The 53,861-nt window shown below is 71.0% G+C and carries 61 protein-coding genes and 1 pseudogene; 38 read left to right on the forward strand and 24 right to left on the reverse strand.

What is annotated here, in order from left to right:
- Positions 1 to 373: 373 nt before the first annotated feature.
- Positions 374 to 1,363 (reverse strand): NAD(P)/FAD-dependent oxidoreductase, encoded by a 990-nt coding sequence (locus tag ACQ0O7_RS39315; RefSeq protein WP_430790471.1) that lies wholly within the window; start codon positions 1,361 to 1,363, stop codon positions 374 to 376.
- 103 nt (positions 1,364 to 1,466) lie between these two features.
- Between ACQ0O7_RS39315 and ACQ0O7_RS39320 the strand changes: the two genes are divergently transcribed.
- Positions 1,467 to 2,246, forward strand: a complete 780-nt coding sequence (locus tag ACQ0O7_RS39320; protein ID WP_430790473.1) for a S1 family peptidase — start codon at positions 1,467 to 1,469, stop codon at positions 2,244 to 2,246.
- A gap of 31 nt (positions 2,247 to 2,277) precedes the next feature.
- A complete protein-coding gene (locus tag ACQ0O7_RS39325; RefSeq protein WP_430790475.1) occupies positions 2,278 to 3,738 on the forward strand; it encodes a diguanylate cyclase domain-containing protein in 1,461 nt (486 codons plus the stop codon).
- On the opposite strand, the gene aztA is transcribed toward ACQ0O7_RS39325, so the two are convergent.
- Positions 3,710 to 4,333, reverse strand: coding sequence for a zinc ABC transporter ATP-binding protein AztA (gene aztA / locus ACQ0O7_RS39330; RefSeq protein ID WP_430790477.1), 624 nt, complete (start codon positions 4,331 to 4,333; stop codon positions 3,710 to 3,712). The two genes, ACQ0O7_RS39325 and aztA, sit on opposite strands and share 29 nt — an antisense overlap.
- 49 nt (positions 4,334 to 4,382) lie before the next feature.
- Here aztA and aztB point away from each other — a divergent pair, with 49 nt between their 5' ends.
- The 4 genes from aztB to aztD all read left to right on the forward strand — a co-directional run bounded on the left by aztB (position 4,383) and on the right by aztD (position 8,511).
- Positions 4,383 to 5,216, forward strand: coding sequence for a zinc ABC transporter permease AztB (aztB, locus tag ACQ0O7_RS39335; protein WP_430790479.1), 834 nt, complete (start codon positions 4,383 to 4,385; stop codon positions 5,214 to 5,216).
- Positions 5,217 to 5,236: 20 nt separating this feature from the next.
- A complete protein-coding gene (locus ACQ0O7_RS39340; protein WP_430790481.1) occupies positions 5,237 to 6,376 on the forward strand; it encodes a hypothetical protein in 1,140 nt (379 codons plus the stop codon).
- Positions 6,373 to 7,281: a zinc ABC transporter substrate-binding protein AztC gene (gene aztC, locus ACQ0O7_RS39345; protein ID WP_430790483.1), complete on the forward strand. Its 909-nt coding sequence runs from the start codon at positions 6,373 to 6,375 to the stop codon at positions 7,279 to 7,281. Before ACQ0O7_RS39340 ends, aztC begins: the two co-directional genes overlap by 4 nt.
- 192 nt (positions 7,282 to 7,473) lie before the next feature.
- Positions 7,474 to 8,511, forward strand: a complete 1,038-nt coding sequence (aztD, locus tag ACQ0O7_RS39350; protein WP_430790485.1) for a zinc metallochaperone AztD — start codon at positions 7,474 to 7,476, stop codon at positions 8,509 to 8,511.
- Between the two features lie 414 nt (positions 8,512 to 8,925).
- Here the strand turns inward: aztD and ACQ0O7_RS39355 are convergent, their stop codons facing one another.
- Both ACQ0O7_RS39355 and ACQ0O7_RS39360 read right to left on the reverse strand, forming a co-directional pair.
- Positions 8,926 to 9,792: an NAD(P)-dependent oxidoreductase gene (locus tag ACQ0O7_RS39355; RefSeq protein ID WP_430790487.1), complete on the reverse strand. Its 867-nt coding sequence runs from the start codon at positions 9,790 to 9,792 to the stop codon at positions 8,926 to 8,928.
- Positions 9,792 to 10,649 carry an NAD(P)-dependent oxidoreductase gene (locus ACQ0O7_RS39360; RefSeq protein ID WP_430790489.1) on the reverse strand — a complete coding sequence of 286 codons (858 nt, stop codon included), beginning with the start codon at positions 10,647 to 10,649 and terminating at the stop codon, positions 9,792 to 9,794. The genes ACQ0O7_RS39355 and ACQ0O7_RS39360 overlap by 1 nt, the downstream gene beginning before the upstream one ends.
- Before the next feature lie 69 nt (positions 10,650 to 10,718).
- Between ACQ0O7_RS39360 and ACQ0O7_RS39365 the strand changes: the two genes are divergently transcribed.
- From ACQ0O7_RS39365 to ACQ0O7_RS39395, 7 genes are all read left to right on the forward strand, one after another.
- A complete protein-coding gene (locus ACQ0O7_RS39365) occupies positions 10,719 to 11,045 on the forward strand; it encodes a winged helix-turn-helix transcriptional regulator (protein WP_430790491.1) in 327 nt (108 codons plus the stop codon).
- Between the two features lie 192 nt (positions 11,046 to 11,237).
- Positions 11,238 to 12,173, forward strand: a complete 936-nt coding sequence (locus tag ACQ0O7_RS39370) for a sensor histidine kinase (protein ID WP_430790493.1) — start codon at positions 11,238 to 11,240, stop codon at positions 12,171 to 12,173.
- Positions 12,174 to 12,175: 2 nt separating this feature from the next.
- On the forward strand, positions 12,176 to 12,835 hold the full coding sequence (locus tag ACQ0O7_RS39375; protein ID WP_430790495.1) for a response regulator: 660 nt from the start codon (positions 12,176 to 12,178) through the stop codon (positions 12,833 to 12,835).
- An 82-nt stretch (positions 12,836 to 12,917) separates the two neighbouring features.
- A complete protein-coding gene (locus ACQ0O7_RS39380; RefSeq protein ID WP_430790497.1) occupies positions 12,918 to 13,319 on the forward strand; it encodes a hypothetical protein in 402 nt (133 codons plus the stop codon).
- Positions 13,319 to 13,996 (forward strand): ABC transporter ATP-binding protein, encoded by a 678-nt coding sequence (locus ACQ0O7_RS39385; RefSeq protein ID WP_430790499.1) that lies wholly within the window; start codon positions 13,319 to 13,321, stop codon positions 13,994 to 13,996. The genes ACQ0O7_RS39380 and ACQ0O7_RS39385 overlap by 1 nt, the downstream gene beginning before the upstream one ends.
- Positions 13,993 to 16,779, forward strand: a complete 2,787-nt coding sequence (locus tag ACQ0O7_RS39390; protein ID WP_430790501.1) for an FtsX-like permease family protein — start codon at positions 13,993 to 13,995, stop codon at positions 16,777 to 16,779. Before ACQ0O7_RS39385 ends, ACQ0O7_RS39390 begins: the two co-directional genes overlap by 4 nt.
- A 734-nt stretch (positions 16,780 to 17,513) precedes the next feature.
- Positions 17,514 to 18,116 carry a DUF4232 domain-containing protein gene (locus ACQ0O7_RS39395; protein WP_430790503.1) on the forward strand — a complete coding sequence of 201 codons (603 nt, stop codon included), beginning with the start codon at positions 17,514 to 17,516 and terminating at the stop codon, positions 18,114 to 18,116.
- Between the two features lie 44 nt (positions 18,117 to 18,160).
- Here the strand turns inward: ACQ0O7_RS39395 and ACQ0O7_RS39400 are convergent, their stop codons facing one another.
- Entirely contained in the window at positions 18,161 to 20,167 is a 2,007-nt protein-coding gene (locus ACQ0O7_RS39400) for a HelD family protein (RefSeq protein WP_430790505.1), read from the reverse strand.
- Between the two features lie 162 nt (positions 20,168 to 20,329).
- On the opposite strand from ACQ0O7_RS39400, the gene ACQ0O7_RS39405 reads away from it, so the two are divergent.
- The 5 genes from ACQ0O7_RS39405 to ACQ0O7_RS39425 all read left to right on the forward strand — a co-directional run bounded on the left by ACQ0O7_RS39405 (position 20,330) and on the right by ACQ0O7_RS39425 (position 24,192).
- The gene (locus ACQ0O7_RS39405) at positions 20,330 to 20,752 is read left to right on the forward strand and encodes a DUF2243 domain-containing protein (RefSeq protein ID WP_430790507.1); all 423 of its coding nucleotides are present in this window, start codon (positions 20,330 to 20,332) and stop codon (positions 20,750 to 20,752) included.
- Positions 20,749 to 21,441, forward strand: coding sequence for a cytochrome c oxidase assembly protein (locus tag ACQ0O7_RS39410; protein WP_430790509.1), 693 nt, complete (start codon positions 20,749 to 20,751; stop codon positions 21,439 to 21,441). The genes ACQ0O7_RS39405 and ACQ0O7_RS39410 overlap by 4 nt, the downstream gene beginning before the upstream one ends.
- A 99-nt stretch (positions 21,442 to 21,540) precedes the next feature.
- Positions 21,541 to 21,963 carry a hypothetical protein gene (locus tag ACQ0O7_RS39415; RefSeq protein ID WP_430790511.1) on the forward strand — a complete coding sequence of 141 codons (423 nt, stop codon included), beginning with the start codon at positions 21,541 to 21,543 and terminating at the stop codon, positions 21,961 to 21,963.
- Positions 21,960 to 23,129, forward strand: coding sequence for a zinc-dependent alcohol dehydrogenase (locus tag ACQ0O7_RS39420; protein WP_430790513.1), 1,170 nt, complete (start codon positions 21,960 to 21,962; stop codon positions 23,127 to 23,129). Before ACQ0O7_RS39415 ends, ACQ0O7_RS39420 begins: the two co-directional genes overlap by 4 nt.
- Positions 23,110 to 24,192 (forward strand): carboxylate-amine ligase, encoded by a 1,083-nt coding sequence (locus tag ACQ0O7_RS39425; protein ID WP_430790515.1) that lies wholly within the window; start codon positions 23,110 to 23,112, stop codon positions 24,190 to 24,192. The genes ACQ0O7_RS39420 and ACQ0O7_RS39425 overlap by 20 nt, the downstream gene beginning before the upstream one ends.
- A 3-nt stretch (positions 24,193 to 24,195) precedes the next feature.
- Here the strand turns inward: ACQ0O7_RS39425 and ACQ0O7_RS39430 are convergent, their stop codons facing one another.
- Positions 24,196 to 24,906 carry a sensor histidine kinase gene (locus ACQ0O7_RS39430; RefSeq protein ID WP_430790517.1) on the reverse strand — a complete coding sequence of 237 codons (711 nt, stop codon included), beginning with the start codon at positions 24,904 to 24,906 and terminating at the stop codon, positions 24,196 to 24,198.
- On the opposite strand from ACQ0O7_RS39430, the gene ACQ0O7_RS39435 reads away from it, so the two are divergent.
- Positions 24,886 to 25,512, forward strand: coding sequence for a response regulator (locus tag ACQ0O7_RS39435; RefSeq protein WP_430790519.1), 627 nt, complete (start codon positions 24,886 to 24,888; stop codon positions 25,510 to 25,512). The two genes, ACQ0O7_RS39430 and ACQ0O7_RS39435, sit on opposite strands and share 21 nt — an antisense overlap.
- A 37-nt stretch (positions 25,513 to 25,549) precedes the next feature.
- On the opposite strand, the gene ACQ0O7_RS39440 is transcribed toward ACQ0O7_RS39435, so the two are convergent.
- Positions 25,550 to 26,791, reverse strand: coding sequence for an Nramp family divalent metal transporter (locus tag ACQ0O7_RS39440; RefSeq protein WP_430790521.1), 1,242 nt, complete (start codon positions 26,789 to 26,791; stop codon positions 25,550 to 25,552).
- A 115-nt stretch (positions 26,792 to 26,906) separates the two neighbouring features.
- Here ACQ0O7_RS39440 and ACQ0O7_RS39445 point away from each other — a divergent pair, with 115 nt between their 5' ends.
- Positions 26,907 to 27,824 carry a manganese catalase family protein gene (locus ACQ0O7_RS39445; protein WP_430790523.1) on the forward strand — a complete coding sequence of 306 codons (918 nt, stop codon included), beginning with the start codon at positions 26,907 to 26,909 and terminating at the stop codon, positions 27,822 to 27,824.
- On the opposite strand, the gene ACQ0O7_RS39450 is transcribed toward ACQ0O7_RS39445, so the two are convergent.
- From ACQ0O7_RS39450 to ACQ0O7_RS39460, 3 genes are all read right to left on the reverse strand, one after another.
- Positions 27,805 to 28,827, reverse strand: coding sequence for a chemotaxis protein CheB (locus tag ACQ0O7_RS39450; protein WP_430790525.1), 1,023 nt, complete (start codon positions 28,825 to 28,827; stop codon positions 27,805 to 27,807). The two genes, ACQ0O7_RS39445 and ACQ0O7_RS39450, sit on opposite strands and share 20 nt — an antisense overlap.
- A 221-nt stretch (positions 28,828 to 29,048) precedes the next feature.
- Positions 29,049 to 29,270, reverse strand: a complete 222-nt coding sequence (locus tag ACQ0O7_RS39455) for a hypothetical protein (protein WP_430790527.1) — start codon at positions 29,268 to 29,270, stop codon at positions 29,049 to 29,051.
- Positions 29,271 to 29,313: 43 nt separating this feature from the next.
- Positions 29,314 to 30,051 carry an STAS domain-containing protein gene (locus ACQ0O7_RS39460; protein WP_430790529.1) on the reverse strand — a complete coding sequence of 246 codons (738 nt, stop codon included), beginning with the start codon at positions 30,049 to 30,051 and terminating at the stop codon, positions 29,314 to 29,316.
- A 121-nt stretch (positions 30,052 to 30,172) separates the two neighbouring features.
- On the opposite strand from ACQ0O7_RS39460, the gene ACQ0O7_RS39465 reads away from it, so the two are divergent.
- From ACQ0O7_RS39465 to ACQ0O7_RS39480, 4 genes are all read left to right on the forward strand, one after another.
- Positions 30,173 to 30,631, forward strand: a complete 459-nt coding sequence (locus tag ACQ0O7_RS39465) for a DUF4383 domain-containing protein (protein WP_430790531.1) — start codon at positions 30,173 to 30,175, stop codon at positions 30,629 to 30,631.
- A 7-nt stretch (positions 30,632 to 30,638) separates the two neighbouring features.
- Positions 30,639 to 31,082, forward strand: a complete 444-nt coding sequence (locus tag ACQ0O7_RS39470) for a hypothetical protein (protein ID WP_430790533.1) — start codon at positions 30,639 to 30,641, stop codon at positions 31,080 to 31,082.
- 42 nt (positions 31,083 to 31,124) lie between these two features.
- Positions 31,125 to 32,036: a hypothetical protein gene (locus tag ACQ0O7_RS39475; RefSeq protein WP_430790535.1), complete on the forward strand. Its 912-nt coding sequence runs from the start codon at positions 31,125 to 31,127 to the stop codon at positions 32,034 to 32,036.
- Positions 32,037 to 32,129: 93 nt separating this feature from the next.
- On the forward strand, positions 32,130 to 33,284 hold the full coding sequence (locus tag ACQ0O7_RS39480; protein WP_430790537.1) for a sigma-70 family RNA polymerase sigma factor: 1,155 nt from the start codon (positions 32,130 to 32,132) through the stop codon (positions 33,282 to 33,284).
- On the opposite strand, the gene ACQ0O7_RS39485 is transcribed toward ACQ0O7_RS39480, so the two are convergent.
- Positions 33,250 to 34,056, reverse strand: a complete 807-nt coding sequence (locus ACQ0O7_RS39485; RefSeq protein WP_430790539.1) for an MBL fold metallo-hydrolase — start codon at positions 34,054 to 34,056, stop codon at positions 33,250 to 33,252. The two genes, ACQ0O7_RS39480 and ACQ0O7_RS39485, sit on opposite strands and share 35 nt — an antisense overlap.
- Positions 34,053 to 34,187, reverse strand: a complete 135-nt coding sequence (locus tag ACQ0O7_RS39490) for a hypothetical protein (protein WP_430790541.1) — start codon at positions 34,185 to 34,187, stop codon at positions 34,053 to 34,055. The genes ACQ0O7_RS39485 and ACQ0O7_RS39490 overlap by 4 nt, the downstream gene beginning before the upstream one ends.
- Before the next feature lie 130 nt (positions 34,188 to 34,317).
- Between ACQ0O7_RS39490 and ACQ0O7_RS39495 the strand changes: the two genes are divergently transcribed.
- The 3 genes from ACQ0O7_RS39495 to ACQ0O7_RS39505 are packed head-to-tail and all read left to right on the forward strand — an operon-like array spanning position 34,318 to position 36,166.
- Positions 34,318 to 34,734: a hypothetical protein gene (locus ACQ0O7_RS39495; RefSeq protein ID WP_430790543.1), complete on the forward strand. Its 417-nt coding sequence runs from the start codon at positions 34,318 to 34,320 to the stop codon at positions 34,732 to 34,734.
- 29 nt (positions 34,735 to 34,763) lie between these two features.
- Complete coding sequence (locus ACQ0O7_RS39500) at positions 34,764 to 35,561, forward strand: SDR family NAD(P)-dependent oxidoreductase (protein ID WP_430790545.1); 798 nt, start codon at positions 34,764 to 34,766, stop codon at positions 35,559 to 35,561.
- A 2-nt stretch (positions 35,562 to 35,563) separates the two neighbouring features.
- Positions 35,564 to 36,166 carry a flavodoxin family protein gene (locus tag ACQ0O7_RS39505; RefSeq protein ID WP_430790547.1) on the forward strand — a complete coding sequence of 201 codons (603 nt, stop codon included), beginning with the start codon at positions 35,564 to 35,566 and terminating at the stop codon, positions 36,164 to 36,166.
- Here ACQ0O7_RS39505 and ACQ0O7_RS39510 read toward each other — a convergent pair.
- Entirely contained in the window at positions 36,154 to 36,579 is a 426-nt protein-coding gene (locus ACQ0O7_RS39510; protein ID WP_430790549.1) for an RDD family protein, read from the reverse strand. The genes ACQ0O7_RS39505 and ACQ0O7_RS39510 overlap by 13 nt on opposite strands.
- A 135-nt stretch (positions 36,580 to 36,714) precedes the next feature.
- On the opposite strand from ACQ0O7_RS39510, the gene ACQ0O7_RS39515 reads away from it, so the two are divergent.
- Positions 36,715 to 37,659 carry a helix-turn-helix transcriptional regulator gene (locus tag ACQ0O7_RS39515; RefSeq protein ID WP_430790551.1) on the forward strand — a complete coding sequence of 315 codons (945 nt, stop codon included), beginning with the start codon at positions 36,715 to 36,717 and terminating at the stop codon, positions 37,657 to 37,659.
- Here the strand turns inward: ACQ0O7_RS39515 and ACQ0O7_RS39520 are convergent.
- The 3 genes from ACQ0O7_RS39520 to ACQ0O7_RS39530 are packed head-to-tail and all read right to left on the reverse strand — an operon-like array spanning position 37,650 to position 40,331.
- Positions 37,650 to 38,564, reverse strand: a complete 915-nt coding sequence (locus tag ACQ0O7_RS39520; RefSeq protein WP_430790553.1) for an SDR family oxidoreductase — start codon at positions 38,562 to 38,564, stop codon at positions 37,650 to 37,652. The two genes, ACQ0O7_RS39515 and ACQ0O7_RS39520, sit on opposite strands and share 10 nt — an antisense overlap.
- 59 nt (positions 38,565 to 38,623) lie before the next feature.
- A complete protein-coding gene (locus ACQ0O7_RS39525; RefSeq protein WP_430790555.1) occupies positions 38,624 to 39,859 on the reverse strand; it encodes a PQQ-dependent sugar dehydrogenase in 1,236 nt (411 codons plus the stop codon).
- Between the two features lie 7 nt (positions 39,860 to 39,866).
- A complete protein-coding gene (locus ACQ0O7_RS39530; RefSeq protein ID WP_430790557.1) occupies positions 39,867 to 40,331 on the reverse strand; it encodes an Lrp/AsnC family transcriptional regulator in 465 nt (154 codons plus the stop codon).
- 112 nt (positions 40,332 to 40,443) lie between these two features.
- Here ACQ0O7_RS39530 and ACQ0O7_RS39535 point away from each other — a divergent pair, with 112 nt between their 5' ends.
- From ACQ0O7_RS39535 to ACQ0O7_RS39555, 5 genes and pseudogenes are all read left to right on the forward strand, one after another.
- Positions 40,444 to 41,526, forward strand: coding sequence for a thiamine pyrophosphate-dependent enzyme (locus tag ACQ0O7_RS39535; protein WP_430790559.1), 1,083 nt, complete (start codon positions 40,444 to 40,446; stop codon positions 41,524 to 41,526).
- Positions 41,519 to 42,502: an alpha-ketoacid dehydrogenase subunit beta gene (locus ACQ0O7_RS39540; protein WP_430790561.1), complete on the forward strand. Its 984-nt coding sequence runs from the start codon at positions 41,519 to 41,521 to the stop codon at positions 42,500 to 42,502. Before ACQ0O7_RS39535 ends, ACQ0O7_RS39540 begins: the two co-directional genes overlap by 8 nt.
- Positions 42,503 to 42,513: 11 nt before the next feature.
- Positions 42,514 to 42,840: pseudogene (locus ACQ0O7_RS39545) on the forward strand (biotin/lipoyl-containing protein); the annotation flags it as partial.
- 501 nt (positions 42,841 to 43,341) lie between these two features.
- Entirely contained in the window at positions 43,342 to 44,274 is a 933-nt protein-coding gene (locus ACQ0O7_RS39550) for a dihydrolipoamide acetyltransferase family protein (protein WP_430790589.1), read from the forward strand.
- Between the two features lie 125 nt (positions 44,275 to 44,399).
- A complete protein-coding gene (locus ACQ0O7_RS39555; RefSeq protein WP_430790563.1) occupies positions 44,400 to 44,624 on the forward strand; it encodes a hypothetical protein in 225 nt (74 codons plus the stop codon).
- A gap of 79 nt (positions 44,625 to 44,703) precedes the next feature.
- On the opposite strand, the gene ACQ0O7_RS39560 is transcribed toward ACQ0O7_RS39555, so the two are convergent.
- Positions 44,704 to 45,186, reverse strand: a complete 483-nt coding sequence (locus ACQ0O7_RS39560; protein ID WP_430790565.1) for a hypothetical protein — start codon at positions 45,184 to 45,186, stop codon at positions 44,704 to 44,706.
- A gap of 109 nt (positions 45,187 to 45,295) precedes the next feature.
- On the opposite strand from ACQ0O7_RS39560, the gene ACQ0O7_RS39565 reads away from it, so the two are divergent.
- Complete coding sequence (locus ACQ0O7_RS39565) at positions 45,296 to 46,756, forward strand: DHA2 family efflux MFS transporter permease subunit (RefSeq protein WP_430790567.1); 1,461 nt, start codon at positions 45,296 to 45,298, stop codon at positions 46,754 to 46,756.
- Here ACQ0O7_RS39565 and ACQ0O7_RS39570 read toward each other — a convergent pair.
- Both ACQ0O7_RS39570 and ACQ0O7_RS39575 read right to left on the reverse strand, forming a co-directional pair.
- Positions 46,733 to 47,479, reverse strand: a complete 747-nt coding sequence (locus tag ACQ0O7_RS39570; protein ID WP_430790569.1) for a L,D-transpeptidase family protein — start codon at positions 47,477 to 47,479, stop codon at positions 46,733 to 46,735. The two genes, ACQ0O7_RS39565 and ACQ0O7_RS39570, sit on opposite strands and share 24 nt — an antisense overlap.
- A gap of 70 nt (positions 47,480 to 47,549) precedes the next feature.
- Entirely contained in the window at positions 47,550 to 47,933 is a 384-nt protein-coding gene (locus ACQ0O7_RS39575) for a YciI family protein (protein ID WP_430790571.1), read from the reverse strand.
- 146 nt (positions 47,934 to 48,079) lie between these two features.
- Between ACQ0O7_RS39575 and ACQ0O7_RS39580 the strand changes: the two genes are divergently transcribed.
- Genes ACQ0O7_RS39580 through ACQ0O7_RS39590 form a run of 3 tightly spaced genes read left to right on the forward strand, consistent with a single transcriptional unit; the run spans position 48,080 to position 50,670 of the window.
- Positions 48,080 to 49,249, forward strand: coding sequence for a UDP-N-acetylglucosamine--N-acetylmuramyl-(pentapeptide) pyrophosphoryl-undecaprenol N-acetylglucosamine transferase (locus tag ACQ0O7_RS39580; protein WP_430790591.1), 1,170 nt, complete (start codon positions 48,080 to 48,082; stop codon positions 49,247 to 49,249).
- 24 nt (positions 49,250 to 49,273) lie between these two features.
- Positions 49,274 to 50,077, forward strand: coding sequence for an endonuclease/exonuclease/phosphatase family protein (locus ACQ0O7_RS39585; protein ID WP_430790573.1), 804 nt, complete (start codon positions 49,274 to 49,276; stop codon positions 50,075 to 50,077).
- 17 nt (positions 50,078 to 50,094) lie between these two features.
- On the forward strand, positions 50,095 to 50,670 hold the full coding sequence (locus tag ACQ0O7_RS39590) for an ArsR/SmtB family transcription factor (protein WP_430790575.1): 576 nt from the start codon (positions 50,095 to 50,097) through the stop codon (positions 50,668 to 50,670).
- Here the strand turns inward: ACQ0O7_RS39590 and ACQ0O7_RS39595 are convergent.
- Positions 50,632 to 51,579 carry an arginase family protein gene (locus ACQ0O7_RS39595; protein WP_430790577.1) on the reverse strand — a complete coding sequence of 316 codons (948 nt, stop codon included), beginning with the start codon at positions 51,577 to 51,579 and terminating at the stop codon, positions 50,632 to 50,634. The genes ACQ0O7_RS39590 and ACQ0O7_RS39595 overlap by 39 nt on opposite strands.
- A gap of 48 nt (positions 51,580 to 51,627) precedes the next feature.
- Here ACQ0O7_RS39595 and ACQ0O7_RS39600 point away from each other — a divergent pair, with 48 nt between their 5' ends.
- A complete protein-coding gene (locus ACQ0O7_RS39600; protein WP_430790579.1) occupies positions 51,628 to 51,987 on the forward strand; it encodes a hypothetical protein in 360 nt (119 codons plus the stop codon).
- 21 nt (positions 51,988 to 52,008) lie between these two features.
- Here ACQ0O7_RS39600 and ACQ0O7_RS39605 read toward each other — a convergent pair whose 3' ends face one another.
- From ACQ0O7_RS39605 to ACQ0O7_RS39620, 4 genes are all read right to left on the reverse strand, one after another.
- Positions 52,009 to 52,341: a hypothetical protein gene (locus ACQ0O7_RS39605; protein WP_430790581.1), complete on the reverse strand. Its 333-nt coding sequence runs from the start codon at positions 52,339 to 52,341 to the stop codon at positions 52,009 to 52,011.
- Positions 52,342 to 52,455: 114 nt separating this feature from the next.
- A complete protein-coding gene (locus ACQ0O7_RS39610; RefSeq protein ID WP_430790583.1) occupies positions 52,456 to 53,016 on the reverse strand; it encodes a hypothetical protein in 561 nt (186 codons plus the stop codon).
- A gap of 82 nt (positions 53,017 to 53,098) precedes the next feature.
- The gene (locus ACQ0O7_RS39615) at positions 53,099 to 53,374 is read right to left on the reverse strand and encodes a hypothetical protein (protein WP_430790585.1); all 276 of its coding nucleotides are present in this window, start codon (positions 53,372 to 53,374) and stop codon (positions 53,099 to 53,101) included.
- Between the two features lie 236 nt (positions 53,375 to 53,610).
- Positions 53,611 to 53,748, reverse strand: coding sequence for a hypothetical protein (locus ACQ0O7_RS39620; RefSeq protein WP_430790587.1), 138 nt, complete (start codon positions 53,746 to 53,748; stop codon positions 53,611 to 53,613).
- Positions 53,749 to 53,861: the final 113 nt, after the last annotated feature.

The raw sequence follows: 53,861 nt of genomic DNA on the forward strand, positions 1-53,861 counted from the left end.
AAGATCGGCCAGAGTGGAGCCGGAAGGCGGACATTTGCGCGAAATTGACCGCGAGCGGGCCAGCAGCCGCGAAGACGCCTCTTTATGGTGGTAAATTCACCAAGATCTCTGCTGAATGGTTCGCCCGCGCGAGGGATCGACCGCAAATGATCAGACAGCCAATAGCAAGGCTCTTCCGGTGGTAAATCATCCAAGATTGGCGCGGAATAAGGGCGGAAGCGGACGCCCATGCGGGAAATCGACCGCAAACGGGTCGGCGACCGAGAACGAGAACCATTCCAGTGGTGAATCGACCAAGATCGCGGGTGCTCTTGTGTCGGACGGCTTTGAGTCAGAAGGTCGGCACGGCGGGGCGCGCGATTGACGCGGACGACTATCCCGCGAGCAGTGCCTGGGCTACCGCGCGGCCGGAGAGCCAGGCGGTCTGGACGCGGGGGCGGCCGAAGGCGTCGCCGCAGAGCCATACGCCGCCGTCGGAGACGTAGGGGGTGTCGGACGGGTCGGGCTGGGCGTAGGTCCAGCGGTGCACGGCGACCGACGGCTCGTCCGGCAGGGACAGCAGTTCACCGACCGCGGCGGCGATGATCGGGCCGGCGCCGGACGGATCGTCCAGGTGCCGGGCGGCCAGGGCGGCCGTGGAGTGGGCGACCAGCACCGGGGCGTCGTCGCCGCGGCGGTCGCCGTCGTCGCAGACGGTGGCCAGGGCCGGGTGGTCGTTGACGAACGCGCCGTGGAACGAGGGCCACGTGCGGGCCGGGTAGGTGAGGACCGCGGCGATCACCGGATGCCAGGTCTGGGCGCGGGCCGCGGCGACGATGCCGGGCGGCGGGGCCAGCCGGAGCGCCTGCGGGCCGGGCATCGCGAGGACCACCGCGTCGGCGTCGGTGGGCAGGGTGGAGACGGGGCTTTGCAGGCGTACGTCAATTCCGGTCGTCAGGTCCTCGGCGAGGGAACGCAGACCGCCGGGCGCCGCCCACCGCAACGGACCGGCGGCATCGGCGGCAGAAGCGGCGGAGGCAGAAGCGGCGGCGGCAGAAGCGGCGGAGGCGGAACCGGCGGCGGCAGAAGCGGCGGAGGCAGAAGCGGCGGAACCGGCGGAACCGGAGAAGACCCGCAGCGTGTCGGTCCATCGCCGGGCCAGGCCCCGGGACTCCCAGGAGGTCACCTGAGCCGCGAAGGCGGGGTCGTCGGCGACCAGGTAGGCGGCGCCGATGTCGGCATACCGGCCGTCGTAGCGTTTGCTGGCCAGGCGGCCTCCGGCGACCCGGCCGCGTTCCAGGACCCGGACCCGCGCGCCGCCCTCGGTCAGGGCCCGCGCGCACGACAGTCCGGCGATGCCGGCTCCCACCACCACGACGTTCATGATCGCGACCTTACCGATTCCGGGTTTGGCATCGGGCCGGACGGTGCATGTTCCACAAAGGACCGCGATCGCGGTCGATTCTGAGCGGAGAGGGAGCCCGCCTATGCGACGCACCACCAGAACACGGCTGCTGGCCGGAGCGTTGTTACCCGTGGCGGTGGTCGCCGGTGCCGCCAGCGGGACGGTGCCGGCGAACGCGATCGCCAACGGTGAGCCGGTCCCGATCGGCAGGTATGCGTTCTCGGTCAAACTGACCATGACCGGCATTCCGACCGCGGACGGCGGTAAACGTGACAGCGCGTGTTCGGGCGCGCTGATCGCCCGGCAGTGGGTGATCACCGCCGGGCACTGTTTCCGGGACGCGAACGGGGTGCGGGTGGACCGGCCGGTGGCCGAGGAGACCACCGCGACGGTCGGGCGCACCGATCTGACGAGTAGCGCCGGGCAGGAGACCACGGTGGTGGCGGTGCGTCAGTCGCCGACCGCGGACGTGGCCGTGGCGAAGCTGGCCGAACCGGTCACCGACGTTCGGCCGATCACGGTGGGCCGGAGCGCGCCGAAGACCGGGGCGATCCTGCGGCTGACCGGCTACGGCTCGGTGACCAGCACGAACCCGGTTCCGGAGACACGGTTGCGGACCGGGCAGATGAAGGTGGTCCGGGTCACCGATTCGGTCACCGAGCTTTCCGGGCACAAACCGCGGAACAACACCACCCCTTGCCCGTACGACTCCGGTGGCCCGTTCTTCCAGCAGTCCCGCAAGGGCCCCGTGCTCGTCGCGGTGGTCAGCAACGGCCCGTCGTGCCCGCACACCGGCCTGGAGCTGGCGGCCCGCACCGACGACATCGCCGGCTGGATCAGGCAGGCGATGAGGCAGAACTGACGGTAGCCCCGGGAACGCTCAGATTTTGCCGGTGAATGCCGAGCAGTACGGCATGGGCGGGTGGCGTTCTCGGGGCACTGCCGGGCTCGTCCTGCTGCTGATGCTCGGCGTCGTGACGGTGGTCACCGTCCCCTTCCTGCCCTCGACCGTGGTGGTGACCGCGCAGTTGGCGTACACCGTCCTGGGTCTGTTCTTCGCCGCCCGCGCGGGCCGTTCCGCCGATCTGCCGCCGCGGATCCGCCGGGCCTGGCGGCTGATGCTGCCCTCCTACGCGCTGTGGCTGATCGTCACGGTGCTGTACGCGATCTATCCCGGCAAGCCGTTCCCGAGTGTGCCGGAGATCCTGCACCTGATGCTGCAGCCGGTGACGCTGGTCGGGATCTGGGCGTTCATCCGGATGCCGGACACCCGCGCCGAGAAGGTGAAATTGTGGCTGGACGCGGCGGTGGTCGCGGTCGGTTCGGCGATGGTGCTGTGGTTCCTGGTGCTCAGCCCGGCGCTGGCGGAGTCGTCGTCGGCGGGCTGGCGGGAGTTGACGCCGAGCATCCTGCGGCCGCTGCTGGACGCGATGATGCTGTTCGGGGTCAGTATCGTGCTGTTGCAGGGCACCACGTCGCGGGTGGCCCGGTTGCCGTTGATGACGCTGGTCGGCGCGGTGATGCTGATCCTGATGGGCGACACCCGCCGGGCGTACGTGATCAACCACGGTGGTTCGCTGATGCCGTCGGCCGATCAGAGCATGCTGTGGGCGGCCGGCCTGTTCCTGCTGGCACTCGCGCCCTGTGTGCAGATCTGGGAGTCCCGGCGGCCGCAGCGTGACGGCGGTTTCGTCCCCTCCCCCGGTCTGGCCCGGTGGCCGTATCTGACCGCGATCCCGGGCTATCTGCTGCTGATGTTCACCGTCGGCATCGAGCACCCGTATCCGGCGGCCGGCCTGATCGGTGGCGCGTTCCTGGTGACCACGCTGGTGTTCGCCCGGCAGATGGTGGCCGCGCGGGAGAACCATCGGATGGCCGTGACCGATCAGCTGACCGGGCTGGCCAACCGGGTGCAGATGTACGACGCGGTGCCGCGCGCGCTGGCCCGGGCCCAGCGCAACCACACGACGGTGGCGGCGCTGGTGATCGACATGAACGGCTTCAAGCAGATCAACGACGAGTTCGGTCATCAGGCCGGTGACCGGTTGCTGATCGGTTTCGGCCGGCTGCTGCGGCGGTCGGTGCTGGGCGCGGATCTGGTGGTCCGGCTCGGTGGGGACGAGTTCGCGGTGTTCCTGGTGGACCTGCCGGAGGCCGGGTACGCCCAGGCGGTGTTGCAGCGGATCCGGGCCGCGATGGCGGTGCCGATCGACGTGGGTGCCACCATGGTGCAGCCCACCGCGAGTATCGGGGTGGCGTTCGCCACCGCCCCGGACGACACCGTCGACGATCTGCTGCACCGGGCGGACGTGGCGATGTACGAGATCAAGCGGCAGACGAAGACACCGAACTGAGCCGTAGGGTACGCCCGGCCAGCGCGGTCTCCTCGTCGTCGTGGCTGGCCATGACGATCGAGGCGCCGTCGCGGACCCGTTCGGTGAGCAGTTCGTGGACCCGTGCGCGGCTGCTCACGTCGAGGGCCGCGGTGGGCTCGTCGAGGATGTAGACCTCGGCGTCCTGGGCGAAGGCCTGCGCGATCAGGGTGCGCTGGCGCTGACCGCCGGAGAGTTCCCGCAGCCGCCGCCGGCCCAGGTGGGCGATGTCGAGCCGTTCCATGATCTCGGTCACCACCGCTTTGTCGGCGCGGGTGAGCCGGCGGAGCAGTCCGCCGCCGAACCGGCCGATCCGTACGCATTCGGCGACGGTGAGCGGCAGCGCGTCGATGTCGCCGGTGCGCTGTGGGAGCAGCGCGATCCGGGTGCCGGGTGGCCGTTCGACCAGGCCTTCGGCGGGTTTCAGGACTCCGGCGAGCAGGTGCAGCAGGGTGCTCTTGCCGCAGCCGTTGGGACCGGTCACGGCCAGCATCGACGCGGGTTCGGCGCGCAGGTTGACGTCGTGCAGCACGGGTGTGCCGGCGTACCGGAAGCCCAGGTGTGAGGCGGTCAACATCGGTTCCCCTAAAACGATAACGGTTTTCACTACCACTATATTGGTCCCGGTGTTGACGACTTTGACCGAGCCCTTCACCGTCTCGTTCGTCCAGCGCGCCCTGCTCGGCGGCGTCCTGCTGGCCGCGGTGTGCGCGCTGACCGGGGTGTGGGTGATCGCCCGCGGGATGACCTTCCTGGGCGAGGCGATGAGCCACGGCATGCTGCCCGGCGTGGCGGTCGCCTCGATCCTCGGCGGCAACCCGGTGATCGGCGCCGCGGTCAGCGCGTTCGCCATGGCGGCCGGGGTCAACGCGCTGCGCAACAGCCGCGAGTTCGGCCGGGACACCAGCATCGGCCTGCTGTTCGTCGGCATGCTCTCGATCGGCGTGATCATCGTCTCGCACTCCCGGTCGTTCGCCACCGACCTGACCGCGTTCCTCTTCGGCGACGTGCTCGCCATCCGCCGGGAGGATCTGCTGCTGCTGGCCGGCGCGGGCCTGCTGGTGGCGGCGGTCGCGGCGGTGTTCCACCGGCCGTTCCTGGCCCTGACCTTCGACCCGCGCAAGGCCCGCACCCTGGGCCTGCGGCCGGACCTCGCCAACGTGGTGATGATGGGCCTGCTCACCGTCACCATGGCGGTCGCGTTCAGCGTGGTCGGCACGCTGCTCGCCTTCGGCATGCTGATCGCCCCGTCGGCGGCCGCGATGCTGGTCGCCCGGCGGCTGCCCGCGGTGATGCTGGCCGCCTTCCTGATCGGCGCCACCGCCACCGTTCTCGGCCTGTGGATCTCCTGGTTCGCGGCCACCGCGGCCGGCGCGACCATCGCCGCCGTCGCGGTCGGCATCTTCTTCGTCCTGCTGGGCGCCCGGCGCCTGCCCCTCCCCTGGAAAGGAACCTCGTGACCAGAAAGAGCCTCGTCGCGGTGAGCCTCATACTCGCCCTGGCCGCCTGCGGCGGCCCACCCGAGGAACCCGCCGAACCACCGCACGGGTACGTCGCCGGAGCCTCCGAGGCCTCCGAAGCCCAGTCGGCCCTCGCCTACACCGCCCGCGACTCCCGGCAGCTGCACCTGCTGGACCTCGCCACCGAGCAGGAGAAACAGGTCGGCCTGACGATCGGGGCGCGGGAGCTGACCGAGGACGGCCGGTTCGTCTACGTGACCGACGGCGATCGCACCCTGGAGATCGTCGACGCCGGGGTGTGGACCGTGGACCACACCGATCACGTGCACTACTACCGGGCTCCGGAACGCACCCTCGGCACCGTCACGTTCGACCAGCCGGTGGCCACGGTCGCCGGATTCGGGGCGCACACCGCGGTCGGCACCACCGACGGGCGGATCCGGGTGCTGGACCGGCGGCAGCTGGAGGAGGGCCGGATCAGCGAGGTCAGCACGATCGACTCCGGCAGCACGACCGCGCTGGCCGTACCGTACGCGGAAATGCTCCTGGTCGCCGTCGGCGACGACCGTGACAAGCCGGCGAACCGCATCGTGGCGATGGGCCCCGACGGCAAGCCGAACGGCGCCCTGGAGACCCCGTGCGCGGCACCCCGCGGCTGGGTGGCGCTGCGCGGCGGGACGGTCATCGCCTGCGAGGACGCGCTGGTGCGGATCAAGCAGACCGACGGGGGCCTGACCGCGCAGAGACTGGACGCCCCCGGAACGGTCGCGGACACCGGGTTCGGGTTCCGGCCGCGCAGCAACGAGGCGGCCGTCGCCGGAAAGGACACGGTCTGGTCGGTCAACGCGGCCAAGGTCACCCTGAAGCACCTGACCGTGAAGGACCGTGAACTGGTGACCGCCGCGTCCCCGGCCGACGCCGCCACGGTGCTCGCGCTGGATTCGGCCGGCACCCTGGCCAGCTACGACCTGGAGTCCGGGCGGATGCTCGCCGAGAAACCTTTGAAAGCCACCACGCTGACGCTGGACATCAGCCGCGCCTACCTGGCCGAACCGCCGGCGCGGGTGATCCACGAGATCGACTACGCGGACAAGCTGCGCACCGCGCGCACCCTGCGCGCCACCGAACAGCCCGACCTGGTCGTGGAGGTGGGACGGTGAGGCGGCTGCTGGCGATCGCCGGCGCGGTGGCGGTGCTGTCCGGCGGCCTCACCGCCTGCACCACCGACGACGGCGCGAGCATCGTGGTGACCACCAACATCCTCGGCGACGTGGTCCGCGAGATCACCGGCGATCAGGCCGACGTGACGGTGCTGATGAAACCGAACGCCGACCCGCACTCGTTCGCGATCTCGGCCCGCGAGGCGCACACCATGCAGACCGCCGACCTGGTCGTCTACAACGGGCTCGGCCTGGAGGAGGGCGTGCTGCAACACGTCGAGGCAGCGGTCGCCGAGGGGGTGCCGGCCGTCGAGGTGGGCGCGCGGGCCGAGCCGATGGAGTACCAGGACGGGGACGCGGCCGGGATGCCCGATCCGCATTTCTGGACCGATCCGGCCCGGATGAACGCGGCCGTCCGGCTGCTCACCGAGGAGATCGTCACCCACGTGAGCGGCGTGGACGCGGGGGCGGTGCGAGCGCGTGCGGAGGCGTACGGCAGGCGATTGACCGAACTCGACAACGACCTGGAGTCGCGTTTCGGGCAGCTCCCGAAGGAACGTCGCGTGCTCGTCACCAACCACCACGTCTTCGGCTACCTGGCCGACCGTTACGACTTCACCGTGGTCGGGGCGATCCTGCCGAGCGGCACCACCCTGGCCTCGCCGAGTTCGTCGGATCTGGCGTCGCTGGTGACCGCGATCGAGAGGCACCGGGTGCCGGCGGTGTTCGCCGACACCGCGCAGCCGGCCCGGCTGGCCGAGGTCCTCGCGGCCGAGGCGGGCCTGACCGTGAAGGTGGTCGGCCTCTACTCCGAGTCGCTGAGCGATGTGGACGGTGACGCGGCGAGTTACCTGGCCATGATGCGGTTCAACGCCGACGCGATCATCGGCGGACTGTCCGCCTGACCCCCCGGTTTCCCTTTCCGGGGATCCACATGTACCGTAAATGAAAATGATTTCCGTTATCAGTCTGGGAGATTTCTGATGCACCGTCGTGGGATCGCGGTTCTCGCCGCCGCCTCACTAGCCTTGGCCGCCTGCGGAAACAATCCTGAGGCCGCCTCCTCCACACCGGCAGCCGCGCCGGTGAAAGAGCCGGTGACCATCACGTACGAAGGCGGCATCCTCGTCCTCGACGGCGAGACCCTGACCGTCGCGCACAACGTCGCGCTCGCCGGGTTCAACCGGGTCAACCCGGCCGGCGACGACAACCACGTGTTCGTCTCCACCGAGTCCGGCTTCCAGGTGCTCGACGCCGCCGCCGGCAAGATGACCGACATGGCCTGGCCCGGCGCCAAGCCCGGCCACGTGGTCCGGCACCACGACAAGACCATCCTGTTCACCGACGGCACCGGTGAGGTGGTCAGCTTCGACCCGAAGCAGCTGGCCGACGGCAAGCCCGAGGGCCGCACCTACAAGACCGCCCAGCCGCACCACGGCGTCGCCGTCGAACTCCCGGACGGCACCATGATCGTCACGATCGGCACCGAGGAGTCCCGGTCCGGCGCGCTCGCGCTCGACAAGGACGGCAAGGAGATCGCCCGCAACGAGGAGTGCCCCGGCGTGCACGGCGAGGCCGTCGCCCAGGGCGAGGTGGTCGCGCTCGGCTGCGAGAACGGCGTCCTGCTCTTCAAGGAGGGCAAGTTCGTCAAGGTGAACAGCGGCCGCGAGTACAGCCGGATCGGCAACCAGGCCGGCAGCGACGCCTCCCCCGTCCTGCTCGGCGACTTCAAGATCGAGCCGGACGCCGAGCTGGAGCGCCCGGAGAACTTCTCCCTGATCGACACCACCACCGACAAGATCACCGTGGTGCCGATGCCGGAGGGCGTCAGCTACACCTTCCGCTCCCTCAACCGCGGCCCCAAGGGTGAGGCGCTGATCCTCGGCACCGACGGCAACCTGCACGTCATCGACCCGGCCACCGCGAAGATCACCAGCACCTGGCCGGTCGTCGCGCCGTGGACCGAGCCGGTCGAATGGCAGCAGCCCCGCCCGGCGATCTTCGTCCGCGGCGACGTCGCCTACATCACCGAGCCGGCCGCCAAGAAGGTCCACCAGCTCGACCTGACCACCGGCAAGATCAAGAACTCCGCCACCCTGGAGTTCGCCCCCAACGAGATCAGCGGAACCGTCTGATTCCGGTCACGGTGGGCGCCCGTCTCCCGGTCCGCTGTCCGGCCTCAAACCCGATGGGGGTACGCCAGTCGGCCCCACAGAAATCGGGTCGCTAGGTGGGGTCCGCGCGAGCCGGGCGTCACCCCGGACCGCCCGGCGACCGCCGGGCGAATGCGGTGGCCACCGACATGTGCCGCGTTCCGGCGCGCTTCGCACCGGAACGCGGCACAGTCAACTCACAAGCAACACGCGTGCCACGCAACGGCTCAATTCGCACCGCTACGCGGCACAGTCAACTCACAAGCAACACGCGTGCCACGCAACGGCTCGATTCCCACCACTACGCGGCACAGTCAGCACGCGAGCAACTCGCGTGCCACGCAACGGCTCGATTCGCACCGCTGCGCGGCACACGAAACTGGCCTTGATCAGCCCCTAAGTTCGCGGCCTGATCACCTCGTAGAGCGCGGTCCAGTCGGCGGAGCCGTGGCCGGCCGCTATCGCCCGGTCGTAGTGGGACTTGACCGCTGCCGGCAGGAGCGTGTCGACACCCGACCTCTCGCTCGTACGCAGGATGTGGTCGGCGGTCGCGCCCATCATCGTCGCCGTGCTCAGCTCGCCCGGGTGGTCGCCCACCTCCAGGGCCGCGGCCAGCTCGGCACCGCCACCGACCATCGACGGGACGGCGGTGAGCAGGTCCATCGCGTCCGGCAGGAAGTCGCCGGCCGGCACCCCGGCCGCCGTCACCAGGGCGGTGGCGTGCAGCAGCGCCGACAGCGCGGTCAGGAACACGTCCAGGTTCGCCTGGTAGAACAGCTGCGCCAGACCCGGATCGGCGCCCAGATAGCGGGTCCCGCCCAGCACCGCCAGCATCGGCTCACGGGTGGTGAACAGGTCTTTCGGGCCGCTGTAGTAGACGTACGCCCCCGGGTTGCCGACCGCCGGAGCCGGAACCATCACGCCTCCGGTGAGGAAACGCCCACCCCGCCCGCTCACCCATGCCGCTGCCTCCCGGGAGGCGTCGGGGGTGTCCGAGCTGAGGTTCACCACGTCACGGCCGGTGAGGTCGGTGGACTTCAGGATGTCGTACATCGCCGGATAGTCGGTGAGGCTCAGAATCGTCACCGGGCTGGCGGCGACCGCCTCCGACGGTGTGCCGGCCCGGGTCGCTCCCGCGTCGACCAGGGCGTCGGCACGCGACGGGGTGCGGTTCCAGACGGTGACCGGATGACCGGCCCGGAGCAGGGCGGTGACCATCGCACGGCCCATCGGACCGAGACCGATCACGGTGACGGCGGACATCAGGAAGACCTCATCTCTTCGAAGATCCGGGCGGTGCCGAGGTCGCCGTGACCCGCGGCGATCTGGCGGTTGACCAGGTCGTGGACCGGTTGCAGAGCCGCCGGTACGACACCCTGCTCGACCGCCGCCCGCAGCAGCGCGGACAGGGCCGTCGCGGTGAACCGCAGGCTCTGCTGCGCCGGGCCGGCGTAGTCACGGGTGTCGACGGTCTCGGCGTACCCCGGCAGGCTCTCGGTCATGGCGGCCAGGAACGGCGCCTGCCGGGCCGCGAACGCCGACGCCGGCACCCCCTCGGCGGCGAGCATGGCCGCACCCTGGAGGAACCCGGCGAACATCGTGTACATGCCGGTCAGCATGGCCATGTCGTGCAGGGCGGCGAGGCCGGGATCCGTACCGGCGAATTCGCTCTCGCCCCACAGCTCCCACAGGTCGTGATGGGCGTCGAAGACGTCCCGCGCGCCGCTGTAGAAGATCGACGAGCCGGGAGAGCCGATCATTTCCGGTACGGCGAGGATCGCCCCGTCCAGGAACCGGATGCCGTGGGCGGTGGCCCACCCGGCCAGTTCGCGGGACTCGGCGGGGGTCGTGGTGGTCAGGTTGAGCACCGTGCGGCCGGTCAGGGTATCGGCGACCGGGTCCAGCACGTCGTGCACCGAACGGTGGTCGAACAGGCAGACGACGATCGGCCCGGTGCTCTTGCCGACATGATCGATGACGGTCGCGCCACGGTCGGCGAGCGGCCGGGCGCGGCGCGGGTCGCGGTTCCACACCACAGCCGGCCGGCCGGCCGTCAACACGGCTGTGGCCAGGGCGGATCCCATCGCGCCCAACCCCAGGAAGGTAACGCTGGTAGACATGTCCTCATCGTTCGCGAGTGGCGGCAGGGCGGACAAGTACGCACTTTTTAGTAAGGGTGGGGGGACTCGGTGAACAGAAGAGGGCCGTACGTCTGCGGGGTCGAGGCCGCCATGGACGTGTTCGCCGGCAAGTGGAAGTCGACGATTCTGTGGGAACTGCACGACCACGGCACCCGGCGGTTCGGGGAACTGCGGCGCGCGCTGGACGGGGTCAGCGAGAAGATGCTGGCCCAGCACCTGCGGGAGATGGAAGAGGACGGGCTGATCGTCCGGCGGGATCACGGCGTGGTCCCGCCCCGGGTGGACTACTCGCTGACCGAGCACGGACGGACCCTCAACGAGGCCCTGCACGAACTCACCCGGTGGGGTGAAGAGCGCATGCAGCGGCTCGGATGAAACGATCCGAACTGCTGCTGCTCTGGGACCTGACGATCGTCACCGTGGTCGCGACGATCGCCGTGCAGTACCTCGAACGCTCCCCGGTCGACACGATGATCGGCCTGGCCATGGCTCTGGCCCTGGTGGCCCGGCGCTTCGCACCGGTCCGGGTGTTCGCGGTGGTCGCCGTCCTCGCCGCGGGTCCAGGTCGTGGCCGCCACGACAGTTCCCGCCGGGTACGACGTAGCGGTGCTGGTGGCCTTGGCGGCGGTCGTCACGCACTCCCGGTCCACCCGTGCGGTCGGCCTGTCCGGGGTGACCGTGCTGGCCGGGACGGTGATCGGGGTGCTGATCCGGATCCCGGACGACTGGGGCGGCGACGTCCTGGACTATCCACACCTGGCCGAGCACGTCGCGATCCTCGGCGCCGGCGGGGCGGTGTGGCTGATCGCCTACGTGCTGCGCGCCAACCGGGAACGCGCCGACGGCGCCGAACGCGAACGCGACCACCTGGCCCGGCTGGCCGCCGCCGACGAGCGCGCGTTCATCGCCCGGGAGCTGCACGACGTGGTGGCGCACAGCCTGGCGGTGATGATCGCGCAGGCCGACGGGGCGACGTATGTGCTGGACAGCGACACCGAACGGGCCCGCGACGCGATGCGGACGGTGGCCGGCACCGGGCGGGAGGCACTCGCCGACATGCACCGGATCGTGGCCGTGCTGCGCGGCACCGGCGACACCGTCCCGGAGCGGCGGCTCGGGCAGTTCGACGGGGTGGTGGAGGGGGCGCGGGCGGCCGGGCTCGGCGTCGGCCTGCGGGTCGACGGTGACACCGGGCGGCTGTCCCCGGCGGTGGACCTGACCGTGCTGCGGCTGGTCCAGGAGTCGCTGACCAACGTGCTGCGGCATGCCGGGCCGGGCGCGACGGTCACCGTCTCGCTGACCGTCGGCGAGGATTCGGTACGCCTGGAGATCGCCGACGACGGGCACGGCCGGGTGAGCGTGCCGGCGGACAGTGGCGGGAACGGGCTGCTCGGGATGCGCGAGCGGGTGGCCGTACACCATGGGGAGTTCTCCGCCGGGCCCCGCCCGGACGCCGGCTGGCTGGTCCGTGCCATGATCCCCCTCACCGACGACAAGGATTAACGGTGACCATTCGAGTTGTGCTCGTCGACGATCAGGATCTGGTGCGGGCCGGCTTCGGGATGGTGCTGGGCGCGCAGCCGGACATGCGGGTCGTCGGCGAGGCCGGGGACGGCGCGACGGCTCTGGCGCTGCTCGCCTCGACCGCCGCCGACGTGGTGGTGATGGACATCCGGATGCCGGTGATGGACGGGGTGGAGGCCACCCGGCGGATCTGCGCCGACCCGGACGGGCCGCGGGTGCTGGCGCTGACCACGTTCGACACCGACGAGGACGCGTTCGCCGCGCTGCAGGCCGGGGCCAGCGCGTTCCTGCTGAAGAACTCGCCGCCGGATCAGCTGCTCGCGGCGATCCGGACGGTGGCGGCCGGCGAGTCGGTGGTGGCGCCGCGGGTGACCCGGGCGCTGCTGGACCGGTTCGCCGGGCAGCTCACCCTGCCGGGGCGGGCCGACGAGCGGCTGGCCGGGCTGACCGACCGGGAGCGGGAGGTCTTGGAGCTGGTCGCCACCGGGCTGTCGAACGCGGAGATCTCCGCCCGGCTGCACGTCGCCGAGGCCACGGTGAAGACGCATTTCGGGCGGATCCTGGCGAAGCTGGAGCTGCGCGATCGGGTGCAGGCGGTGGTGTTCGCGTACGAGATCGGCCTGGTCAAACCGGGGGCGTAAGACCAGGGTCGTACGCGGCGGCCGCACAGATCAGCCCTGGCTACGACGCGCGATGACCGGCCGGCGGCGAAGAATCAGGGGCGTGAAGAGCAGACTCGCCGCCCTCGCGGTCCTCACCGTGGTCGTCCTGGCCGGTGTCGCCTACGGCGTCAACTATCTGTGGGACAAGCGGTTCGGGCCGACCTCCGCCTCCGCCGCCGACTGCACCCTCGCCCAGCAGCTGATCGACCGCGCCCAGACGCCACCCACCGACGCCGCCGCGGCCGAGAAGTGGGCGCAGGAGATCCGGCAGATCCGCTACACCCAGATGGTCGACCAGGGCATCAGCACCCAGGTCGGGTGGTATGTGCAGTGGCAGACCATCAAGGCGACCGGCGCGCCCGAGCGGCCCCGCGAGGGTCAGCTGGAGGAGATCTACGAGCTGGCCGCCGGGCACTGCGACGACAGCGGTGTCGAGCTGCGCATCCCGCGGATCACGTTCTGATGGGCGCCGTGACCGCGACCGATCTGGTCAAGACGTACGGCGCGGGTGATCGTTCGGTCCGTGCCGTGGACGGGGTGTCGGCGACCTTCGCACCCGGCCGGTTCACCGCGATCATGGGACCGTCCGGGTCCGGCAAGTCGACGTTCATGCACTGCCTGGCCGGGCTCGACACGGTCACCAGCGGCAGCGTCACCATCGGCGGCACCGAGATCACCGGCCTGTCCGACCGCGCCCTGACCTCGGTGCGCCGCGACCGGATCGGCTTCGTGTTCCAGTCGTTCAACCTGCTCCCCCAGCTCACCGCCCGGCAGAACATCACACTCCCCGCCGAGCTGGCCGGCCGCACCGTCGACCCCGACCTGTTCGAGCACGTGACCGGCGTCCTCGGCATCGGCGACCGGCTCGACCACCGCCCGTCCGAGCTGTCCGGCGGCCAGCAGCAGCGGGTCGCCCTGGCCCGCGCGCTGAGCACCCGCCCCGAGGTGATCTTCGCCGACGAGCCGACCGGCAATCTGGACTCACACTCCGGCGCCGAGGTCCTCGGCTTCCTGCGCGACTCGGTGCACCGCCTCGGCCAGACCGTCGTGATGGTCACCCACGACCCGAACGCCGCGGGCTACGCCGACCGCGTCCTCATCCTGGCCGACGGCCGCATCGTCCGGGACACCGGCCGGTGACCGCCACCGTGCTGCGCACCCAGCTCACCGGCATCCTCCGCCGGCCCGGGCGGCTGCTGATGACCGGCCTGTCGGTGCTGGTCGCGGCGTTCGTGGTGTTCGGCACCGTGCTGGCCCACGCGATCGTCACCCGCACCACCCTCGACACGTTCAGCGAGACCCCGGCCGGGGTGTCACTGGTGGTCTACTCGTCCGGCGGCCTCCCGATGACCCCGCGGCAGGTCACCGAGGTCCGCTCGGCCGCCGGGGTGACCCAGGTGTCCGGCCGGGTGACCGCCACCTTCTCGGTCGGCGACCCGGCCTCCGGCACCGGCCTGGAGATCCTGTCCGACCCCGGCAGCGGCCCACTGTCCCGGCTCACCCTGGTCTCCGGGGCATACCCGTCCGGCGCCCGGCAGATCGCCGTCGACCGCCGCGCCGCCGGCCGGCTCGGCGTCACCGAGGGCGGCAGGCTGCGCCTGCGTACCGGCGACCCGGCTGCCCGGCCGGTGACGGTCACCGTGACCGGCGTGGTCGACGGCCCGCAGGACTCCACCGAGCGCGCCTGGTCACTGGACAGTGTGGTCGCCGCACTCAGCGGCACCGAGGGTTATCCCCGCGTCGACGTGCTCGCCGAGCCCGGCGCCGACCTGATCGGCATGTCCACCGCCCTGTCCGAGCGGCTGCTGCGCGACCCGACCGCCTACCTCAGCGTCACCACCGGTGACGCCAAGCGGGAGCGGGAGGCCCGCGACGCCGTCCAGCAGTTCGATCAGCTGTTCGCGCTGATCGCGATGTTCGTGGCGATCGCCGTGGTGGCCGCCGCTCTGGTCGCCACCTCCACGTTCCGGATCGTGTTCGCCCAGCGTCTCCAGCAGCTGGCCCTGCTGCGGGTCATCGGCGCCCAGCGTGGCCAGCTGGTGTTCGCCCTGGCCGTCGAAGGCGCGGTGGTCGGCCTGGTCACCGGTGGTGCCGGTGTCCTGCTGGCCCAGGGCGTGGGGCTGATCGCACCCGCCCTCGCCGGCCGGGGTCTCAGTGGTCCCGGCGTGCCGGTGGGCGCGGCCGTCGCCGTGGTGATCGGGGCCGGGCTGCTGACCGTCGGCGCGGTGCTGGCACCCGCGTTCACCGCCGCCGGGGTGGCCCCGCTGCAGGCGCTGCGCAGCGCGAGCACCGCCGCCGCCGAACGCGGCATCGACCCGGCCCGCCTCGTGATCGGACTGATCCTGGCATCCGCCGCCGCCGGCCTCGGCGCGGTCACCTGGTCGCAGATGGGCACCGGCGGCAACGAGCTGCTGCTCTACATCGTCGGCGTCGGCGCCCTCGGCTTCGGTGCCCTGATCGTCCTCGGCCCACTGCTGATCCGCCCGGTCCTGGCCGTCGCCGGCTGGCCGCTACGCCGCCTCGGCCCCACCGGCCGCCTCGCGGTCAGCGGCCTCGGCGGCACACCCCGGCGGGCCGCGGCCGTGTCAGTGGTGGTGGCACTCGGCGTGACCATGCTGGCCGGCACGGTCGTCGGCATCAACAGCCTGCAGTTGTGGACCGACCGGGAGATGGCCGCCCGCAACCCCGCCGACCTGGCCCTGATCGCCGAGCAACCGGCCGGCTTCGACAGGGCGGTCACGGCGATCCGAGCCGATCCCCACTTCCGCGACGTGACCCCGTTCCAGATGGGCGACTTCACCGCCACGAACTGGGGCTTCTCCCACCTGGCCATCACCGTCGACATGACCGCCCTGCCCGCGTTGCGCACCCTGTCGGTCTCGGACGGCTCGATCGACGCCCTGACTCCCGGCACGGTGATCCTGTCCTCGACCGCAGCCTCCGACCTGGAGGCCGGCGTAGGCGACACGGTCACCCTGACGCCGGAGGGCAGCGGTTCCGATCCAGCCTCCGGCACCTCTCCAACCACCAGCAACTCCACCACCAGCACCACCTCCACCAGCAAACCCACCACCGGCACCACCGCCACCACCAGCAACCCCTTCACCGGAACCTCCCCCACCACCAGCACCACCCCCGCCTCCAGCAACTCCACCACCAGCAAGCCCACCACCGGCATCACCTCCACCACCAGCAAGCCCTTCATCGGAACCTCCCCAACCACCGGCGCCTCGCCCGGCGGCGGCAGCTCGGCCGATCCCGGTGTCGGGGGCGGGCCTGCCGCTTCTGGCGCGGGTGTCCGGCTGCGGGTGGTGGCTGTTCTCACCGGCGAGGGGCCGCTGCGGGCCGGCGCTGTACTGACCGGCGCTGACCTGGCCGCTCTCGGCACGCCGACGCCCGGGCTGCTGGCCGACATCGCGTCCGGCACCCGCGACGAGGCCCTCGCCGCCTTCCGCCGCATCGGCACACCCGTCGGCGCGGAGGTCGCCGTCCTGGCCGACGCCCGCGACAAGGCCAACAGCGAGGTGTCGTCCCTGTTCGCCGCCGCCCTGGGCCTACTCGGCTTGACCATGCTGATCGCGGTCGTCGGCGTAGGCACCACCACCGGCCTCTCCGTGCTCGAACGCACCCGAGAGTCCGGCCTGCTCCGCGCCCTGGGCCTGACCCGGACCCGCCTACGCCTGATGATCGGCATGGAGGCCGGCCTGTACGGCCTGATCGGCGCAGTCCTGGGCATCATCCTGGGCGTCCCGATGGCATGGTTGACCTTGGAAGCGCTCCGCTTGGATCTGCCACTGACGTTCCCAGCGGGCTGGCTGGCCACCATCGTGGCGGCGATATCCGCGATCACCGTGCTGGCCGGCCTGCTGCCCGCCCGCCGAGCAGCAAAGGTGAGCCCGGTAGCCGCCCTGGCCACCGACTGATCAACCTCATCCACCCACTCAGATCAACCTCAGCCACTCGCTCCGATCAGCCCCAGCCACTCATTCCGATCAGCCCTGGCCGCTCGCTCCGATCAACCTCGGCTCGCCGATCAACCCTGGCCGCTCGCTCCGATCAACCTCGGCACGCTGATCAACCCCGGCCACTCGCTCCGATCAATGCCGGAAGGCCACTACAAAGCAGACATCCGGCCGTCCCACTGCCAACCAATAGCGGCGGGACGGCCAGCACGCGTGCCACCTTTCGGCGCAATCCGCACCGGACGTCACCACGCAACCGGTCTTCCGGGACACCCCGCTTGGCGCGCACGGAACGCCGCCCCACACCGACGGGAAGCACGACCTGGGCCGGGCACAACGCTGGGCGCGCATGGAACACCGCCCCACACCGACGAGAAGCGCCACCTGAACCGGGCACAACGCTAGGTGCACACGGAACACCGCCCCACACCGGCGGGAAGTGCCGTCTGGGCCGGGCACGCCGCTGAGTGGCGCGCGGAATGCCGTCTCGCGGTGGCACGGGGTGGGTCGCCGTTCGGGGTCGTCGCAACGTGTGGCGGGCAGCGCGCCGAGACATCGTCAACCTTGAAATCGCGAAGTTTTTGATCTTGGATGGATACCGGGATCGGGCCGGGCGGACGGCTGCGGTACCGGATTCGTGCCGTGCCGGTCACATGGAGGATCAAGAAGTGGGGAAAGTGGGCAGAGTAGGCACCATGACACGGAACAAGCCGCGCAACACCGCCGCCCGCATGCTGATGGCCCTCACTCCCGCCATGCTGGTCGGTGGGGTCGCCACCGCGCTCGTCGCCGGGCCGCGCGGTGCCGAGGCGGTGGCCGGGGAGACCACCACCACGGTCGCGCCGGTGATCGTTCCGGTCGACTGTCTCACCGAGGACCTGACCGGGACGGTGATCGGGCAGGACGGCTCGGCGACGACCGGCCCGCGGACCGCCCTGCTCAAGCTGACCAACACCTCGGGTCAGGCCTGCCAGGTGCACGGCTGGGCCGAGGTGGCCATGGTCACCCCGCCCGGCGAACTGGTCGAGGTGCCGACCACGATGACCGGCACCGGCACCGCCGACGTGTTCGTGGTGGAGCCGGACGCCAGCGCCTGGGCACTGCTGGAGTGGGACCGCTGCGCTTCCACCAACGACGGTTGTGATGTCGGCGTTGCTCTGCAGTTCAGCGTCGACCCGGAGGCGGACGGTTCGGTGGCCGACCCGGAGAAGCTTCCGGAGGCGGACGGCGACGGCATCACGATGACCGCACTGCGGGTGGGCCCGCTGCGCCCGACCCCGGAGATGGCCCTCAGCTGAGACCGATGGGGATGGCCGTCGGCTGAGACCGATGGGGATGACGATCAGCCGGGATTGACGTTCAGCTGACCGAGTTCCTGTGTGCAGCGGGTGAGTGCCACGTACAACCCGTTGTGTCCTCGGGGTTCGGCGGCGATGCCGGCGGCGTCGACGAGCAGGGTGGCGTCCCATTCGAGGCCTTTCGCCTGGGTGGCGGTGAGTAGCGGCGCGTCGCCCACGAACGGCCGCAGCATGGGGACGAGCCGCGCGGAGGCGATCACGCCCACGGTTCCCCCGTTCCAGCGTTCCCGCATCTGCGGTACGGCTTGAGCCACCGCATCCGGTAGTTCAGTTTCGGTCACGGTGACCTGCCACGGTTCGATGCCCGAGGACCGTACCGCCCGGGGTGGTGTGTTCCTGCTTCCGGCGGCGGCCAGTACCGGGCCGGTGAGTGCCATCACCTCACGCGGTGTCCGGTAGCAGACGGTCAGTTCGGCTGCGGTCCACCGATCCCCGAACGCCGCCCCGACGGCTTGCGCCCAACCGGTGTGCCGGTGTGCCGCTTCGGCCTGGTCGATGTCCCCGACCGCGGTGATCGACCGGCTGGGACAGCGCCGCAGCACCATCTGCCACTGCATTTCGGACAGTTCCTGGGCTTCGTCGACGACGATGTGCCCGTACACCCAGTCGCGGGTGGCGCGGGCCCGGTCGGCGGTGAACGGTCCCGAGGATGCCGGCGATCCCGATCCGATCAGGTCGGCGACCGCGTCGAGCAGTGGGATGTCGCTGGGCGCCCAGCCTTCCGCCGGTTCGGCGGTGACCGCGGCCGCCTCCGCCGGGGTGAGGTGATCAGGATCGGCCAGCACCGATCGGAGCACGGCTTCGGGGGTGAGTGTGGGCCACACCGATTCGACGAACCGGCCGATGGTGGCGTCTTCGGCGATCCGCTCGGCGAGTTCGTCGATCTCCTCCTCGGACATCAGGTAGTCGCTGGGGTCACCGTCGTCGTCGAAGCGGCGCAGAATGTCCTCGTATCCATGATCCATCGATTCCAGAAGGGTTTCCCGGTGCGCGGCGACGGCGGACGCCAGCGCCTGGTGCAACTGGGCCGCGAATAGCGCCCGGGAACGGTGATAGGACCGCCCGGAAACGGTCATGACACTCGCGGGAATCGTGTGGAATTCCCCGTCCCACCGCACTTGCAGCGGACGCGGGCGAGGGGTCAGCGAAGACACCCGCCGTTCCAGGGCGTCCTGCCAGATCGCCCGCCCTTTGATCTCGGCGACGACCCGGTCCTCGGTACGGTCCACGGCCACTCCCGGCACCAGCGTGTCGCAGGTGGCCGCCACCACCGCGGTCTCGCCGAGGGCCGGCAGCACCTGCCCGATGTAGTCGAGGAACCGGGTCGACGGCCCGAGCAGCAGCACCGCCCGCTCGGCCATGTGCTGATGGGTGAACAGCAGATAGGCGACGCGGTGTAGCGCGACCACGGTCTTGCCGGTCCCGGGCCCGCCCTGCACGATCAGCGGCCCGGACGCCGAAGCCCGGATGATGTCGTCCTGTTCCCGTTGCAGGGTGGCGATGGCGCTGGTCATCCGGCCGGTGCGCCGCTCGTCGAGGGCGGCCAGCAGGGCCCCTTGACCAGCGAGTCCACCGGTCCGCCCGTCGAGTGGTTCGTCGTCGACACCGATGACGACCGACCCGGTGGTCCGGATGTGCCGGCGCCGGGCCTGTCCTTGCGGGTCGACGGCGGTGGCCGTGTAGAACGGCCGGGCCGCGGGCGCCCGCCAGTCCAGCAGGAGCGGGTCCGAGCCGTCGGCGGCGGGCAGCCCGATCCGGCCGACGTGCCGGACGGTGCCGTCGACGGCGTCGAGCCGCCCGAAGACGAGTCCTTCGGCGGCCCGCCGCAACTCCTCGTACTGCCGTCGCAGCATCCGCCGCCGGGCCACTTCCACGGCGTCGGTGGCGTCCGTCTCCAGCTCGTCCCGGAGATGCCCGATGAGCGTGTCACGCCGGGCGACGGCCACGTCGAGAAAGCCCTGTTCTTCGGTCAGTGCAGAGTTCCGGTCCAATTTCGAGCCCCCGCCAGAATGTCTCCAGAATGCCGGGGAAAGGCTAGACAATGCGGCCCGCACAATGCACATGAAAGAGAGAGTCCTCTCATCGGTTTGATATTTCCGGCGGACGCGTATCTCCGGTCGTTTGCCCGCGTCCCGCGGGGGTAGGCGCACGGCATGCACACCCGCAACGTGGTGTCCGGTGTCCTTCTCGGGATCGGCGTCGCCACCTTCGTCGACGAGACCGTGTTCCACCAGCTACTGCACTGGCATCACTTCTACGACCGGTCGACCACGGCGATGGGCCTGGTCTCGGACGGGATCCTGCACGCGGCGAGCATGGTCGCCACGGTCGCCGCGCTGTTCCTGTACGCGGATCTGCGACGGCGCCGGGCGTTCGCGCCACGCCTGTGGTGGGGTGGCCTGCTCGCCGGGGCCGGTGGCTTTCAGCTCTACGACGGCACCGTCCAGCACAAGGTCTTCCGACTGCACCAGATCCGGTACGACGTACATCTGGCCCCGTACGACTGGGCGTGGAACGTCGTCGCCGTGCTGTTGCTGGCCGCCGGGATCGTCCTGCTGGTGCGGGGCCGCCGGTGATCTGGCTGGTGGCCGGCGGCGGTTATCTGGCGCCGGCCTGGTTCGCCGGCCGGCGCGGCAGAGCCTGGCCGGTGCGCCACACCATCCTGTGGGTAGCCGGCCTGACGATCGCCGCCACCGGGGTGACGATGTCGCATCACGACTTCCGCGAGCACATGATCGGGCACGTCCTGCTCGGCATGGTCGCGCCGGTGGCCCTGGTGCTGGCGGCGCCGGTCACGCTGGTGTTGCGGGCGCTGCCGGTGCGGGCGGCCCGCCGGGTCGCCCGGCTGCTGCGGGCCCGGCCGGTGCGGGTGGTGGCGCATCCGGTGACCGCCGCGGTGCTGAACGTGGGTGGTCTGTGGGTGCTGTACACCACCGATCTGTACCCGCAACTGCACGGCGAGCGCCTGGTGCACGCCCATGTGCTGCTGTCCGGCTACCTGCTCACCGCTGCACTGATCGGCATCGATCCGTCCCCGCACCGGCCGGGCCGGGTCACCCGGGCGGTGGTCCTGGTCGCTGCCTTGGCCGCGCACGACATCCTGGCCAAACACCTGTGGGCGCATCCACCGGTGGGTGTCCCGGCGGCCGAGGGGCGGGCCGGGGCGGAGCTGATGTACTACCGCGGCGATCTGGCCGACCTGCTGCTCGTGGTGGTCTTCTGCGCCCAGTGGTATTCCGCCGCCGGTCGCCGCAGTCCGGTTTAGCCGCCCCGCACGGTGGTATCGCGGCACCCAGCGAAGCAAACCCAGCGAAGCGCAACGAAGCGAAGCGCAACGAAGCGGCATTGGACGAAAGGGGCGGCCGTGAGTCGTACCGGAAAAGCTCTGTTGATCGTGGTCCCTCTGGCGGCCGGGGCAGCCGCCGTGGTCGCCGGACAGCGCGTGCCCACGCCCCGGGAACGACGCCGGCACGTGGTGACCGTGTTCCGGCCGCTGTCCGAGATGGAGGCGGCGCCACTGCCCGGATCACTGAACGAGATCGCCGACGACGTGGAGATCGCGCTGTCGGCCGCACCGGGCGGACGGGGCACCGAGATCGCGGTACGGATCCCGGACGGTTCCGCGGTGACCGCCGGACAGGTGCGCCGTGCACTGCGGGAGACCCGTTCGCTGGTGGAGGCCGGGGACGTGCTGCTGCCGTACGGGCCACCGACGACCGTCCCGACGCCGTTCAACCGGCCGTTGCGGACGGCGACCGAGCACGGCCGTGAGGGAGGACTGCTGTGAGAGCACTGCAATGGCGGGGCGTGAACAAGCTGGCCGTCGGCGAGGTCCCGGACCCGGAGCTGCGCAACCCCGGTGACATGATCGTCAAGGTCACCCGGACCGTCACCTGCGGCTCGGACCTGCACCTGCTCGGCGGGTACATCCCGTTCATGGAGAAGGGTGACGTGCTGGGCCACGAGTTCCTCGGCGAAGTGGTCGAGACCGGCCCGGACGTGAAGAATCACCGGATCGGCGACCGGGTCGTGGTGTCCTCGTTCATCGCCTGCGGCAACTGCTGGTACTGCGATCAGAAGCTGTTCTCGCTCTGCGACAACGGCAACACCAACCCGGCGATCACCGAGACGCTGTGGGGACACGCCCCGAGCGGCTGTTTCGGCTACTCGCACGCGATGGGCGGCAACGCCGGCAGTCACGCCGAGTACATCCGGGTGCCGTTCGCCGACGTCGGCGCGTTCGCCGTGCCGGACGCGGTCAGTGACGAGCGGGCCCTGTTCGCCTCGGATTCGGCGGCCACCGGCTGGATGGGCGCCGACCTGGGTGGGGTGAAGCCCGGGGACGTGGTCGCGGTGTGGGGCGCCGGCGCGGTCGGCCAGATGGCGGCGCGCGCGGCGATGCTGCTCGGCGCGGACCGGGTGGTCGTGGTGGACCGGATCGGTGAGCGGCTGCGGCAGGTGGAGAAGCACGTCGGTGCCGAGACCCTCGACTACGAGCGCACCGATGTGGCCGGGGAACTGCGCGAGCTCAGCGGCGGCCGGGGACCGGACGTGTGCATCGAGGCGGTCGGCATGGAGGCCCACTCCCCCGGCCCGCAGTTCGGCTACGACCAGCTCAAACAGCAGCTGCGGCTGCAGACCGACCGGCCCACCGCGGTCCGCGACGCGATCCACGCCTGCCGCAAGGGCGGGTCGGTGTTCGTCCTCGGCGTGTACGCCGGGTTCGTCGACAAGTTCCCGCTCGGCGCGCTGATGAACAAGGGCCTGACGGTGCGCGGCGCCCAGATGCACGGCCAGCGTTACATCCCGATGCTGCTGGACCGGATGGCCGCCGGTGAGCTGGTCACCGAGCATCTGGCCACCCACGTGATGCCGCTGGACCGGGCGCCGGAGGGGTACACGATGTTCAAAGAGAAGAAGGACGGCTGCGTCCGTGCCGTCTTCATCCCCTGAGACCGTCGGGGTCGAGGAGGAGTTCCTGCTCCTCGACCCCGGCACTCTGGTGAACCTGCCGGTCGCCGAGGCGGTCCGCAAGTCGCTGCCCGAGGATGTCCGGGAGCAGAGCCGGCCGGAGTTCCGGCAGAGCATGCTGGAGATGGTCACCCCGGTCTGCACCGGCCTGGACGAGGTCCGCGAGCAGTTGCTCCGGCTCCGCCGGGCGGCGGCCCGGGCCGCGGTGGAGAACGGTGCCCGGCTGGTCGCGGTGGGCGCCACCCCGGTCGCCGAGCCGGAACGGACCGTCCCGGACGATCCGCGGTTCCGGGCCATCCTCGACCACTACGGCCCGGTCGTCGACGATCCGGCGGTGTGCGGCTGCCACGTGCACGTCGGCGTGCCGGACCGGGAACTGGCCGTGCGGGTGTGCAATCACCTGCGGCCGTGGCTGCCGGTGGTGCAGGCGCTGACGGTGAACTCGCCGTTCCACGCCGGCCGGGACACCGGGCACGCCAGCTGGCGGGCGATGCAACTGGACCGGTGGCCGGCCCTCGGCCCGTCGCCCTGGTTCGCGTCGGCCGGTGACTTCGATCGTACGGTGGAACTGCTCGTCGCTTCGGGGGTGATGCTCGACGAGAGCCTGGTCCTCTGGCACGCCCGCCCGTCGGCCCGGTATCCCACCGTCGAGGTCCGGGTCGCCGACGTCTGCCCGTCGGTGGACGACGCGGTCCTGCTGGCCGGCCTGGTCCGGGCCCTGGTCGCCACCGCACTCGCCGACATCGCCGCCGGCCGGACCGGACCGGCGGTCTCCGATCTCGCCCTGCGTGCGGCCCATTGGAACGCCGCCCACCAGGGTCTGGACGGCACCCTGCTGGATCCGCGCGACGGCCGCGCCCGGCCGGCCTGGGACCTGGTGGACGAACTGGCCGACACGGTCACCGCCGCGCTGGTGGACTTCGGTGACCTGGCCGTGGTCCGGCGGCAGCTGGCCCGGATCCGGCGTGACGGCACCGGCGCGAACCGTCAGCGCCGGGCCTTCGCCCGCACCGGTGACCTGGGCTCGGCCCTGATCGCCGGTTGAGACTCAGATCCGGTACGCGGGCAGGATCGCCTCCACCGCCAGCCCGGCCGGGTTCAGCTGCCGGGCGTGCACCCGGCCGCCGAGTTCGGTCACCAGCTCCCGGACCACCCACAGGCCCAGACCGCAGTCGTCCGGTGGGGGTGAGTCGCGGCGGAGGGCGGCACGCAGGGCGGTGGTGGGCCCGCCCGGATCGGCGACGGCGAGGCGTACCCGGCGGCACCGAACCCGGGCGGTCAGCCGGGCCGGGCCGGGCGCGTGCCGGACCGCGTTGCCGACCAGGTTGATCAGGATCTGCTGGGTGTGCCGCGGATGCACCGGCCAGCGCAGCGCCACCCGGCTGGCGGTGACGGTGAGCGCGCCGGGCGGGGCGGTCACGGCGACCACCGGCAGGATCTCACCGAGCGGCACGGCTCCGGCCGGCGTGCCCGGCAGGCCGGACACCGTGTTCGCGGCCCGGCCCAGGAGCGCCTCGGCGTAGGCGACGTGCTCGGCCGCCAGCCGGGCGAGTTCGGTCCGGCGCGGTTCGGCCGGCCCCTGCTCCAGCGCCCTGAGCAGGCCGGCCAGGGTGGCCATCGGGGGCCGCAGCTCGTGACAGAGGCTGCGGATCAGGACTTCGGCGGGATCGGGCCGGCTGATCACCCGCATAACCCGCTCCGGGCCGGGCACCCGGCCGCCATGCACACCGGAATCAGAGTGGCCGTCATCGATGACCACGACCTGTTCGTACGCGGCCTGCAACTGCTGCTGCCCGAGGTCAGCGACGGCCGGGCCACCGTGGTGACGACCAGTGGGGACGCGGCGTACGCGGCGAGCGTGGTCCGGCACGCCGTACCCGATGTGGTCCTGGTGGATCTGCACATGCCGCCGCCGGGCGGGTTCCACGCGATCGAGGCGGTCCGCCGGGCCGTGCCGCGGGCCCGGATCCTGGCCATGTCCGGTGACGACGACCCGGCCGTCGCGGTCGAGGCGCTGCGCCGCGGCGCCGACGGTTTCCTGCCCAAGAGCAGCGACGCCGGCGACCTGCTGCAGCCCCTGCTGGCCGCGATCAGCGGCTGGGTGGTGATGCCGGACGGGCTGCTCGCCGCACTGCTGGAGACCGAGCGCCGGCATGCCGTCCAGCCGGTCCCGGCCCCGCTCAGCGACGAGGAGACGGCGCTGTTGCGGTCGATCGCGGCCGGCACGTCGACGCTGGACATCGCGGCGCGGCTACACGTCTCGGAGCGGACCGTCAAGCGGATGACCGCCGCGCTGTTGCGCAAGCTGCGGGTGGCCAGCCGGGCGGAGGCGGCGGCGCTGGCCGGGCGGGCCGGTCTGCTGTAGGTCGGCATGCCGGGCCGGATTCCCCGCCCGGCACCGCTCAACCGAGCAATCCGGCCAGCAGGAATCCGTTCAGGGTGATGATCAGCGCGGCCACCGCGGTCGCGGCCACCGTGGTGACCGGATGGTTGGCCTGGTCGCCGAGCAGGTCCCGGCGCCGGGTCAGCCAGATCAGCGGGACCAGCGCGAACGGCACCCCGAACGACAGCACCACCTGGGACCAGACCAGGGCGCCGGTCGGGTCGACGCCGGCCAGCAGGATCACCATCGCCGGGGCCATCGTGATCAGCCGCCGCAGCATGAGCGGGATCCGCCGGTTGATGAATCCCTGCATCACCACCTGCCCGGCGTAGGTGCCCACCCCGGAGGACGCGATCCCGGAGGCCAGCAGCGCGATCCCGAACGCCAGGGCGGCGCCGTCGTCGAGCACCGTCGCAAGTCCGCTGTGGATGCCCTCCAGGGTGTCGGTGCCGGCGATCCCCGATCCGAAGAAGAGCTGGGCCGCGATCACCAGCATCGCCAGGTTCACCAGCCCGGCCGCACCGAGCGCGATCAGGGTGTCGGCCCGCTGGTAGCGCAGGGCCTTCCGGCGCAGGACCGGGTCGGTGGCCGGGACGGCCCGGGTGGTGGTCAGCGACGAATGCAGATAGATGACGTGCGGCATCACGGTGGCGCCCAGGATGCCGGTGGCCAGCAGCAGACTGTCGTGGCCGTCGAACGAGGGGATCATCCCGCCGGCGAACGCCACCGGGTCACCGCCCGCGCGCAGGGTGGTGTAGAGGAAACCGATCAGGATCACGCCCAGCATGGCGCCGATCGCCGTCTCGAACCGGCGGACCCCACGCCGGTGCAGCTCCAGCAACGCGAACGCCACCACACAGGTGACCAGCCCACCCAGCGGCAGGGGCATGTCGAAGAGCAGGTAGAGGGCGAGGGCGCCGCCGACGATCTCGGCCAGGTCGGTGGCCATCGCCACCAGTTCGGCCTGCACCCACAGCCCGCGCGACACCGGACGGGGCAACTGCTCCCGGCACAGTTCGGGCAGATCCCGGCCGGTGACCAGGCCCAGTTTCGCGGACAGCGACTGGATCAGCATGGCCATCAGGTTGGCCGCCACGATCACCCAGACCAGCAGGTATCCCGAGGTGGCTCCGGCGGTGAAGTTGGTGGCGAAGTTACCCGGGTCGGCGTAGGCGATGGCGGCGACGAAAGCCGGGCCGAACCACGGCGCGACCCGGGCCACCCGGTTCTTCAGCGGCAGAGCGAGGTTGAGGACCACCATGCCGGGCGGCTTGCCCCGGCACCACGGCCCGGCCGGGCCTCGGCCGGCCTCATCAGGTCACCGCACCGGGTAGCCGCAACGGTGTACGACACCACCGCACCGAGAGGAGCACGTGATGTTCAAGCACGTCGACTACCTGCAGTTCCAGGCCAAGCCGGAGAAGCCGGACGCGGTGCTCGCGGCCAAGATGCAGGAGCTGGTCGGGGGCCAGTTCGGTGAGATGACCGTGATGATGCAGTACCTGTGGCAGGGCTGGTCGTGCCGCGTGCCCGGCAAGTACAAGGACATGATCATGGACATCGCGACCGAGGAGATCGGTCACGTCGAGATGCTCACCACCATGCTCGCCCGGCTGCTGGAGGCCGCGCCCAGCGAGGCCACCAACAAGGCGGTGGCGGCCAACCCGCTGCTCGGCGCGGTGATGGGCGGCATGAACTTCCAGCACGCCATCGTCACCGGTGGCGGCGCACTGCCCCGGGACGCCGCCGGGGTGCCGTGGAACGCCGGTTACATCATCGCCAGCGGCAACCTGCTCTCCGACTTCCGGTCCAACGTGGCCGCCGAGGCGCAGAGCCGGCTGATGACCAGCCGGGTCTACAACATGACCGACGACCGCGGGGTCAAGGAGATGCTCCAGTTCAACCTGGCCCGTGACACGTACCACCAGCAGCAGTGGCTGCTCGGCATCGAGCAGCTGATCCAGGACGGTTTCACCGAGACCGGCATCGAGGACTCCAACGCCGAGTTCGAGCACCCCGAGGCCAACCACACGTTCTACAGCTTCGACCCGGCCAGCCGGGCCGGTGAGGGCCGGTGGGCGAACGGGCCGACACTCAACGGCAAGGACGAGATCGTGTACGTGCCGGACGCCCAGCCGCTCACCGACGACCGTCCGCTCGGCCCGGCACCGGACCCGAACCTGTTCGTCACCTACGACGGCGCGATGGGCAAGGGCACACCGGGCACCGGGGCCGGAGCCACCGGTCAGGGTGTCGCCAACGTCGTCAACAAGATCAAGGACGCGATCGATTAGCCGTACGATCCGAGCCGGGCCCGGTGGCCCGGCTCGATCGGCTCACCTGCCCCTGCAACACGCTCGCCGCCCGGGTGGCCCGCTCGGCGGCGGCCCGGTGGGTGGCGGCGGTCGCGGTGTCACCGGCCTGCTCGGCCTGACCGGTCAGCTCGTCGAGGAGCATGACCTTCTCCTGGAGCGCGCTCACCGCGGTCCAGAGCGCCTCCTCCACGTTGTCGTCACGGACGGCGAGCAACGTGTGCGGCGAATACGAGTGGCCCACGTGGCAGACGTAGTGGGCGGCCCGGCCGGTACGCACCACGTACATGCCGCCGCTGCACTCCGGGCAGCCGAGCCCGGCGGCCTCCCCCCGGTCGGTGACGTCCGAGGTCCCGTACGCAAGCATGTCCGTCTCCCAGATCAGCGGTGTCGGCGGGCCGCTCCCGGCCGCCGTGGAGCGGCCCGCGATCGCCGCGACGGTGTCCCCGAGGCCGATTCCCGAGGCGATCACCGCATCCGGGACCACCTGGAGAGCGGCCGTCGGCATGCCCGGGAACCTGGCCTCCGCGGGATCCTGCACCAGGGCCGCCCCGCCGTCGGCGGCGATCGCGGCCAGACCCGCTGATCCGTCGTCCAGGCTGCCGGACAGCACCACACCGGCGACCCGTGGCCCGTACCACCGGGCGGCCGACCGGAACAGCGCGTCCACCGCCGGGCGCACCCGGTTCTGCCGCGGGCCGTCACTGAGCCGCAGGGTCTCGCCCTCGTCGACGAGCAGGTGCCGGTCCGGTACCGCCACGTGCACCCGGCCCGGTTCCAGCCGGGCGCCGTCGGCCGCGCTCGACACCGGCAGCGCGCACGCCGAGGCCAGCGAGTCGGCCAGGGTGGCCCGCGCGCCGGGCGCCACGTGCAGGACCACCAGCACCACGGCCGGCAGATCGGCCGGCAACCGCGCCAGTATCTGCCGCAACGGCTGGTGGGAGCCCGCGGAACCGCCGATCACGACCACATCGCGACGTGTCACAGCCGCCCGCCTCTCCTCTTCGGCGGGCCGGATTCCCGCCTGCGGGGCCGGTAAACGCCGGATCGGGCGACCGGTCGGTCAGGTGGCCGGAACGTCGGGTTCGATGGTGACGGCCAGGATCCGGTGCACCCCGCTGATGCGGAGCACCTGGTAGACGATGCAGGTAGCGTTGACCACCCGGAACGTCCGCCCCATCAGGTCGGCGGCCTTACGCCCGCGGATCAGGGCGCGGACCCGCCGGCAGCCAGGAACCGGACCTGCCGCAGGTCCACCACGACCTCGATCACGTCGAACTGACCAGCGGCGCTCTCCAACTGCCCGGCCAGGTCGTCGCTGGTGTCCTCGTCCAGTTCACCCGCGACCAGCAGCCGGTGCGTGCCCATCCCGTCGTCACTTCGGCTCACGGTGAGCGGGGTCAGCATTCCGTCCTCCTGGCAGGTCATCCGTCACATGATGACTACAGTGGAGTGACCTTCGGTGGGGCGGTCAAACGTCCTCCGGAGGCCGTTTCCGCGGCAATGTCGCCCAGACGACCTTTCCGCCGTGCGCCGGCAGGGTGCCCCACCGGTGGGCCATCGCCGCCACCAGCCGCAGCCCGGCCGGGCCCTCCGGATCACCGTCCGGCGGCGGCAACACCGGCACCTCGCCGCTGCCGTCCCGGACCGCCACGATCAGGTAGCGGCGGCCCAGCGACAGCCGCAGGTCGACCATCGTCCCGGCGTGCACGACCGCGTTGGTGACCAGCTCGCCGGCCACCACGCTGGCCGGGCCGATCAGATGCGGCAACTCCCACCGCAGGCAGCCCTCGGTGATCAGCGCACGGGCGTGCCGGGCGGCGCCCGGGGCCGGCAGGAGGACATCCTTGATGGTCGGTGTCTGCTGCCGCACCGGCGCGCTCAGCGCCTCCGGCACCGACCCGAACACCGCCAGCCGCCCATACCCCTGACCGATCATCTCGGCCAGCTCCGGGCCGGGACCGGCCAGCATCAGGGGAATGCCCGGCCACAGTGCGGCCTGCCGCGCCGCGGCCAGGAACACCGACAGGGCGGCAGTCTCGCGCACCACCGACGCGGACAGGTCCACGACGACCGCGTCGGGCTGCTCCACCAGGCATTTGAGCAGGGTGGTCCGGACCACCGGCGAGGACCCCATCGACAGCTCCCCCCGGACGCGCACCAGGACACGCGCCCCGACCGGCTCGACATCACACTCGATGGCAGACACCCCACCATTGTCGCTCGCCGGGACCAGCGGTGGGTGGTGACCGGGTCACCGCACCGGCAGGCCCGCCGTTTGACGCCGGACGGCGTGGGGAAGCCGGGCTCCCTCCAGAAAGGACAGAGACATGACAACACACCGCAATACCGTCGACACGACACGCAGCCCGGTCCGTACCGCAGCTCAGGTCGTCGCGGTTGTCTTCCTGCTCGTCGGGGTGGCCGGTTTCATCCCCGGGCTCACCACCGACTACGGCGACATGACCTTCGCGGGTCACCATTCGGAGGCACATCTGTTCGGCGTCTTCCAGGTGTCGATCCTGCACAACATCGTCCACCTGCTGTTCGGCGTCGCCGGGCTGGCGCTGGCCCGGACCGCGGACGGCGCCCGCGGCTACCTGATCGCCGGCGGCGTCATCTACCTGATCCTCTGGCTGTACGGCCTGGTCGTCGGGGAGGACAGCGCCGCCAACTTCGTGCCCCTCAACGGCGCCGACGACTGGCTGCACCTCGGGCTGGGCCTGGGGATGCTCGCCCTCGGGCTGGGCCTCACCCGCCGTACGGCGAACCCGCACGGCACCCCGTGACCCCACGGTGACGAATCCGAACGTGAACCCGGCCCGGGCGATCACGCCCGGTGCCGGGCGGGTGATCTGCGCGGACAGCGTCGGCGCCACCCTGCTGGCCATGGCGGTGCCGCCCGGCCGTCGCCGGGATGACGTCCTGGGCCGGGTTCCGGTCCTGGGCCGGCACGGCGCACTCCCCGCGAAGCTGCGCCGTGCCGCTCTCACCGCGGACACCGTCAAGGACGCACTGCCGGTGGCGACGGCCGCGCGGCTGGATGCGGAGGCGGTGGCCCTTTGGATCGCCGGCCACCACCGCGCCTCCTCGTACCCGGCGGTGTTCCTCGGCTCCCCGCACGGTGCGGCCGTGCATCTGGCCGTGGCCTGCGGCGCCGCCTGGCTGCCGACGTCGTTCACCGTCACCGTCCCGTGGCCGGGTGGATCCCCGGGCAACTGGCGGTCCGCGATGGCCTAGGGCAGCCGGCTGGCCGAGCGGATCATCGCCGGTAATCCGGGGGTGACCGTCCGGCAGGTGCACGATCCGGTGCTCCGCGCCGCGTTGTGCGGGAAGTCGGTGTCGCTGCAGGTCCGATGGCGGACGCTGCCCGGCGCGTACCGGCGATTCCTGAGTTCTCGCCTGCCACCGGGCAGTGTCGGTGTCCTGATACGTGACCTGCGGACCTGGCCGGTGCTGGACGGGCCGCCCGGCTACGGCTTCCAGATCGGGTCGCCGACCAGCGGTTGGGGACCGGCCGAGCACAGCGGCGACAACGACGCCTTCGCCCGGCTGCTGCACCGGATCGGCGGCGGCGACTGGTGCGATCCGGACACCGGCGTCACCCGGCGCTACGCCGAGACCAGCGGCGAACCCGGCCTCGAACCGGAGCTGCGAAGGATCCTCGCGGAGCACGGGTCGACCGGCCACCGGATGCTCTACACCGACCCGCACGCCTTCAGCGCCGCCGTCGCCGACCTGTACCGGGCGCTGCTGCCGTCGCGGGACGGCGACGCGCACGCCGTGGTGGGCACCGGCCGGATGACCGATCCGTGGCAGGCCCTCGACGCGGGCATGGTGCCGTACTGGTGCGAGTCGTCGTCGCGGGCCGCGGCCACCGCCGCGGAGCTGTGGCTTGCCGGCAGCCGCCCGTTCGACCGGATCAGTGTGCTGCCGGAACCGCCCGGGATCTCGCACGACAGGCTCGCCTCGCTGCCGCACTGGCGTTCGATCGCCGCGCTGGCCCGCCGCACCGGCACCGTGGACAGGCTGCTCGCCGGCCGGTACCCGGTGCTGCCGGCCGCGCCCGGGCACGCCACCGGCTTCCTCCGGCACGCCGCTGTGGCGTCCCATCGTCCGGAACTGATCCCCGGCGCCGAGGCGGTCCGGCATCTCGCCCGGCACGGCTCGCTGACCGGCCTGATGATCGCCTGACCCGTACGTGCCAATTCTCCATCCGCCGATGTCGTTTCCCGCGGCCCGCCGGGGGCAGAGAGTGGAATCGGGGTCAACCGCAGGGAGATGAGCATGTCGTCGAGAACACGGATCACCACGCCCGCAGGCGCCGGACCGCCGGAGTCGTCGCTGGAGAACCTGGACGTGATCGCCGAACGCTACGCACGGGCACGTGACGGCGCCGACAACCGACGGGCGAGCCGGTTACGCGACGAGATGATCGGTGCGGCGATGCCGATGGCCGACCGCCTGGCCCGCCGGTACCGCCACGGCCCGGAGCCGCTGGCCGACCTGGAGCAGGTGGCCCGTCTGGGCGCGGTGAAGGTGGTCGACCGGTACGCCCCGGAGCGGGGCTCGTTCACCGCGTACGCCGTCCTGACCATCCTGGGCGAACTCAAACGGCACCTGCGTGACCGCACCTGGGCCGTGCACGTGCCACGCCCGATGCAGGAGCAGTCGCGGGCGGTCACCCGGCACCAGAGCGACCTGGTCACCGAACTCGGCCGGCGGCCCACCGACGCGGAGACGGCACAGCGGACCGGCCTCACCACCGGCGACGTGGACCGGGCCCGGGTGATCGCGGCCGGATACCGTTCGCTCTCGCTGGACATGCCGGTCGGTGACGGGGACGCCTCGCTCGGCGACCTGTTCGGCCATGTGGACGCCGGGGTGGAGGGGATCGCCGACCGGATCACGGTCGACGGCCTGATCGCCGCCCTCCCGCAGCGGGAACGCCTGGTGGTGATCGCGACCTTCTACGGCGGCCGTTCCCAGGCCGACATCGCGGCGGAGATCGGCATCTCGCAGATGCAGGTCTCCCGCGTCCTGGGGCGCGCGGTGGCCTGGCTGCGCGAGGGCCTGCTGACCGACCGGACGCCACGCCGGCTGCCGTCGGCCGACCGGGACCAGGACCCCTTCGACATCTCGGTGACGACCTCGTCGGGCCGGGTGACCGAGGTCCGGGTCAGCGGGGAGGTGGACCGCGACAACGCCGGACGGCTGCGGACCGCCCTGCTGGAGGTGGTCTGCCGGCAGCCCGCCGGTCAGCGGGTGGTCCTTCGGCTGGGCGAGGTCCCGCTGCTGGACGCGGCCGGCATCCGGGTGCTGCTGGCGGTCTACGAGTCGGCGAAGGCCCGCGGTGTCACGGTGACCGCGGCCGGCCTCAACCCGACGGTGCGCCGGATCGCCGCGGTCAGTGGGCTCGGCCCGATGCTGGTGTCAGGCTGACCGTCTCGCCGCGTTCCAGGGCCCGGACCCCGGTCAGGGAACGATCCCGGCACTCGTCGAGGAAATCACCGAGCGGTGACTTCATCACCGCGTAGTCGTCGTAGTGGATCGGCAGTGTCAGGCGTGGCCGGATCAGCCCGGTCAGGTCGGCGCCCTGCCGGCCGTCCATGGTCAGCAGCAGGCCGAGCAGCCGCGTGCCGCCCAGATGGATCAGCATCGCGTCGATCTCGCCGCAGCGGTCCCGGATCTCTCCGAGACCCGGGCGGTACAGCGTGTCGCCGGTGACGTAGAGCCGTAGCCGCCGTTGGCCGTCCACCTCCCAGTCGATCAGCGACCCCATCACGTCCGGCAGCAGCCGGTCGGCGAACCCCGGACCGTGCCGGCCGGGCAGCGCGGTGACCCGCAGCAGCTGCCCGTCCCGGCGCCACTCCCGCGCGTCCCAGGTGGGCAGCCCGGTGACGGCACGCCCGCGGCGCCGCAGCCGCCGCTGCGCCTGCGGGGTGGTGACGATCGGCAGGTCCGGCGGCAGCGTCTGACGGGCCGCCCGGTCGAAATGGTCACCGTGCAGGTGGGAGAGAAGGACCAGATCAAGGGCGGGCATCTGCCGGTACGCCATCGCCGGGTCCTTGAGGCGTCGCGTCCAGGCGCCGTAGCCGAGGTGCACACGGCTGCCGGCCGCCCCGAACGCCGGGTCGGTGAGCAGGGTGAACACGCCCAGCCGCAGCAGGACGGTGGCGTTGCCGACGAAGGTGACGCCGGCGCCGGTGCTCATGCCGCCACCCGCGGGGACCGGTCCCTCACCAGCGGCGCCACCCAGACCAGCCCGAGCGCCACAGCCAGCAGGGCGGTCCGGGGCCCGGATCCGGCGGCCAGAAGCGCCACCAGCCACAGTACGAGGATCACCGTCCGCATCATCGAGTCCGTTCTCATGCCGACGGTGTTCCCACCGATTCCGGCCCGGTGGTGCCCGGCCGCGGCCCGCACGGGTCGTCCCGTGCTGTTTGACCGGGGCCCTCGCGGGCACCCGTCGGCCATGAGCGACAGACTTCTGGTGCGATCCGCGATCCTCGGCGCCGCGGCCGGCGCCCGCAGCATGACGCCGCTGGCCCGGCTGGCGATCCGCAAGCGCGGCTGGGTCCGGGTGGCGGCGGGCACTGCCGCGCTCGGTGAGATGGCCTTCGACAAGTCCCGGCGGGCACCGAGCCGGCTCTCCCCCGGCCCGCTGGCCGGCCGGGTCGTGCTGGGGGCCGCCGCCGGTGCGATGTTCGCCCGCCGTCGCGGTGTGGGCCTGGCCGGGCCGGCGATCGTCGCGGGGCTGGCCGCGGCCGGGGCCTCCTACGCCGGTGCCCGCTGGCGGTCCTTCGCCGAGGCGCACGACTTCGCGGTTCCCGGCGCGGTGGCCGAGGATGTGGCGGCGGTCGCGCTGGCGTGGGCGTCGGCGAGCGAATAGACCGGATTTTCGCGGGCATGCAGGCACACATGACGACAAACGACTTCGCCGTGGTCACCGGCGCCTCCAGTGGCATCGGCTACGAACTGGCCCGGCAGCTGGCCGGGAAGGGCCACGACCTGCTGATCATCGCCGAGGACGAGGGCATCGAGGAGGCCGCGACCGGTCTGCGCCGCGACGGCGTCAACCAGGTCGCGGCGGTGCACGCGGATCTGGCCGACTATGCCGGGGTGGAGCACGCCTGGACGGCGATCGCGGCGACCGGCCGGGACGTCGACGTGCTGGTGCTCAACGCCGGCCGTGGGATCGGCGGCGCGTTCGTCGGCGGCACCGACCTGGCCGACGAGCTGAACGTGATCGCGGTGAACGTGACCTCGACGGTGCATCTGGCCAAGCGGGTGCTGCCCGGGATGGTCGCGCGCGGCTCCGGCCGGGTGCTGGTCACCTCGTCGATCGCGTCGATGATGCCGGGCACCTACCAGGCCGTCTACAACGCGTCCAAGTCGTTCACCCAGTCGTTCGCCGAGGCGCTGCGGGCCGAGTTGGCGGACACCGGGGTGACGGTGACCGCGCTGATGCCCGGCCCCACCGACACCAATTTCTTCCACCGCGCCGAGATGGACGACACCCGGGTCGGCAGCAGCGACAAGGACGATCCGGCGCAGGTCGCCGAGCAGGGCATCCGGGCGCTGTTCAAGGGCGAGGAGAAGGTCCTGGCCGGTTCGCTCGGGACCCGGGCGCAGGCGGTGGCGAGCAAGGTGCTGCCGGACCGTGCGAAGGCCGCGATGCACAGCCGGATGGCCGAGCCCGGCTCGGGAAAGGACTGATCATGACGCTGAAGGCTCTGGTTCTGGGCTGTTCCCTGCGGAAGTCGCCCGCCCCGTCCAGCTCCGAACTGCTCGGCCGGGAGGTCCTGACCGCACTGGCCGACCATGACGTCGACGGTGAACTCGTCCGCGTGGTCGACCATGACGTGCGGTTCGGTGTCTCCACCGACGAGGGCGACGGCGACGCCTGGCCCCGGATCCGGGAGAAGATCCTGGCCGCGCACATCCTGGTGATCGCGGCGCCGATCTGGCTGGGTCAGCCGTCCAGCGTCTGCAAGATGGTCCTGGAGCGGCTGGACGCCGAACTGTCCGAGACCGACGGCCAGGGCCGGCCGTCGATGTACGGCAAGGTGGGCGTGGTCGCGGTGGTGGGCAACGAGGACGGTGCCCACCACGTCACCGCCGAGGTGCTCCAGGCCCTCAACGACGTCGGCTTCACCATTCCGGCGGCCGGCGGCACCTATTGGGTCGGCGAGGCCATGCAGGGTCTCGACTACCAGGACGCCGGCCCGAAACCGGACACCACGGGCAAGGCCACCGCGGCGCTGGCCGCCAACGCCGCCCATGTGGCCCGCCTGCTGGCCGGAACCCCTTATCCGGCCTGACCGGCCGGGATCGGGGCCGGGGCGGGGGCGTCCTTGACGACGACCGTGCGGCAGACCATGTCGGCGATCGTCTGCTTCCGCGCCACCACCAGCGGCAGCAGGTAGCCGAGGTAGCAGGTGGCGGTGTCGAGCAGGTGAGCCAGGTCGCGGACCGCGGCCCGGCCCGCCCCGATCGGCTGCCCGCTGTCGGCGCCGACCAGGCGCACCCCGAGGACCTTGCGGCCCCAGCTCTGTCCGGTGCGGCCGGCCAGGAACCAGCGGTTGTACGCGAACGGCACGATCGCCAGCACGGTGAGGCCGACCGCGATCAGGCTGTCCTCACCCGCTGTCAGACCGGCGATTCCGGCCGGAAGGAACACGAGCCCGTCGATGGTGTTGGTGACGACCCGAGTGAACCATCCCGCGTAATTCATCTTCATCTCCTCAGCTGTCGATCGGCTCTGGCCGACTGGATAAAGGTTCGCAATCGGGGCCGGTTCGTCGCGTCGGTCGATGGATGTGTTCACGGGGCCGTCGTGTCAACGATCGGATGATCGGAGAATGGCGGGATGCGTACGTCCCGCTTGTTCACCATGGTTCTGCTGCTGCAATCGCGGGGCACGGTGACCGCCGCCGAACTGGCCGCCGAGCTGGGTGTCTCGGAGCGGACCGTCTACCGCGACATCGGCGAGCTGAGCGCGGCGGGGGTGCCGGTCTACGCCGAGCAGGGCCGGCTCGGCGGGTACCGGCTGGTGGACGGCTACCGCACCCGGCTGTCCGGATTGAATCAGGCCGAGGCGGAGGCGCTGTTCCTGCTCGGGCTGGACGGTCCGGTGCGTGACATGGGCCTGAGCGATCTCTTGGACAGCGCCTCGCTGAAGGCGCTGCCGTCGCGGCTGCGGCGCACCCAGCGGTTCCATCTGGACGTGCCGGGCTGGTTCCACCACGGCGAACCACCGCCGATGCTGACCGATCTGGTCGGCGCGGTGTGGCAGGACCTGGTGGTGACGGTGCGCTACCAGCGCAGGGATGCCGAGGTGTCGCGCCTGATCCACCCGTACGGCGTCGTTTTGAAAGGGGGTGTCTGGTATCTGGTCGCGCGGGTTGACGGTGAGCCGCGCATCTATCGCGTTGACCGGATCCGGTCAGTCGAGACGGACGGTGAGCGGTTCGCCCGGGACGCGTCGTTCGATCTGGCGGCGGTGTGGGCGGAGCGGTCCGAGCGGTTCCAGCGGGAGCTGGCGACGGTCGAGGTGACGGTGCGGTTGAGCGCGGACGGGATGCGGGCGCTGCGGTTCGCGGTGGAGCCGCCCGCGGTGCAGGCCGCGGAGGCCACCGCGTCAACCCCTGACGATCAAGGGCGGATTGTCGTACGGCTGCCGCTCGAATCTCTGGAAGTCGCCTATGACCAGCTGCTTCGTCTGGGGCCGGAGGCCGAGGTGCTGTCGCCGGAGCCGTTGCGCGAGCGGATGCGGGCCGCCGCGCCACGACTCCACGAGCACTATCAGCGGTAGCCGGTGACGTCGGCCGGTTTCCCGGCGTCCTGCACTTCGACCACATAACGCCACGCGTCGGGCCGGCTGCCGTCGACATCGGTGAAGCCGTACACCTGGGCGAGCTGTCCACTCGACAGTGACTGGCCGTTCCAGCGTGACCGGTCCGGATCAGCGGCGAGCGCGGCCACCGCCCGGCCGACATAGGCGGGTGTCTCCGAGATGGCGAAGTGCGGCTCGGCCGTGCACGCGTCGCGCCAGTTGTCCTCGGTGACGCCGTAGTGCTCCAGCATCAACTCCGAGCGCAGCCAGCCGGGGGTCAGGGCGACAGCCGTTCCGCCGTACGGCGCAAGCTCCTTGGATTGTGCGAAAGCCATCCGCAGCACCGAGGATTTGGCCAGATCGTAGAAGAACGAGACCCGATAGTTGCCGGCGTTGTATTCGGCGGTGCCGTCGGTCATCTCGACGACCAGCCCACCCGGCGTGCGAATCAACAACGGCAACGCGAAATGGCTCGTCACGATGTGCGTGTCAATGGCGAGCCGGAGAATCCGCAGCCCTTTGTCCAGGTCGTGTTCCCACAGTTTGGCGTCCCAGCTGAACAGCAGCTCACCACCCCAGATGTCGTTGACGAGCACGTCGAGACGGCCGTGCTCGGTGTCGATCCGCTCGACCAGTGTCCGCACCTGATCAGCGTCCAGGTGGTCGGCCGGGACCGCGATGCCGACCCCACCGGCCGCGGTGACGAGCTCGGCGGTCTCCTCGATCGTCTCCGGCCGGTCCATCTCCGACCGTTTGTCCCGGGTGGTGCGCCCGGTCGCGTAGACGGTCGCGCCGCGCGCCCCGAGCTGCACGGCGACCTGCCGCCCGGCCCCACGTGTCGCCCCGGCCACCAGCGCGACCTTTCCTGCCAGATCCTTTTCCATGCGGACGACCCTGCCAGCAAAACCTGACGCGGATTGTCAGTCTTTCCCGACGTGCCCGGTCAGGCGGTGGTCACCCGGTAGATGGCGCCGGCGTGGTCGTCGCTGACGTACAGGGCGCCGTCCGGGCCCTGGACCGCCATCACCGGGCGGCCCCAGCGGGAGCCGTCCTCCAGCTGGAAGCCGGTCAGCACGGTCTGCTGCGGGCCGAGTGTGCCGTCCTTCCACGCGTAGAACGACACCTCCGGCGGGCGCGGCGGGTTGCGGTTCCACGAGCCGTGGATGCCGACCAGGGCGCCCGGCGACGGCAGCGTGACGAAGCTCAGGCCGAGCGGGGCCGAGTGCGCGCCCATCCCCTGCTCGGTCGGTGGCAGCGCGTCGCAGTCGAGTTTCGTGCCGTCCGGGTTGGTCTGCATGTCCCGCAGGAAGGGCCGGTCGCTGTAGCTGATCGTGGGCTCCAGCTGCGGGTCCGGGTTGCAGTAGGGCCAGCCCAGTTCGCGGCCCTCGGTCAGCCGGGCCAGCTGTTCCATCGGGTGGTCGTTGACGTACGACTGCTCGACGTCACCGTTCGGGTCGGCGACGTTGTCGCGATGGTTGACGGCCGTCCACACGTGACCGTCCGGGTCGACGGCGAGCCCGGTGCCGTTGCGGACGCCCCGCGCGTAGACGGACGGCTCGCCGCCACCCTTGGGTGCCCGCAGGATCGTCGCCCGCTCGGGGCTGGCCGCCCGGTCCTCGACCGAGATGTTGCCGGTCGAGCCGACCGACACGTAGATCGCGCCGTCGTCGCCGATCGCCACGCTCTTCAGCGCGTGTGAATACTTCCCGCGCAGGTCGGGGCTCTTGTCGTCGGGGAGATCGTCCACCACGACCTTGCGGTCCGAGACGACCCCATTGCGGTACGCGTACGCGTTGACCTGATCACTCTCGGCCACGTAGAGCGTGTCGCCGTCGAAGTCGAGCCCGTGCGGCTGGTTCAGCCCTTCGATCAGGGTCTGCTGCTGCCCGCCGGCGAGTGCCAGCACGTCGCCGAATTCGGGCCGTGACACCAGCAGCCGGTCGTCGGGCGTCCACGCGAGCAGCCGCGCGCTCGGCACCCGGGCCCAGACGCTGACCTTCCACCCGGCCGGAGCCTGCAACGTCCGCTCCTGATCGAACGGCGTCTCCCCGGTCGCCGCGATCACCGTCGGCGCCAGCCCGGCCGGCGGCGACACGACCGCGGCCTTCTCCTCGGGCGAGGCGCCGGCCTCGTCGGGTGCCGAACACCCGGCCAGGCCGACCAGAAGCAGAGCCGCCAAACCGCACCTAATCATCCGCACCGTGCCTTTCTACCCGACGGACCGGTGTCGACTCCTCGAACAGCAGCAGCGTCCGGGTGCTGTTCACCCCCGGCATCCCCTGGATCTCGTCCAGCACCAGCCGCCGCAGCTCGGTGTTGTCGGCCACCCGGACCAGCAGGATCACGTCGAAGTCACCGCCGACGAGCCCGATGTGCACCACCCCGGGCAGCGCCCGCAGCCGGCCCAGAACCTCACGCCAGTCGGCTTGATGCAGGTTGACCGTGACGTACGCGGCGGTGGTCAGCCCGGCGGCGACCGGATCGACGTCGGCGTGGAAGCCGCGGATCACCCCGGTCTGCTGCAGGCGGGCGACCCGGGCGTACGCGTTGGCCCGCGAGATGTGCAACGTCTCGGCAAGGGTCCGCATCGACATCCGGCCGTCCGCGGTCAGCGCGTCGAGAATCAGCCGATCGGTATCGTCGAGCCCCATCGTTCCCCTGTCACGTTGGACGATCGGCCACCACACGGGCCGGAATGCGAACAGATATCTCGTTCTTCGGCCACCTATGGTGTTCGATTGGCGCGCTGGACACAATCCCTGCATGACACGTGACGCAGCTCTCCTGCTGCCGTCCACGGAGCCGGTGACGCTCATCGACCCGGACGGCCACCCCGTTCCCGTCGGCCAGGACATGCCCGACCCGCAGGCACTCATCCACGCGTACGCTGCACTGATCTCCGCTCGTCGCCTCAACGACCAGGCCAGCGCCCTGGTCCGGCAGGGCCGGCTCGCGGTCTACCCGTCGTCGCACGGCCAGGAAGCCTGCCAGGTCGCCTGCGTGCAGGTGCTCGACGACGGTGACTGGCTGTTCCCCACCTACCGCGACACCGCGGCGATCGTGGCCCGCGGCGTCGACCCGGTGCAGGCCCTCACCCTGCTGCGCGGTGACTGGCACAGTGGTTACGACCCGTACGACAGGATGGTCGCGCCGCAGGCCACGCCCCTGGCCACCCACCTGCTGCACGCGGTCGGGGTGGCCCACGCGGCCCGGCTGCGCGGCGAACCGACCGTCGTCATGGCGCTCTGCGGCGACGGCGCCACCAGCGAGGGCGATTTCCATGAGGCACTCAACTTCGCCGCGGTGTTCCGTACCCCAGTCGTCTTTTTCGTTCAGAACAACGAGTACGCCATCTCGGTGCCGCTGCACCGCCAGACCGCCGCGCCGTCACTCGCGCACAAGGGCGTCGGCTACGGCATTCCCGGCGAAAGGGTCGACGGCAACGACGTCGCCGCCCTGCTCAGCGTGCTCGGCGGTGCGGTCGCCCGGGCCCGCGCCGGTGCGGGCCCGCAGTTGGTCGAAGCGCACACCTACCGCGTGCAGGCGCACACCAACGCCGACGACCCTGGCCGATACCGATCATCCGACGAGGTCACGCCGTGGCTGGCCAAGGACCCGATCACGCGGTTGGCGGCGTTCCTGCGGGCCCGCGGTCTGCTCGACGACGACACCGACATCGAGTACGCGGACCGAGCCTCACTGATCGCCGAGCGGATGCGCACCGGCCTGAACGAGGAACCGGTCACCGACTACCGGGACCTTTTCGCGTACGTGTACGCCGAGCCCACCCCCCAGTTGCGTGACCAGCAGGCGCTCGTCGCCGACGAGGCGGCCCGCGATGTCTGAGAAACCGACCATGGCCCACGCCCTGAACCGGGCCCTGCGCGACGCCATGCGCGCCGACCCGACCGTGGTGATGTTCGGCGAGGACGTCGGCCCGCTCGGCGGCGTCTTCCGGATCACCGACGGCCTCACCGCCGAATTCGGCGACCAGCGCTGCTTCGACACCCCGCTCGCCGAATCCGGCATCCTCGGCATGGCGATCGGAATGGCCATGAACGGCATGCGCCCGATCGTCGAGATGCAGTTCGACGCGTTCGCCTACCCGGCGTTCGAGCAGCTGATCAGCCACGCCGCGAAGATGCGCAACCGCACCCGCGGCCGGGTCACCCTGCCGTTGGTGATCCGGGTGCCGTACGCGGGCGGCATCGGCGGCGTCGAACACCACTGCGACTCGTCCGAGGCCTACTACGCGCACACGCCCGGTCTGCACGTGGTCGCCCCGTCCGGGCCGGCCGACGCGTACGGGCTGCTGCGGCACGCCATCGCGTCACCCGACCCGGTGGTCTTCCTGGAACCGAAGAAGCTGTACTTCGCCCGCGCCGAAGCCGACCTGGACACCCCCGTACCGCCGATCGGCAAGGCGGTGATCCGCCGGCCCGGAACCGACGCCACCCTGATCGCTTACGGTCCCGCGGTGCCGGTCGCGCTGGAGGCCGCCGAGGCCGCCGCCCAGGAGGGCCGCAGCCTGCAGGTGGTGGATCTGCGCTCGATCGTCCCGTTCGACGACGAGACGGTGTGCGCGGCCGTCCGTTCCACCGGGAGGGCCGTGGTGATCGCCGAGGCGGCCGGTTTCGCCAGCGTGTCCTCCGAGGTGGTGGCCCGCGTCACCGAACGCTGCTTCCACTCCCTGCACGCCCCGATCCGCCGGGTGACCGGTTTCGACATCCCCTATCCGCCGCCGAAACTCGAACACCTCCACCTCCCGTCGGTGGACCGCATCCTCGACACGGTCGACGATCTGCAATGGGAGTACGCGTGACCACCTCCCCGATGCCGCCGCCACCGTCCCCCGCGCCGGCATCTCCCGCCCCTGTTCCCTCGCCTGCCCCTGCCCTCACTCCCCCCTCTTCCGCCGCCCCCACTTCCGCGGCCCCGCGGCCCGATGCCGGGCAGACCTTTCTCCTTCCCGATCTGGGTGAAGGTTTGACCGAGGCGGAGATCGTCCGCTGGCTGGTGGCCGAGGGTGATCTGATCGAAGTGGACCAGCCGGTGGTCGAGGTGGAGACCGCCAAGGCGGTTGTCGAGGTACCGTCCCCGCACGCCGGCCGGGTGGCCACCCGCCACGCCCCGGAAGGGACGACCCTCGACGTGGGCGCTCCCCTGCTGACCGTCGCGTCCCCCGACACCACCGGTTCCGGAAACGTTCTGGTCGGTTACGGCACAACCCCCGAGAAGGCAGCGGTACGCCATCGTCGCCCGCGCTCCCGGTCCACTCCCACGCCTACCGGTTCGCCCGCCGCCCCCGAACAGAACGTTCCGTCTATCCACGGCCGACCCGCCGCCTCACCGGCGCCCCCTGGGCAGAACGTTCCGTCTCCCAACCCCCAGCCCGCCGCCCCACCGCCAACCCCCGGCCAGAACGTTCCGTCTCCCACTCGTCAAATCGCGAGCTCACCAATCACCGCGCCGGCCGCTGCCACACCGCCCACCCCTGAGCAGAACGTTCTGTCTACACACCGCCAAACCGCGAACTCACCAACCACCACCCCCACCACTGCCACACCACCCACCCCTGAGCAGAACGTTCTGTCTACTCACCGCCAAACCGTGCCGGCGGCGGGTGACCCTCCGCCCTCGACGTGGGCGAATCAACCGCTGGTGTCGTCTCCGTTGGTTCGCCGGCTGGCGCGGGAGGGCGGGGTCGATCTGGCCACCGTTCGCGGGAGTGGGCCGGGCGGGCTGATCACCCGCCGGGACGTGGACGCCGCGATCGCCGCGCCCGCGCCCACGCCGACCGGGGAGCGACGGGTTCCGCTGAGCCGAGACCGGCAGGCTGCGCGGACCGAGGAGCGTCGGCTCGCCCCGAGCGGAGAGCTGCACGGGGAGCGTCAGGTCGCCCCGAGCGGAGAACTGAACGGCGAGCGACGGGTCCCGCTGAGCGGGTTCCGGAAGGCTGTGTCGGCGGTGCTGAGCCGGAGCCGGGCCGAGATTCCGGAGGCCACCATCTGGGTGGACGTCGATGCCACACCGCTGTGGGAGCTACGTCAGCGGTATCCCTCCCCCGGGCTGCTCGCGTATGTGGCGCGGTTCGTGGTCGCGGGGCTGCGGGCCTACCCGGTGTTCAACGCACGCCTGGACACCGAGCGTCAGGAGATCGTCGAACTGGACCGGATCAACCTGGGTATCGCGGTGCAGTCCGGCCGCGGGCTGGTGGTTCCGGCGGTTCCGGACGCGCAGTCGATGACCACTTCCGGCCTGGACACCGCGATCCGTGAGGTGACCGATCGGGCCCGGCGCGGTGAGGCCACCCCGGCGGAACTGTCGGCGGGCACGTTCACGCTGAACAACTACGGGGCGTTCCGGGTCGACGGCAGTGCCGCCATCATCAACCACCCGCAGGTCGCCATGCTCGGAATCGGTCGCATCATCGATCGGCCGTGGGTGGTGGACGGGGCGTTGACCGTACGAAAGGTGACGCAGTTGTCCTTTGTCTTCGACCATCGGATCTGTGACGGTGGGGCGGCGGCCGGCTTTCTGCGGACCGTTGCCGACGCCATCGAGGATCCGCCCTCCGCCCTGGCTCGCCTGTAACCCCTACCGTGTCGCCCATGACAGATGGCCGGGCGTCGAAGTCACCGATTGTCGCGGGGTTCACGGTGTTCGCCTTGACAGTGGGATGGCTGGCGGGTTCGGCGGGTGCGGCATGGGTGACCTTGGTGATCGCATTCACCGACTGGAAGGACCCGAACCGGTCCGCCGGTCTGGACCTGGCAACAAAAGGGATGGCCGTGGTGACGGTGGCGTTCTTCTTCCTGGCACCGTTGGGGATCGCCGCCGTCGCCCGGAAGGAGGGGTTACGGCGGACCGCGGTGGCCTACGTGATCCTGGCCGTGGCGCTGGCGTTTCTGGCGCTGATCCAGCTGACGGTGTCACCGTTCTAGGGTCGCGCCGAGGGTGAGGCCGAGCGGGACGGGTTCGCCGACGCGGGCGCCGTGCCCCGAGCGGAATCCCACACCGGACCTAGGCCAGTTCCAGGTCGAGCAGGAAGCCGGTGGCCTGCTCGAAGTCGTCGGCCGGCCGGTCGCCGGCGAGCCGCACGATTCGCCGGACCGTCCAGGTTCTGGTCAGATCCAGATCCCACCGATCGCGTACGTCCTCGATCACGCGATCGTCGGCCACCCGGACCTGGCCGCGCACCCGCACCACCACCTGGCCGGGCCGGGCTTTGGCGTCGGCGATGAACGCGACCTCGTCCTTGGCCGACTCCTCGGTGACGTGGAACGGAACCCCGGCCGCCGACAGCACCCACCCGCCGTAGAAGGATTCCCGGGCGGCCGCGACCGCGAACCCGACGATCCCCTCGCCGGTGCCGTCCCCGTCGCCTGCCGGTTCGCGACGGTGGCAGCGCAGGCTCAGCCCGAGCGTCACCTGCTCGCCCACCCTGGCCCGGATCCCCGAACTGCCGGCCTGATCAACGGACACCGGAATCCCGTACAGCTGCATCCGGCCATTCTCACCGCTGTACGGGATCGGCGCGCGGCGTCCTGTCGCGAGGGTTCCGGGCCACGCCGCGGCCCTACGCGATCCACCACGCGGAATCTAGGGTGATCGCATGCGCTATCGATCAGCCGCCGGCCGGTGGGTCCTGCTGGCCACCGTGCTCGGGTCCAGCCTCGCGTTCATCGATGGCACGGTGGTCAACATCGCCCTGCCCACGATCGGCCGGGATCTCGGCGCCGGCGCCGCCGGCCTGCAGTGGACGGTCAACGGCTACGCGCTCAGCCTGGCCTCGCTGGTGCTGCTCGGCGGTTCACTCGGCGACCGGTTCGGGCGCCGCCGGGTGTTCCTGATCGGCGTCACCTGGTTCGCCCTCGCGTCGCTGCTCTGCGGGCTGGCGCCGACCATCGAGCTGCTGATCGCGGCACGCATCCTGCAGGGTGTCGGCGGGGCGCTGCTCACCCCGGGCGCCCTGGCCATCCTGGAGGCGTCGTTCGATCCCGACGACCGGTCCCGGGCGGTCGGCGCCTGGTCCGGGCTGGGCGGCATCGGCGGGGCGCTCGGCCCGTTCCTCGGCGGCTGGCTGGTGGAGATCGGCAGCTGGCGGTGGATCTTCCTGATCAACGTGCCGGTGGCCGCGCTGGTGCTGTGGGTGGCCGCCCGGCACGTGCCGGAGTCGCGGGACCCGGCCGCCGCGCGGACCTTCGACGTGCCCGGCCTGCTCACCTGCGCGATCGGGCTGGGCGGGCTGACCTACGGGTTCACCGCCTGGCCGGCCGACGGCCCCGGTGATCCGGTGGTGCTCGGCACGCTGGCCGCCGGGGTCGCCGGGCTGCTCGCGTTCGTGCTGGCCGAACGCCGGTCGGCGCATCCGATGCTGCCGCTGGGGATCTTCCGGTCGACGGCGTTCAGCGGCGCCAACGCGGTGACCTTCCTGGTGTACGCGGCCAACGGCGGGGTGTTCTTCCTGGTGGTGATCAATCTGCAGGTGGTGGCCGGGTTCACCGCGCTGGCCGGCGGTCTGGCCCTGCTGCCGATCACCGTGCTGATGCTGCTGCTGTCGGCCCGGTCCGGGGCACTGGCCCAGCGGACCGGTCCCCGGCTGCCGATGACGGTGGGGCCGCTGGTCTGCGCGGTGGCGCTGATCTGGCTGTCGATGGTGGGCCCGGGCGCGGCCTATCTGGTGGACGTACTCCCGCCGGTGATTGTCTTCGGGCTGGGGTTGTCCCTGCTCGTCGCACCGCTGACCGCGACGGCACTCGGCGCCCTGGACGACTCCCGGGCCGGCATCGCCTCAGGGGTGAACAACGCGGTGGCGCGGGCGGCGGGCCTGCTGTCGGTGGCGGTGCTGCCGCTGGCGGCCGGGCTGGGCGCCGGGAGCCTGACCGATCCGGCCGAGCTGGCGCCGGTCTACCGGACCTCGATGCTGATCTGTGCCGGCCTGATGGCCGGTGGCGCGATACTGGCCTGGCTGCTGGTGCCGGCCCGGCTCACCGCGAAGACGCCCAGTTTCTGCGACCCGTGCGCGCCGCCGCTGCTGGGCGCCGAGCCGTCAGGCCCGGTCGAGAGCCGATGACGGGGCCATCACGATGCGCGGCTTCTTCGCCGGCTTCATCCACTTCAGCAGGCGCACCATGTTCGCCCGGCTCACCGACACACAGCCGGCGGTCGAGCCCTTCCCGCTGGCGTGCAGGAAGATCGCCGAGCCGCGCCGGGTGTTCGCCGGGGTGCTCGTCGCGTACTGGCCGCGCTTGGCATCCCAGCGCACCCCCGCCGGGCGGTTGAAATCGATCACCGCGGCGTGCGCGTACTGGGTCGGATAGGCCGCCAGGCGTTCCGCCTGCGACTTGCGCCAGGTCCGCTTCGCCGAGGCGGACGGCTGGAACATGTTGTACGTCTTGGCGTCCTTGTTGTCGCCGACCCAGTAGTCGTTCTTGTCGACCTTCCGGTACGGCAGAGTGGTCCCCGGGTCGGCCCGAACCCCGAACGCCTCGGTGATCCGGAACGTACCGGCCGGGGTCTGCCCGGTGTCCTGCACCCGGTCGGCGGCCCACTTCCAGCCGCCGTAGCCGATCCGCGCCTTCATCGTGGCGAACTTCAGCCGCCACTTGCCGTCCGACCCCTTCTGGTACGCCCGCACCGTCGCGTACGTCGACGACCAGCTGTCGCCGCTGACCACGATGACCTGCTTGGCGTTGCCGAGATGAGTCAGCCGGTCCGGCAGCGCGGCGGCCGCCGGTGTGGCCGGCGACAGCGAAGAAGCGACCACGACCCCGACGAACAACGCAAGTCTTCGCATGACCGTTCACCCTCGTCCACCGTGGAGCGGATCTCCATCGGGCGAACGGCTTACCCGTCCGGGTGACGGTTCACCCCTGTAGCGCGCGCACCTCGATCCGGGACTGCACCGCGGCCGAGCACCGCTCGGCCCAGACCAGGGCGGCCTCCTCGTCGTCGGCGTTGATGATCCAGAACCCGCCGACGTACTGGGTCGCCTCGACGAACGGCCCCGGAATGCGTTTGGCCTCGCCACCGGTGGCATCCACGGTGACCGCCGTCGACGGCGGGTACAGCCCACCGGCGGTGACGAACGCGCCGGCCTCGGTCAGCGCCGTGTTGAACCCGTCCACGGCGGCCATCACGGCCGCCAGCTCGGCCGGGTCCATCTCCTGCATCGACTCCATGGTCGGCTCGTCGGCGGTGTCGTGCGGGATGGTGGCCAGCCGGCGCGCCGGCCCGCGGGTGCTGCACACCCGTACCCCGCTGGGCGAGGCACTGGCCGGCGGCCACTGACCCGGTGCGGGCGGCTCGTCTTGATCACACGGTGACGGTGGCACCGGACCGGAGTCGTTAGAATGCTCGCCTCGTCCCGGTACCACGATCGGCGGAAGTGACTCGTATGTCCCTCTACAGCACTCAGCGACTGCACACGCTGCGCATGATCGTCACCGGCGGTGGCACCGGCGGGCACACCTACCCGGCGCTGACCACGGTGCACACCCTCCAGGCCCGGCTCGCCGAGACCGGTGACCGGCCCGAGCTGCTCTGGGTCGGTGTCGCCGAGGGCCTGGAGGCGAAGATCGCCGCCCGTAACGACATCCCGTTCCGGGCGGTCACCACCGGCAAGCTGCGCCGCTCCCCCAACCCGAAGGAGCTGGCCCGCAACTTCGTCGACGCGTTCCGGATCCCGCTGGGCATCCTGCAGGCGGCGATGACGGTGGCCCGGACCAAACCGGCGGTGGTGCTCAGCACCGGCGGGTTCGTGTCGGTGCCGATCGGGCTGGCCGCGGCGCTGTTCCGGGTGCCGTACCTGATGCACGAGCAGACCCTGAGCCTCGGCCTGGCCAACCGGATCCTGGCCCGGGTGGCCACCCGGATCCTGCTCAGCCACGAGGCGTCCCTGGAGCATCTGCCGGAGAAGGCCCGCTCCCGCGCGGTGGTCACCGGCAACCCGGTGCGCCCGGCGGTGCTCAGCGGCGATCCGGCGAAGGGGCTGGCGGCGTACGGGCTGGACCCGGCCGTACCACTCGTGCTGGTGACCGGTGGCGCCTCCGGCGCCCAGCAGATCAACCGGATGCTGACCGGCGCCCTGGCCGGCCTGCTGCCGCACTGTCAGATCGTGCACCAGTGCGGCGGGCTGAGCCTGGCCGAGATGCAGGAGGTGGCGCGCGGCCTGCCGCCGCACCTGGCGCAGCGCTACCGGGTGGTCGACTTCATCCACGACGAGCTGCCGGACGTGCTGGCGGCGGCCGCGGTGGTGGTGGCCCGCAGCGGCGCCGGCACGGTGGCCGAGCTGACCGCGCTGGGCAAGGCGTGCATCCTGGTGCCGTACCCGGTGTCGGCCGGTGACGAGCAGCGGATCACCGCCCGGCACCTGTCGCAGCAGGGCGCCGCGGTGATGCTGGACAAGGAGACCGCCACCCCGGAGCACCTGCACGCGGCGATCTCGGAGCTGATGGTGGACCCGCACCGGCGTGACGCGATGGGCCGGGCCGCCGCCGAGCACGGCCGCCCGGACGCCGCCGAGCGTGTGGTCACCGAGATTCTGACGGCGGCCGCGCGTCGCTGACCGCCGGCGGGTCATCCATGGGGCATGACTCTGCGGATTCTCACTCTCAACGTCCTGTCGCCGGGAAACGGCGGATGGGAGCGGCGGCGCCCGCTGATCCGGGCCGGGCTGGCCGGATGGCGGCCCGACCTGGTCGCCCTGCAGGAGGTGGACGAGCGGGCCGCCGATCTGCTCGGTGCCGGGTATCACCTGGTCGCGCATTCCCGGCGGTCCGCTGACGGGGTCGGCGCGGTGCTGGCCAGCCGCTGGCCGGCCGGGCCGGTGCACGAGGTGGATCTGCGGGTCACCGGGCGGGTGGATCTGCCGTGGAGCGCGGCCGTGGTGGCCACGATCGAGGCGCCGCCGCCGTACGGCCCGCTGCTGTTCGTCCATCACAAACCGGCCTGGCAGATCGGGTACGCGGTCGAGCGCGAGTTGCAGGCGGTGGCCTGTGCCCGGTTCGTCGAGGAGCGGGTGGCCGAGCGTCCGATGCCGGTGATCCTGGCCGGGGATTTCGACGACTCCCCCGACGCCGCGAGTGTCCGGTTCTGGACCGGTAAGCAGTCGCTGCACGGGGTGAGCGTGGCCTACCGCGACGCCTGGGCCGCGGTCCACCCGGACGATCCGGGGCACACCTTCACCCCGGTGAATCCGCTGGTACGCACGGGTGAGATGCCGTTGGAGCGAGGCCGCCGCATCGACTACGTGATGGTTCGCTGCGGTGTGCACGGGCCGCCGTTCGATGTCGTGGACTGCCGCCGGGTGTTCAGCGAGCCGGTGGACGAGGTGTGGGCCAGTGACCATTGCGGCGTGCTGGCAGATCTGAGAGTTGACTCTCAGAGTTTGTGAGAGAACACTCTCACGTTATGAGCAACCCCCTGGGCGACGTCGAGATCACCGATCCGCAGACGATGCGGGCGCTGGCTCACCCCGTACGGCTGGCAATTCTCGATGTGTTGCGCCGCAACGGGCCGGCCACCGCCACCCAGTTGGCGCCGGACGTCGGCGCCACCCCCACGGTGACCAGCTGGCACCTGCGCCACCTGGCCGGATTCGGTCTGGTGCGCGACGCCGAACCCGGCCCGGACCGCCGCCAGCGCCGCTGGGAGGCGGTCGGCCGGGGCTTCCGGTTCAGCTCCCCGGAGGACGGCGACGAGGCCACCACCAGCGCGGCCCGCTCACTCACCCAGGAGATGTTCCAGCGGTACGCCGGCCTCCCGGTCCAGTGGATCACCGACGTCGAGCCCGGACTGACCCCGGAGTGGCGACGCCTCTCCGTCAACTACGGGATCCGCCCGCTGGGCGCACTGCTCGGCGGCCTGCTCGGCACCGCGGCCGGGATCCGCCCGAGCCTGCTGGTGGCGGCGGCCGGCGGGGTCCTGTCGGTGCTGTGGCTGCTGCCGTCACCGATCCCCCGGATCCGGACCCTGGAGGCGGTCTGATCCGGGTCGACCGGCAAGGCGGGCCAGTAGCGTCAACAGCTCCAAGGCCGTGCGTGCCATTCGCCCGTGTGGGTCGTAGGCCGGATCATAGGAGGCCAGCGTCGCCGAGGCGACCGGGATCCGGATGGCGACCTGCCGCACCACCTGTTGTACTTCGTTGGCGGACAGTCCGTTCGCGGCGGCATAGCTGTTCGCTGGCGCGATCGAGGGATCGTGCACGTCGAGATCCACATGAACGTGCACCACGTCGACGCGGTCGGCGAGGTCCTCAATAGTTCGGCGAAGGTCGTTCAGGTCACGAGCGTGATCCGGCGGCATCCATGCCACCGACGAGCTTTGTAGAGCCGACTGTTCCGCTGAGTCCAGACTGCGCGCGCCGACGAGCACCACCCGGTCCTCCGGCACCGGCTGAAAGCCCGCGATCACGGAGGTCAGCGCGGTCCAGCAACGCCCGACGACCATCGCCAGTCCATGTCCGTCCAGAAATCCTGACGCATCGGTGTCAGGGGTGTTGAAGTCGCCGTGCGCGTCGAGCCACACCACGCCCACACGGCGATCCGGCGCCGTCAGAGCAGCGATCATTCCCACCGTGGTATTGCAGTTGCCCGACAGCAGCATCGGCACTTCACCCGCCGCGTGGGCCGCTGCGGCTTCGTCCGCGACGAGCTTCTGCAGCTCGAAAGCGGTCCGGACCTCGGCCCGCCACGACGCCACCTCGATGAGCCGCTCCCGCACGTGGAGGCCCTGATCACGCAGTTGTCGGGCCGCACCTGCCCTGACCAGTGCCGTCGGCCCGGCTCCCATACGGACATCGAGATGCCCCGAGTCATAGGGAACCTTCAGCAACCGTATGGAGCCCGCGCCAACACTCATGATCGCCAGTCTGCGCAACCACGGTGCGGTTGTCATCTACTGCTTCGACGGTTACCGCCGGGTCCGTCAGGGAACCTCAAGGAGATGAGTACCTACCGTGATCCGGCATTGCACGGCGACGTCTACCCCTCCGAAGAGGAGATCGATCCGGCCGGCACCGACGGCCCGGTCGGGACGCACGCCGGCCGGCCCGGCTCACTACCATTCTCGGCGCCTGGATCGCCGTCCGTCCCCGGACCGGCAGGCCCGGTCGCCACCACCGCCAATTCGATTGTCAGTCGGCGTCCGGACGGATCGATCGAGGTGGTCACCGACCTCGACGGTGACGGTATCGCCGACGTGGTGCAACTCGACCTCGACGGTGACGGGATACCCGAGCTCACCTACCTCGACACAGACCGCGACGGCCGGCTCGACACCGTGCTGCGCACCCCGGAGCACTGACAGCACGGTGCTGCGCGTCATTCAGTCCTGCGGTGCGTGCCCGGCCAGTACGCGACGGCGTCGCTCCTCGTAGTCCGAGGCTGTGATGACGCCCAGCGAATAGAGGCCGTCGTCATTGCAGCTGTATCCGAATCCGAAGCTCTGTACCGTGTCCTCCAACCCCACCCATGTCACTTGGACATGCTGCGGCGCCGGCTCCCAGATGACTCCGGGATGGCCGCTCCATAGGCGGTCGCATATGGGAGGTGGATCTCCCATTCCCACCATCAGATCGTCGGTGGTCGTCTCGCCGAGGTACTCGACGAAGAGCCCTTTCGACAACCTGCCGATGCTCAGAACATCCGGCGCACTCACTCAGGCAGCCTAAGCCAGCGGTCCCGCCCCGCGAACGACCGGCCGCAATGGCGACGCCACCCCAAGTCCCCGGACTGCGGCATGAGCGGATGTCCGCGGACCAGGCCGAGAAGATCATTCGGGTCGAATGCTGGTGTATTGGCGTCGGGCTTCGATCAGGATCGCGGTCAGCTCACGGGAGCGCGGCTCGTTGGCCTTGAGCGCTGCCTTGACGTGGTCACCGGCGTTGCTGACGGCGAACTGGAGAGCCGGCACCGCGGTGAGGGTGATACCGACGTAGCTGATTCGAGCGGCCGTGGTCTCGACCGGGGCACCATCGGCGTCGACACCCCAGGAGTGCTGGCGCCACAGCCCGTCGTCGGAGAGGGCGTAGCCGGTGCCGATCGCCGCTACCATCCCGTCGGTCCACAGCATTGCCGCGTTGGCGTGGCAGCCGTTGTCGTCACCCGGCACGAATCGGCTGGGCGCCGGCTGGATAGCGGCGCTGGCGAGGAGGTCGTCGAGGTGGTGCTCCGGATGCCGGTGGGGAACCACGAGCTCGCCGCCGTACTGCAACAGATGTTGACACCACCGGCTCCAGCGTCGCGAATAGTCGTCAGGCACGCCTTCGTAGCCGGCGACGCGGTTGCGGTAGAGCGCGACGAGACGGTCATGTCGTTCGGCGTCGGCAGGCACGACCGAACGGTACCGGCGACCCGCCGGTCCGTATATGCTGGCCTGCTTCCGCACGCGGACGGCGGCATGGGAGTAAGCCCGACTACAGCAGGTCCAGGAGCGTCTCGAATCGCGCGGCCAAGATCGGATCGATCTCACCCTGTATCCGGACGCTGACTATGCTCCCGCCTGTCGCCCGTGCCAACGAGGCCGTCACCGGCGGCGTTCCCGCCAGCGGATAACTGAACCAGCCGTCGGGCGACTCATCGTCGGTTTGTTCGAGTGCGCCAGCAAGCGCGGCTTCGTCGAGGGCGTCGTAGTGGTACCCGATGTAGCTGCTGATCTTCTCCAGAAACCGGACGACATTGTCCTCGGACACCCAACCCTCGATAGACCGCATAGGTGGAGTATTGCGGCAGGCCGAACCGGTGTTGCCGCACAGATGAGCTGAGCTAACTCAACGACCTACCGGCGGCAGAAGAGGACGCTCGATCTTGAGCAACCGCGCATGCCTTGTGCCGGCCGCGATCGGCAGCGCGCTCGTCGAGCGATACGGAGGAAACGCCGACGGGCGCCCACCACACTGTGGGCGCCCGTCGGCGTGTGGGAACAGGGCTAGCGGCGGCGGTTCTTACGGATCAGGCCGACGATGACGAAGATCCCGACCGCCACGAAGACGACGATGAATAGCGCCACCGCCCACGGCGGCCACGGGCTGCTACCACCGCCACCTACGACGGCCAGAAGCTGCATGGGTTTCCTCCTCTACTGCGCTCTCACGGCCGTTTCATGATCGATAGTGGCGGTGAGTGACGGTGCCTGCGTTGGCGTGTCGGATATGGACGAAGCTCCGTTGAGTCCAGGTC

It is taken from the genome of Actinoplanes sp. G11-F43 (assembly GCF_050589265.1).
In the GTDB taxonomy this organism is placed as follows: domain Bacteria; phylum Actinomycetota; class Actinomycetes; order Mycobacteriales; family Micromonosporaceae; genus Actinoplanes.

Coding starts and splice junctions, on each gene's coding strand:
- ACQ0O7_RS39535 (WP_430790559.1), top strand. CDS start 40,444: ATGACACGTGACGCAGCTCTCCTGCTGCCGTCCACGGAGCCGGTGACG.
- ACQ0O7_RS39620 (WP_430790587.1), bottom strand. CDS start 53,748: ATGCAGCTTCTGGCCGTCGTAGGTGGCGGTGGTAGCAGCCCGTGGCCG.
- ACQ0O7_RS39445 (WP_430790523.1), top strand. CDS start 26,907: ATGTTCAAGCACGTCGACTACCTGCAGTTCCAGGCCAAGCCGGAGAAG.
- ACQ0O7_RS39560 (WP_430790565.1), bottom strand. CDS start 45,186: ATGCAGCTGTACGGGATTCCGGTGTCCGTTGATCAGGCCGGCAGTTCG.
- ACQ0O7_RS39530 (WP_430790557.1), bottom strand. CDS start 40,331: ATGGGGCTCGACGATACCGATCGGCTGATTCTCGACGCGCTGACCGCG.
- aztA (WP_430790477.1), bottom strand. CDS start 4,333: ATGTTGACCGCCTCACACCTGGGCTTCCGGTACGCCGGCACACCCGTG.
- ACQ0O7_RS39595 (WP_430790577.1), bottom strand. CDS start 51,579: ATGACAACCGCACCGTGGTTGCGCAGACTGGCGATCATGAGTGTTGGC.
- ACQ0O7_RS39360 (WP_430790489.1), bottom strand. CDS start 10,649: ATGTCTACCAGCGTTACCTTCCTGGGGTTGGGCGCGATGGGATCCGCC.
- ACQ0O7_RS39315 (WP_430790471.1), bottom strand. CDS start 1,363: ATGAACGTCGTGGTGGTGGGAGCCGGCATCGCCGGACTGTCGTGCGCG.
- ACQ0O7_RS39540 (WP_430790561.1), top strand. CDS start 41,519: ATGTCTGAGAAACCGACCATGGCCCACGCCCTGAACCGGGCCCTGCGC.
- ACQ0O7_RS39440 (WP_430790521.1), bottom strand. CDS start 26,791: ATGGTGGTCCTCAACCTCGCTCTGCCGCTGAAGAACCGGGTGGCCCGG.
- ACQ0O7_RS39405 (WP_430790507.1), top strand. CDS start 20,330: ATGCACACCCGCAACGTGGTGTCCGGTGTCCTTCTCGGGATCGGCGTC.
- ACQ0O7_RS39600 (WP_430790579.1), top strand. CDS start 51,628: ATGAGTACCTACCGTGATCCGGCATTGCACGGCGACGTCTACCCCTCC.
- ACQ0O7_RS39570 (WP_430790569.1), bottom strand. CDS start 47,479: ATGCGAAGACTTGCGTTGTTCGTCGGGGTCGTGGTCGCTTCTTCGCTG.
- ACQ0O7_RS39515 (WP_430790551.1), top strand. CDS start 36,715: ATGCGTACGTCCCGCTTGTTCACCATGGTTCTGCTGCTGCAATCGCGG.
- ACQ0O7_RS39585 (WP_430790573.1), top strand. CDS start 49,274: ATGACTCTGCGGATTCTCACTCTCAACGTCCTGTCGCCGGGAAACGGC.
- ACQ0O7_RS39510 (WP_430790549.1), bottom strand. CDS start 36,579: ATGAATTACGCGGGATGGTTCACTCGGGTCGTCACCAACACCATCGAC.
- ACQ0O7_RS39590 (WP_430790575.1), top strand. CDS start 50,095: ATGAGCAACCCCCTGGGCGACGTCGAGATCACCGATCCGCAGACGATG.
- ACQ0O7_RS39580 (WP_430790591.1), top strand. CDS start 48,080: ATGTCCCTCTACAGCACTCAGCGACTGCACACGCTGCGCATGATCGTC.
- ACQ0O7_RS39520 (WP_430790553.1), bottom strand. CDS start 38,564: ATGGAAAAGGATCTGGCAGGAAAGGTCGCGCTGGTGGCCGGGGCGACA.
- ACQ0O7_RS39480 (WP_430790537.1), top strand. CDS start 32,130: ATGTCGTCGAGAACACGGATCACCACGCCCGCAGGCGCCGGACCGCCG.
- ACQ0O7_RS39505 (WP_430790547.1), top strand. CDS start 35,564: ATGACGCTGAAGGCTCTGGTTCTGGGCTGTTCCCTGCGGAAGTCGCCC.
- ACQ0O7_RS39355 (WP_430790487.1), bottom strand. CDS start 9,792: ATGTCCGCCGTCACCGTGATCGGTCTCGGTCCGATGGGCCGTGCGATG.
- ACQ0O7_RS39465 (WP_430790531.1), top strand. CDS start 30,173: ATGACAACACACCGCAATACCGTCGACACGACACGCAGCCCGGTCCGT.
- ACQ0O7_RS39485 (WP_430790539.1), bottom strand. CDS start 34,056: ATGAGCACCGGCGCCGGCGTCACCTTCGTCGGCAACGCCACCGTCCTG.
- ACQ0O7_RS39500 (WP_430790545.1), top strand. CDS start 34,764: ATGACGACAAACGACTTCGCCGTGGTCACCGGCGCCTCCAGTGGCATC.
- ACQ0O7_RS39395 (WP_430790503.1), top strand. CDS start 17,514: ATGACACGGAACAAGCCGCGCAACACCGCCGCCCGCATGCTGATGGCC.
- ACQ0O7_RS39565 (WP_430790567.1), top strand. CDS start 45,296: ATGCGCTATCGATCAGCCGCCGGCCGGTGGGTCCTGCTGGCCACCGTG.
- ACQ0O7_RS39455 (WP_430790527.1), bottom strand. CDS start 29,270: ATGACCTGCCAGGAGGACGGAATGCTGACCCCGCTCACCGTGAGCCGA.
- ACQ0O7_RS39320 (WP_430790473.1), top strand. CDS start 1,467: ATGCGACGCACCACCAGAACACGGCTGCTGGCCGGAGCGTTGTTACCC.
- ACQ0O7_RS39495 (WP_430790543.1), top strand. CDS start 34,318: ATGAGCGACAGACTTCTGGTGCGATCCGCGATCCTCGGCGCCGCGGCC.
- ACQ0O7_RS39385 (WP_430790499.1), top strand. CDS start 13,319: ATGGGCGCCGTGACCGCGACCGATCTGGTCAAGACGTACGGCGCGGGT.